Here is a 57671-nt window from a genome sequence, read left to right as displayed (position 1 = left end):
GCCGCACATTGGCGGCGTTGACGGCGGCGAAGATCAGCAGGAAACCCGCGCTGCCGAGCGTCGACAGACTGGAGAGATCGACGAGGTTGGCCGCCAGCAGGGTCACGGCGGAGGTGATCAGCAGGCCTTCCACCGGCCGGTTCCACAAGCGGCGCTCCAGCACGGCGGGCAGCTCGCCGTCCCGGGCGATGATGTAGCTGAGCCGGGCCGCACCGTAGAGCGTGGCGTTGATCGCGGATGTCGTGGACAGCACGGCCGCGACGGCTATCAGGGTGAAACCGGTCTGCCCGAGAAACGGCCGGGCCGCCGCCAGCGCGTAATCGCGCGCCGCGACGATGTCGCCCACGGGGAGGTTGCCCACGGCCACGATGGCCACCAGCACGTACAGCACGATGACGAATACCACCGCGGAATAGAAGGCACGCGGCAGCGTGGTGGCGGCATTGCGCACGTCGCGGGCGGTGTTGGCGATCAGCTCGAAACCCTCGTAGGCCAGGAAGATGATCATCCCCCCTGCCACCAGGTGCAGCGGCGTCGACCAGGCCGCGGGTGCCAGCCGCGCCGCGTCCACACCCGGAAAACCCGCACCGATGAACAGCGCCAGGATTGCGAGCTTGACGAACACCACCCAGTCCTCGGCCTTGCCGATGAGGCGGGCACTGAGCAGGTTCAACCCCGTGATGACGACGATGACGGCGCTGGTCAGGACATGGTTCGCCATCCCGTGCCAGTGCGCCGGGAACAGGGATGCGCCGTAACTGCCGAACGCGCGGGCGTAAAGCGAGAGCATTACCATGTAGCTGAGCCAGAGCAGGATGTTCATGCCGCCGGTCAGGAGACCGGCACCGAACGCCCGGTCCAGATACGCCACGGTGCCACCCTGGCTGGGAAATGCGACGGAGAGCCGGGCGTAGGAGTACGCAGTCACGAGCGCGACGGCGCCGGCGATCAGGAACGCGACGGGTGCCCCGCCGTGCGTCAGGTCGACCGCCAGGCCCAGCACGGCAAAGATGCCGCCGCCGACCATGCCGCCGATGCCGATGGCGGTCGCTTCCCAGTAACCGACCTGTCGAGGTTCCGTATTGTTCAAGTACTGGCGGCGCTCCGGCTGACCCGGCCTGCCTGCACGGTCAGGCAGGCTGCCTGATCCTGCCTATGGTAGCGCACCTGCGCGCAGGTTGCGGCCGGGCTGACCCACGCCCGTACCGGCGGCGACACCCGCCGGACCCAGCCTCAAGCCAGCCCGCCGCGATTCCGTTACACTCGCTACTCAGGATTTCCGCCGATTCGAACCGGAGCGTGCCATGAACCACCTGCGACTGTTTACTGCCTGTCTGACCGTTGCGCTGCTTGCCGGCGCGCCCGTTTGCGCCGCCCCTGGACCATCCGTCCCGACCCCGGCGGCCGGGTCCGGCGGTTTGCAGCCGGGCTGGTACGGTGCAGCGCCCGCCCCGTCGGGGGCGCTGCAACCCTGGCCGCAGGGTGCGCCGTGGCCGCTCCCCGCCTACCCGTTCCCGCCACCACACGCGCAGCAATGGCCGACCGCCGCGGCAAGCGCATCACGCAGCGAGCTGGACCAGGCACAGGCGCGACTGGCGACCCAAAGCACGGCGCTGGATGAGGCCCGGGAACAGATCGCCACGAAAGACACGGAACTGGACACGGCACGGACGACGCTCGCGCAGTTGCAGCAGCGCGTGCAGCATGCCGTCGAATCCGAACGCACGCTGTCCGACCAGCTGGTTACCCTGCGGACCGAGCAGGCCGGACTGGAGCAACAGCGTCTTGCACTGGCGGCGGAACGCGACGGGCTGCGCGACGATCTCACCGGCCGTGACCGGGAACTGGCCGTGCTGAATGCCAGGCTGCAGACCGCCTCCCGGGCGCTGCAGGAGGCGCAGTCCCAGACCGCCGCATCGGCCGGGCAGCTCGGCGCGGCCATGTCCCAGCTGGAGACGCTGCGGGATCAGCTGAGCGCATCCAGTACCCGTCTCGAGACCCACGCCACCACCCTGCAGGGGGCGCTCGCCGTCCGGCAGGCAGCGCCCGAAGACGGTGACGGGGCGCAGACGGCTGCCGGCACGGCCGCGGCCACGGTCGGCGCCCCCCCTCCCGGATCCGACGCCGAGGCGAATGCCGCCATGCTGCAGCAGTTGCGCGAGCGGCTGGCCAAGCTCAGTGCCGAACGCGACGACCTGTTCGAGAAGCTGAAGACCGAGGTCTCCAGACGCGTCAAGACGCAGAAGGAACTGGCCTTGTGCCACCGTGAGCTGCATCAGACCGATGCGGCAACGCCGGACAGCGCGACGGTTACCGGTTCGCCGCAGTCACCGTAGCGGTTCGGCGCTTGCCGCCGTCATCAGGCCCGGGGGCTGAAGCGGCACTCGATACTGGCGAGCGAATGGGTAACGGCCCGGTCCTGCTCCCGCTCGTCCGGATCGGACACCTTCTGTTCGCCGTAGAGGCGGAACGTGACCATATCCTGCACCGGGTCGACCTGGAGTAGGGAAAAATTGCTGTCCGTGTACAGCGCCAGGCGTTCGAACCGGTACCCGTCCGGCGACTGCCCCGCTTCCGCCACGGTGTGGCCGAGCAGCCACCCCAGCGCCCGTGGCTTGTTGTAGGTGATGGCACTCGACGTCAACTGATAGATGACCGCGCCGGTGCGCGCGTCGATCATGCGGAAGGCGGCGGAAGTATGCACGTCACCGCTCAGTATGCAGACCCTGATACCCCGCTCCGCAGCCGCGAACAGCGCCCGGACGAGCGCCTTGCGCTCGGAGTCGTGTTTCTCGTGTTCCCAGGCGTCGCGCAGATCGTCCTGCAGATCCGCGACGTCGGCCAGCACATTGTCGTCCGCGTTCACCAGCACCGGCAGCATGTGCAGTACCGGCACCGTTGACACGACGAACAGGAAGGGCGTACTGCGCGGCTGCAATGCCTCCAGCCAGCGCCGGAACCGGTTGAACTGCGCGACCCCGAGCACCCGGCGGGAACGGCGGTTGATATCGCGACAGCCGCGCCCGTCGAGCACATAGAAGGCCGCGCCCTGTGCGACAAAATGATAATCGAACGTCCCGTCGCCCCCGTCGGCGGGACTGTCCGGATTATGGGAATGCTGGTATTCCCGGTATACCCGGGACGCCGCCGCCTGCATGCGTTCGCGCAATTCCAGGCAGTCGCGGCGGCTGAGCTTTCTGGCCCTGCGCTCGGGAAAACGCTCGTCCAGTTCGTCCTTGCCACCGCCGAGCAGGAACGAACCCCAGCCGTCGGCAATCTCGTGATCGTCCCAGATCATGTAGGTCGGATAGCCGGCGAAGGCCTTGCGCACGCCGGGGAATCCCCAGTACCCGTGATAGATATCGCGGTACCAGCTCACCATCTCGTCATAGGACGGGCTCAGCTCGCCACCCGATTTGGCCATGCGGGCATTGAGCAGTTTCCAGATATCGAGCGTCTTCACACCATCCGCGTACACCTGGTCACCACCGGCGATGACGAAACGCAGGTCCTGCGCGTAATGCCGCTCCAGCACCTCGTTCAGACAGTCCCACATGTGTTCGTTGACCACGGAGGTCCTGCCGAACAGGGAAACCTTGTAGGGCATGTGACATGAATAGAATCCGAAGCTGAACACGCCGGCCTGCGCGGGCAACGTGCGGAAGCGGTACTCGTAGTCCCTGCCGATGACGATGCGCCCCCGGTCCTGGTGTGCGCCGAATACCGCGTAGCGATATTCTGTCGCCGGCTCCAGCCCCTCGACCTCGATCACGCAGGTCGTGTCCTGCAGCTCATCGTACACGGCGAACGGATAGCGCTGCACCCACGCCGGCAGCGCCGCCATGCCGGTATAGGGGACTTCCTTGAAACCGCTGAACAGTGCGTTGCCCGCATCCCTGTGTGACGGATAGACCAGCAATGTGAAATCCCCCAGATCCGCCACCCGCACCCAGATCCGGCAGGAATCCGCCGTCGTATGCCCGACGATACTGGCCCGCTCGAGGAGCGGGTTGGGCCAGGGACGGATATCCTTGAAAACGAGAGAATTGCTCATGTCAGTACTGCTCCCTGTAGCCTGCATTGCATGAAAGTGCCGGCTCGCGCCGCCCGGCGCTGGCCGCGGACCGGCGCTGTGAGCGGCCGTCAGCCGCCGTCGTCACGGGCGTCGTATTTCTCCGCGCTGCCACGCACCTGGTCTGCGGGATACTTGCGCGCATTAATCTCCAGCTTGGCGTCGACGGCATGTTCGAGGTCGATCTCGAGCCTGTCGGCCAGGCGAATGAGATAAATCTGGATATCGGCGAGCTCCTGCTCCACGGCCGTGCGCCTGGCGGGCGCCAGGGACTGACTCTCGGCCTGGGACAGCCACTGGAACTGCTCGACCAGCTCGGCTGCCTCGACGATGAGCGCCATGGCGAGATTCTTGGGCGAGTGGAACTGATCCCAGTCGCGCGCGGCGGCGAACTCGCGCAGACGGCGCCTGATGGACTCGAACGGATTCTCGCTCCGGCTCGACATCGGACTGTCTTCCTGCATGCCTGCAGCTGTGTGTGATTGAGGGACGGTGCCACCATTGTGCCCGGCGCAGCGCCGGGCCGGCAGACGCAGGTATGTTAGCACGCGGCTGTTACCCGGACAGCGTTCGACAGCGGACCGTCAGCCGGCGACCGAGCGCCGGTGTCCGGCCGCACCAGACAACGCCGAGTGCAGGCCGGCAGCGGTGCTTGCACGTCGCACAGCAGTGAATTTGCGCACGCGCTGACACGGTTTTTACCCCAGCCTCATGCCCTGCTGACCGCGCCGCTGTGACATGCCGCGTAAACTTGGACATTGTCGTCAGGCGACGATGCCCGATGCGTCTGACAAACAATGACTTGCCCTGAAACACGTGCACACTGTCGCTGACGGGAGACGGTTTGTCGCACACAAACCGTCCCACCCCCGGCGTTCGTGCCGGCATTTCGGGGCGAATCAGACGCTTATTCACTCTGGCCTGGTGCTTGCTTGATATTCAGCAATTTTCAGGACTGGGATCTGCATCGCGCATGCGAAGGAATCGCTCGGATAGAGTCTGGCTGCGTCAGGATGATGCCTGACATGTCTCACCGGTAAGCAGCGGCATCCGAGTCCGGAAACAGCGCCGACATCACGGCAGCATCGTATGCGGCGATTCCTGCGGCAACCGAGGTTAGAGACCATGAACCACAGCAACCGAATTCGGCATCACCGGGAGCGCGGATCCAGCGCGGCACTGCTCGCGCTCTTAAGCGGATCGCTCGCTTCGCTCCCGGTGCTTGCCGAACCCTGGCAACCGATCGATCCCGGCCGGATACTGATTGCGGCCATCGCCAGCAGCAACGAGGGCGGCATCGTCGGTACCGGCCTCTACAACGAAAAGGTACACGGTCGCACTCAGACCAGCGCGCTGGTCTCCCCCCCGATTCGGTCCCGGGCCACCATGGCCGGCGGGGCTGCCCCGGCACACCAACTCGCGGCGACGGAGCCGGGCGCTCGCGACGCCGGCCGCGCCGGCTAGGTACGGAATCCCTGCCGCGGCAACGGCACGGCGCCGGCTGTGAGTCTGACCCACGTTCACACTATTGCCGGCTCGACCCTCGCCATGCCGACCCGCAGCGACACGCCTCTGCACTCACCGGCTCGGCACGGCGCGAGAACACGGCGCGCCGGCGGCAACCGCACCTTTTGCCGCCCCGGCGGTCTAACGTTATGCGAGACCGCAGGAGGATAGAATCATGCTGCAAGCGAGATCACTTACCGGCACGATGGTGCTTGCGGCAACGCTGCTCAGTGCATGCACCTCGCCGATACCGCCGCTGATCCGGCAAGGGCCGGCGGACAGTCCGTGGCCAGCGGTCGTACGCGGCGAGATCGACACCTACCGCGATCAGCAGGTGCGGTGGGGCGGTTCGATCATCGCGACGGAGAACCGCAAGGATGCCACACGACTCACGGTACTGGGACGGTTGCTGTACCGGGACGGCGAACCCCGGCTGACGGATGACAACGCGGGTCGCTTCATCGTGCGCGTACCCGAATTCCTGGACCCCAAGGTCTACGCACCCGACCGGCGCATCACCGTGACGGGCACGGTCCGAGGCACCGAGTCCGGCAAAGTGGGCGAACACACCTACGTCTACCCGGTCGTCGAGGCACAGGCGTGGTACCTGTGGCCGCAGGAAACCGACCGTTATCACTACTACGATGATCCGTGGTACGACCCCTGGTGGTACGACCGCTGGTACAGCCCCTGGTACTATCGCGGCTATCCTTACGCCTATCCCTACCGTTACTGGCGCTGACACCCATGCCGCACCTGCAGCGTTGCCTCGCGCTCGCACTGTCGCTGCTGCTCGCCGCCTGTGCCAGCGGACCCACCTTCGAGACCGCGGGGGTCGAGCGTACACTGACGCCGGTCGGCGTCAGTGCCGCACCGCAAACCGCCAGCGGCCGCACGGTGCTGTGGGGCGGTGTCATCCTGAACACCACCAACCTGGATGACAGCACCCGTATCGAGGTGCTGGCCTACCCGCTCGACAGCAGCGAATGGCCGCAACAGGAACGCGATCCACTGGGACGCTTCATCCTCGTACAGTCGGGTTATCTGGAGCCGGCCAGCTATGCCGAGGGTCGACTCGTCACCGCAACCGGCACGATCACGGGCAACATGACCGGCCGTGTCGGCGCGTCGGACTATACCTACCCGGTGATCAGTGCGCGGCAGCTCTATCTCTGGCCACGCGAGCGCGCACGCGACCGTACCCGCGTCATCTTCGGCCTCGGCGTCGGCATCGGACTTTAGCCTCACCCGGCGCACGACAGGCGACAGGGCCGCAGTATCCCGTACCGGCCGCCGCCGTGCGCGGACATGACCTGCTGCTGCGCGACGAACCGGCTATCTGGCACGCGGCACGCTTTAACCCTAGTATTGCCATCATGCTTTCCGTCCCGAAATGCCTTGCCCGCGCCCGCCCATGAGCGTCCAGAGCTACGGCATCCTGTTGTACCGGTACGTGGATGGGCAGCTGCAGGTCTTGCTGGTGCATCCCGGCGGGCCGTTGTGGCAGGACAAGGACATGGGGGCGTGGTCGATCCCCAAGGGAATCGGGGCAGTGGACGAGGCACCGCTCGCCGCCGCGCGGCGCGAGTTCGAGGAAGAGACCGGTTACGCCGTCGACGGCGCTTTCATCGCGCTCGGTGCACTCAGGATGAAAAGCGGCAAGATCGTCCATGCCTGGGCACTGGAGGGCGACCTCGACGTCGCCGGGATACGCAGCAATACCTTCACGCTCGAGTGGCCGCGCCATTCCGGCCGCTTCGGGGAGTACCCGGAGATAGACGCCGGACGCTGGTTCACACTCGTTGCGGCCCGCCAGTGGATGTCGGTCAGCCAGACAGGCTTCCTCGACCGCTTGCAGGCAGCCCTGGAGGACGTCGAGGCATGACACCCACCCGCCGCATCAGCGATTCGTTCACTCCGGCACGTGCGAGCCGGCCAGCCACGGCAAACTCAGGCGCAACCGTGCCATGTACATAAAATGCCGCAGATCCGCGTGCGTCATGCTGGCGTTGAGCACACTGCTGCTCGCCGGCTGTACCACGCCGGTGCCGCTGCAGATCCGCCATGGACCGCAGGACAACCCGACACCGGCGCTGGCGGCCGCCCGCCTCGCCGACTACGTCGGCCAGACCGTGCGCTGGGGCGGCGTGCTGATCGCCACCGACAACCTCGCCACTGTCACCCGGCTGAGTGTGCTGGCTCGGCCGTTGGCCGCAGACGGCGAACCGCAGCCCGGTGATGACAGCCAGGGACGTTTCATCGCCGTCGTGCCCGCCTTCCTCGATCCGGCCCAGTATGTTCATGACCGCCGCGTCACTGTCAGCGGGATCCTGCGTGCCGGCGAGATCGGCATGGTCGGCACATATCCCTATGTTTATCCCGTGGTCGAGGCACAGGCCTGGTATCTGTGGCCGGATGCCGTGGCGCCCTATGGCTCGCCCTATCCCTGGTGGTACGACCCCTGGTACGGACCGTGGTGGTTCGGGTCCGGCTACGACCCCTGGTATTTCCCCGACGCTCACCCGCACTGGCATCCGCGCTACCACCCGCACCCGCAGGTCCCGGCCCGGCCGGACATGGCACCGGGCACCGGGGCGCGGCCGCCCATGCCCGCCCCGCGCACACCGCAGCCCGCAGCGCATGGCCGGCCGGCACCGCGCCCGGAGCCAGCCCACGCGCAAGACCCAGCCAACGCACACCCAGGGCGGCAGGCGCACGGCGCAATGCCGGCGCCAGTTCCCCTGCCACCGGCAGAGCCGGCTCAGCGTGAACATGCTCCAGCGCACAGTGGGCAACGGCACGCGCCGCCAACGGCCAGCGGACACGAACCGCCAGCCGCATCAGCCGGCGACGCCGCCGCGGGCGCAGGACAACCACGCGCGGAACAGCGGCACGAACCGGACCGGGCGCGCGAACCGGCGCAGCGGCAGCCGGCGCCGGACGCAGCGGAACAAAACCGGGGGCTGCGCGGCTTCTTCCGCCGCTGGCGCAACAGCGAGTGAACGGCGGTGCACGACCCCGCATCCATAGCAACTGAGGCTGCTGCAGGAATTCGCTGCCGCAGCAGTGACACGGCCCTCACCCCGGCACGGCCGACTCAGGCGTCGAGCGGATCGGCGCTCATGTCATCCGGCAGTATCAGGGTGCGGGTGTGTGCGGCGATCTCGGCATACACCGCGGCGGGTTCGTGCTCGTAGCGGCGCGAGAAATGGAACGGCACCAGCCGCGCGACGCCGGCAGCCTCGGCGATTTCGGCGCAGGCGCGCGTAGTGAGGTGCGCGGTGCGGGCCGCCTGGGTGACATCGTCCGCGCGAAAGGTCGCTTCGCAGAACAGGGTATGCGCGCCGTGCGCAAGCGCCACCACGCGTTCGCGGTTGTCCGCGGTATCCGCAAAATCGGTGGCATAGACCAGCTTCTTGCCCGGGACGACCAGGATCAGGTCATCCGCCAGTGCCCGCACGCTTTGCGCAGACCGGTCGGGCAGATTGATCCGTACCCGGTCTTCTCCACACTGCAACCGGCGCTTCAGCTCGCCCAGCCACGGGCCCGGGACGAGTCCGCGGGCCTGCAGCCGGTCCTTGCGTACCTTGAATTCGCACACAGGCTCGAACGCATAGGCCAACACCGGTGAGACATGCGTGAGCGTGGTGGCACGCACGCGGAACTCCGGCTCGTTCAGGATGACACCCGCCTGTGCCACCCGTTCCTCCAACAGTTCGCAACCGGGTCGCCCGGCCTGCACCACGCAGCGCCGCAGGTGGGTAGCATGCAACTCGTAAACCTCGAAGCGCGGCCCGTTGTCCCCGATGCGGTCCCACAGGATGCCGCGCATGAGTCCGTCGATGTTCACGGCGAGACCCGGCGGCCCGTACAACCGGCACCGGGACTGTTCACCGATGCGGGAGCGCAACAACCAGAGAAAGCCGGCAATGTGGTCGATGTGCGCATGCGTGATGAACACCTCGCTCACCTGATGTGCGACACGTGCCGGCAAGCGGGTGCCCTCGCCGAGGTCGAACAGGAAGCTGCGACGCCGGTGACGCAGTCGGGCGTGCAGCAACGGGTCGCCGAACACGCCATTGACGAGACAAACACTGAGCACGCCGACCCGTCCGGCCGGTTGCGGACCGGTCACCGGGGTGACCGGCGCCCAGGGCGCAACATCGGGCGGCGGCAGGTAACCGAAGCGGTCCGCGGCAAACCGCGCTGCACTGCCAAGACGGCCGTCCTCGCGGCGAACGGCATCGCGCACCAGCAGTGCGGATCCGGCACTGGCAGTCTCCGGCATGCGCACCTGCAGGCGCATGCCGTCCGCGGCGATCACCTCGCCCAGCGCCAGGGTGCGGGTACCCTCCAGCAGCGCGACCTGACGGCCGCTCCAGGCGCCGGGGGCATCGGTTGGCGGCGGGGTGCCCAGGACCTGCAGGCGGCCGAGGTCCAGCGTGCTGCTGCGGGCCGTTTCCAGGTAGGCATCCCACAACCGGGTACGCCAGGCCGCACGCTTGCGCTTGCCCGGCCTGCCGGCCTGCGCCGCGGCCTGCACGCTATAGACCGGAACCTGCAGCGCCCGCAGTTCCCCCACCAGACCCAGCGCCCGGCCGTCAGCTGCCAGCACCAGCACCGCGTCCGGCCGGGTGGCATCGACCACCGCGGGCAGCAACTCCGCTCCGGCCACGCCGCGGAAAACGCCGGGACCATCGATCAGCAGCACACCCGCCGTCACAGTCGACACCAGCCGGCGCAGCGCCGCCACCAGCGGCAACCGGAAGCGACCGGCGTCGAGCGTGCACAGCGCCTCGATGTCATCCAGGTGCCAGCCGGCAGCACGGTAACTTCCCAGACACAGCGCACCGGGCACCCCGAACAGCGGTGAGCCGGGATCGGCGCCGAGACAGCGGCAGCAGCGCCCTGCCCGCGCCAACTCCGCCGCCAAGGCGTCGACCAGCGTCGACTTGCCTACGCCGGGCGGGCCAACCAGCAATACCCGCCGGTCACCGGCTAACAGCGTTGCCACCAGCGCGGCCGGCGCTGCAGGCAGCGGCGGGAATGCAGGACGCGTGAGAACTTCCATAGCGGAACCATGATGGCACAGGCCGGCACTGTCATAATTTGACCGGTATCAGCCGCTGCAGGACTATTGCAGGCGTATACTGATGCCATCGACGGTTCCTACCCTATATCATGCAGCGCGCCCCGCAGATATCGTGACAACCCTGTCAGTGCCTCGAAGGCCCTTTCGTCTTACGCCGCCACCGGCATGGCTGTGCATCCTGGCGCTAGCCACGCTGCCGGGTGCGGGCACAGCCAGCATGACGCTGTATCGACTCAACGACCTGGCCGCGCGGCTCACCGCCGAACCGCTGCCGTTGCGTACCGACCTGGCACGAATCACGCTCGAGGAGCTGGCCGCGGCCTACAGCGAGGAAGCCCTGCGCGCACGCCGCGATGCCCGCGGGCACGCCGACGCCAGCGGCTTGTGGCGCTGGGCCGCCGCGGTGGAGAAACTGGCCGCGGACTACCGGCGGCTGGCGGCGGACGTGCTGCCCGACACACCCGTTGAGGTCAGTGCCGGCCCGGAAGGCAACCTCTATCTGATCGTAGCCGGCAAACCGGTGATCGCCAGCAGCCCGCGCGTACATGAACAGGCAGCATTCGAGCAGCAGATACTCGCGCGCTTCTGTGAGCTGAATCGCTGCGCGGACCTGCTCGACGCGACCAGCACCGATGCGATACCCGTATCCGGCCCGGAGGCAGACCGTGCTGCTGTGCAATGGAGTTTCAGCCAGCACGCCGGTCCGGTATGCGCCAGCGGCGACGGGCTCGAATTCCAGTTCCTCAACATGGACAACCTCGGCCCCAAGCGTGACGCCTGCGCCCGCGCCGTCGCCGAACTGAATCTGCTTGCCGATTCCCTCGCGCGCGAGGTCGCCGGCGGTATCCGCATCGACTGGGACCTGTTCGTGATCCAGCATCTGCCCGACGGCGAGGAACAGGTACTGCTGAACGGTTCGGGAGACTATCTGCGGCTCCGGCTGCCGCTGCTGGTGGCACGACAGGAACTGGTCGGCCTTGTCCGACCCTGGCTGGCGGCGCAGGTGAACGGCCGGCACTACGCCCTGGTCGTGCTCAACGCCGGCAGGGTCCTGGCGCCGGCCGGCCGGCCACTGGACTAGCGCGCGGACGGCGCCCGCCGCGATCGCCGGTTCCGTGCACGCGCCAGCCGGCGGGAAGGCCGACATCCCTACCGCCGATCCCAACCGATTGGCAGACAAGCAACTATCGAAAAATTATTGCGCCGACACCCTCGACATTCCCCCAAACCTGCCGTTGTTTTGTACTACGCTTGGATCGAGAGAAGCGTATACTGTGGCATCCATTGGGTCTGGGACCGTATTTTTGGAGATTATTCATGAGGTTAGAAATTTCATGGTACCGGCATGCGCTGCTCGCCCTGGCATTGACATGCGCCGGCAATGCGCTGGCATGTGACCATGCCTTCGATGGCTGCCTGGGCTGTAACGATGATCAGCTGCCGATCTGCCTGCAGGAATTCGTGGCGAGTATCTGCGAGACGTCGGGCAACCCGGCCAACTGTGACACCGAACGCGCTTATGATGATGTGGAACGCCACGTGATCATCAGCACCGGCACGCACATGTCCAAGGTGCGTGCGATGATGCGCAGCGCGCGCAAGTACCAGTTGCACTGAGTCGACAGCGCGCGCCATCCCGCCCCGGCGCCGTAACCGCAGCCCCCCCGGCAGCGAGCATCACCGAGTCCGCCTGATCCACGACCCACAGCACGCATCCGCATACCCGAGACGGCGCTGCACTGCCGCTCCCGGCGCGGCATTTGCGGGCGCAGCCCAGCGGTTATGGCGGCGATCCCGTCAGCGAACCCAACATCAGCATGCAGACGCTGACCGGCTGCCGCACGACAGCCCTATCCAGCGCCTGCATCCCTGCCCTGGCGGCATTATACTGCCGGCATCGCAACACACGGGACGCTGCCGGACATGACGGCTGGTCGTGCCACATTCTCACGCCGCGAATTCCTCGCCGTCAGCGCCGCCACCGTGCTGCTGGCGGTGACCGCGTGCGGCCGCAGCAAGCCGCGGATCGGCCTGGCACTCGGAGGGGGCGGTGCCAAGGGGCTCGCGCACATCCTGATCCTGGAAACGCTCGACGACATGGGCATCGTGCCGCATGCCATCACCGGCTGCAGCATCGGCGCCATTATCGGTGCGCTCTACGCCGCCGGGCTGAGCGGCCGTGATATCCGCGCCCAGATCGAGCAGTTCTTCGTCGACCAGGACGCGGCCGAGCACAAGCTGTTCGCGTTGCCGAAATCGATCCGCTGGCTGGATTTCATCGACCCCGCGCTGGCCGGCGGTGGCCTGCTCAGCAGTGACGATTTCATCGAGTTCCTGGGCGAGATCATGCCGGCGCGCGGCTTCCGCCAGCTCAAGATCCCGTTCAAGGTGGTCGCCGCCGAGCTGCTGACCGGCCAACAGGTGGTGCTGGATTCCGGCGCCCTGTTACCCGCCATCCAGGCGAGCATGGCGGTACCCGGGGTGTTCCCGCCGGTGCAGATCGGCGATCGCCTGCTGGTCGACGGCGGCGTCGCCAATCCGCTCCCCTTCGACCTGCTGGAAACGGACAACGACATCACCATCGCGGTCGATGTCAGCGGCAATCGCGAGGTCGATGACGGCGGGAAGCTGTCATCCCTCGGTGTGCTGCTGCAGAGCTTCCACACCATGAGCAACAACCTGCTGGCCGAAAAGCTCAGGCAACGACGGCCAGACATCTACGTGCGACCGGATATCCGCAATGTCAAGGTGCTGGAATTCTACAAGGCGCGCGAAGTGTTCGCGCAGGCGGAACCGGCGCGGCAGACCTTTGCAAAGGATCTCACACGCGCTTTGCGCAGCCATGCGATCCGCAGCGGCTGCACCGTGGCGACAACAGCCGATTGAGGAATCTCGCGCCCGCACCGTGCCGGCCCCGTTGCCGCAGTACCTGCCAGCCCGATGGCGCGCCGTCGCAACATCGATCGTGTCCACCGCCTGTCCCGACCGGTAGCGGACCCACGCACGGTAGCCATACGGCGGGTTACGGTCACGGCGCGCGGCAGTACGCAATGCAGCGCGCGCCAGGCGCCTGCCGCGCCACGCGCGTACGCCGTTGCGAATCGCCCGGCCATTTCGTGTTACCTTCCCGGGCAACGCGGCGGGCACAGACGCCTGCACATGACGCTATCGGCACCTGGAGGAGGCGGCACAGATGGTGAAATTCATAAGCAAGCATATCCTGACCGGCCTGGTGACGATCCTGCCCGTGGTGCTCACGCTCTACCTGTTGTACTGGCTGGTGATCTCGGCGGAGTCCGCTCTCGGCAGCCTGATCCGGCTCTGGCTGCCGGAAGGTCTCTACCGACCCGGCATGGGCGTCGTGACCGGTCTGCTGGCAACGTTCCTGCTCGGACTGCTGATGCACGCGTGGGTGGTGCGCCGCCTGTTCGCGCAGGGCGAACGACTGCTTTACCGTATTCCGGTGATCAAATCGATCTACCCGGCGCTGCGCGATTTCCTGAATTATTTCTCGCCTAACAGCAAGAAGGAGTTCGATCAGGTCGTGGCAGTCAGGCTCGGGGACACCGGCATGGAGGTGATCGGTTTCGTTACCCAGGCGGACAGCGACAGACTCCCGGCGGATTTCCGCACCCCGGATAGCATCCTCGTCTACCTGCCGCTCAGCTACATGATCGGGGGCTATACCGCACTGATACCGCGCAGCGCGATCCGGCCGGTGGCCATGAACATGGAGGAAGCGATGCGCTTCACACTGACCGCGGGCGTCACGGGCGCCTCCCGCCACGGCGCCAGGGACTGACCGGCCGCGCAGCGCGGCGACGCCCGTCGCACGCAAGCACCGGCATTGCGCCGCGCCAGCGGGTACCTCTGTGAAGCCGGTGTCCGCCGCGGCGATGTTCCCCGCTGCAGCAGTGCTGGCGCAGCGACGCAATGCGGATCTCCCTGGCCCTGTGCGCGCCAACGACTATGCTGTCAGACATGACCAGCCCGCCCCGCCGTCGTCGGTTGCTGTTGCCCCTGCTCGCCCTGCTGCTGATCGCGGCCGCAGCACCGGCGCAGCAGCAGAGTGTCCGACCCGGCATCAATCGCGCCTACGAACACCCCGACTGGCAGCAATGGGTCAGCACCTTCGAACGCCGCGGCCGCGAGGTATACGACCGGCGCGCGGAGATCGTCGCCGCCAGCGGCGCCCGGCCCGGGCTGGACGTGGCGGACATCGGTGCCGGCACCGGCCTGTTCACCCGGCTGTTTGCGCGCGCGGTTGCGCCCGGCGGTACGGTCTACGCCGTCGACATCTCCGCGACCTTCATCGGCAATATCCTGCGCACGTGCCGGGAGCAGGGCCTGGACAATGTCCGGGGCATCGTCAATTCGGGCCATGCAACCGGCCTGCCTGACGCCTCGATCGACCTGGCCTTCGTGACCGCCACCTATCATCACTTCGAATATCCAGCCGACATGCTCGCCTCCATCCAACGCACCCTGCGCACCGGCGGCCGGCTCATCATCATCGATTTCCGCCGCGACCCCCGTATCAGTTCACCCTGGGTGATGGCACATGTACGCGGCGACCGCGCCGCGGTCATCCGCGAGGTGCAGGCTGCCGGGTTCCGCCTGGTCGACGACAAGCCGCTGCTGCGCACCAATTACTTTCTGGAGTTCCTGAAATCGGGGCAGTGACGGAGTTCTATTTGACGATCCGGTAGCACGGCACGTATTCGGTGCCCGGCAGCTTCATGCGCTGCTGCGCGACGAATGATTTGAGCAGGGAATCGAGCGGTTCGAGGATGCTGCTGTCACCGCGGATCTCGAAGAGGCCATATTTCTCTATGGCGCGGATGCCCTCGTTCTTGACGTTGCCGGCGACAATACCGGAGAAGGCACGACGCAGATTGGCGGCGAGGGTGTGGCCCGGCAGGTCGCGATGCAGTTGCAGGTTACGCATGTTCTCGTGCGTCGGCGCGAACGGGCGCTGGAATTCCAACTCGATCCTGACCGACCAGTTGAAGTAGTAGGCATCGTCGCGGTGCTTGCGGTACTCGCGCACCTCGGCAATGCCGCGCTTCATGTCCTGCGCCACGCGCACCGGGTCATCGACGATGATTTTGTAGCGACGCTGCGCATCGGGTCCGAGCGTGGCACCGATGAAGGCGTCGATGTCGCGGAAATAGTCGGCGGCCCCGGCCGGACCGGTGAAGATGAGCGGGAACGGCAGCCTGGCGTTGTCCGGGTGCAGCAGGATGCCGAGCAGGTAGAGAATCTCCTCGGCGGTACCGACGCCACCGGGAAAGACCACGATACCGTGCCCCATGCGCACGAAGGCCTCCAGGCGCTTCTCGATATCCGGCAGTATCACGAGGTCGTTGACGATCGGGTTGGGCGACTCGGCCGCGATGATGCCCGGCTCGGTGATCCCGAGGTACTGGCCGTCACGGATGCGCTGCTTGGCGTGACCGATGGTCGCGCCCTTCATGGGCCCCTTCATCGCACCGGGACCGCAGCCGGTACAGGTATCCAGGCCGCGCAGCCCCATCTGGTAGCCGACTTCCTTGGTGTAGTCATATTCCTCGCGGCTGATCGAATGACCGCCCCAGCACACGACCAGACGCGGATTGGTCATGGGACGCAGGATGCCGGCGTTGCGCAGCATGTGGAACACGGCATTGGTGATGCCTTCCGAGGTCACCAGGTCGAACTTGGGATTCGTGGCGATCTTGTCACTGACATAGACGACGTCACGCAGCACCGCGAGCAAGTGCTCGCTGATGCCCTTGATCATGACCCCGTCGACGAAGGCGCTGGCCGGCGCGCCGGTGACCTTGAGCTTGATGCCGCGTTCCTCCGGGATGATCTGGATGTCGAAGGACTTGTAGCGTTCCAGCAGCTCCTTACCGTCATCCAGCATGCTGCCGACGTTGAGCACCGCCAGTGCGCAGTTGCGCAGCGTGTTGTACAAACCGCCCTTGCTGGTATCGAGGAGTTTGGTGACCTCGGCCCTGGACAGCACCTCGAGGCTGCCCTGTGGCGTGATCACGGCATCGACGGTTTCATACGGCATGATTCTCCACCCATAGGGACTACCGGACACCCGGTCAGGCGGTGAACGATATAACCACGGCGTGTGGTTTGCAAAGTCCGTGCATGGTCGATTCCGACGCGGAATCAGTGACCTGAGACTCAAAACGGGCTCGACACGCACGCCAGTCGGGCGGCGCACTGGCAGCGCTTGACCGGAATCCATTGGCAACGGCGGAATAATGGCACATTATCGGCAGGCGCAGCGGACTGCGCCGACGTGCGCGGTGCCACCGCACCGGATAAATCCCCAACAGTACCCAAGGAGATTTTACTCTTGAAACGAACACTCCAGATTTCCGGCATGCTTGCCGCCACGATGCTGGCCGGCTTGCTGTTGACGAGCGCGGCCGAGGCCGGCGGCATGGGCATGGGCAGTTCCTCCAATCGTGGCCCCGACCGTGACTACGGCTACGGTCCGCGCCAGGGCAGCGGTTCGGGCTTCGGCATGGGCAGTCGCAGCTACCGTGACTACGGGCGCGAGCGTGGCTACTACGATCCGCGCGAAGGTTACGGTCAAACCTGGCAGGAGCGTTACCAGAACCGTTACGGCTACGGACCGGATGCAGGTCCCGGGCCCGCGACCGGTCAGGGTCAGGACAACGAAAGGCGGCCTGACAAGGGCATGGGCGTCAGCCGCAGCAACCGCGACTACGGCGGTGACCGCGGCGTCGGACCGCGCGAGGACAGCGGCTCCGGGTTCGGCATGGGCAGCCGCAGCAACCGCGACTACGGCCGTGACCGCGGCGTCGGACCGCGCGAAGACAGCGGCTCCGGGTTCGGCATGGGCAGCCGCAGTAACCGCGACTACGGGCGCGAGCGTGGTTACGGACCGGACCATGACTCCGGCAGCGGTTTCGGCATGGGCAGCGGTGGCAACCGCGACCGTGGCTACTACGACCCGCGCAATGGTGCGGGTCAGACCTGGCAGGAACGCTACCAGTACCGCTACAGCCCGGAGACCGGCTACGGCCCGGGCTACGGCACACCGACCCGCTAGTCCGGCACCCGCCATCCACCCCGGGGATCGGGCACTACGCCCGGTCCCCGCATTTGGAGTTCAGTCTCCGCTCCGCCCACGCAATCAGTTCCCCGCCGCCTGCCAGCTCGGCACGGGCGTGACACAGCGCACGGCAGGCGCACCGTTCGGAGTCTAGCCGGAGGGTGCGGGAGTGATACGGCGGACGTCAGCGCCCGCCGCGCGGTGGCAGACCGGTATGCTGCGTACGTGCCTTGCCGCCACGGGTACGGCGCTGGTGCGCATGGGCGGAATTCTTCCGGCGCGGCGCTTGATACGCCTGCAGCCGGTCGGGCTGGTGCGCAGGAACGAGCTGGTCCGGACCGTCGCCGATCAGGTCTGCACGACCCATCCGCTGCAGCGCCGCGCGCAGTAACGGCCAGTTGTGCGGATCGTGGTAGCGCAGGAAGGCCTTGTGCAGACGCCGTTGCGCCGGGTCCTTCGCGGTCACCACCGCCTCGCTCTTGTAGGTCACGCGCGCGAGCGGATTGCGGCCGGAGTGGTACATGGCGGTAGCGGTCGCCATCGGCGCGGGATAGAAGGCCTGCACCTGGTCGGCGCGGAAGCCGTTGCGTTTCAGCCAGCGCGCGAGCGCAAGCATGTCGGCATCGGTGGTACCGGGATGCGCGGCGATGAAGTACGGTATCAGATACTGCTCCTTGCCGGCCTCGCGCGAGAATTTCTCGAACAGCGCCTTGAAACGGTCGTAAGCGCCGATACCCGGCTTCATCATCTTCGATAGCGGCCCGTCCTCGGTGTGCTCGGGCGCGATCTTGAGGTAGCCGCCAACGTGGTGGCTGACCAGTTCCCGCACATACTCCGGGTCCTCGATGGCAAGATCGTAACGCACCCCCGAAGCGACCAGCACCTTCTTGATCCCCGGCAAGCGGCGGGCGGCGCGGTAGAGTTGCGTCAGCGCAGCATGGTCGGTCTCCAGATTCGGGCAGATACCGGGGTAGACGCAGCTCGGTTTGCGGCAGGCGCGCTCGACTTCCCGGCTCCTGCAGGCGATGCGGTACATGTTCGCGGTCGGCCCGCCGAGGTCCGATATCACGCCGGTGAAACCAGGCACCCGGTCGCGGATGGTCTCGATCTCGCGCAGGATGGAGGCCTGCGAGCGGTTCTGGATGATGCGACCCTCGTGCTCGGTAATGGAACAGAAGGTGCAACCGCCGAAGCAGCCACGCATGATGTTGACGGAGAAACGGATCATCTCGTAGGCGGGAATGCGCGCAGCCTTGTAGGCCGGATGCGGCACGCGCGCATAGGGCCGGTCGAACACGTAATCCATTTCCTGCGTGGTGAGCGGCAACGGTGGCGGATTGAGCCAAAGGTCCACGCCACCGTGACCCTGTACCAGCGCCCGCGCGTTGCCGGGATTGGTCTCCAGATGCAGCACGCGACTGGCATGGGCGTAGAGCACGGCGTCGTTGCGCACCTTTTCGAACGAAGGCAGCCGGATTACGGTGCGCGCGCGATCGAGTTTCGGATGCAAGAGTTCAACCAGCGGGTTGCCGTTCGGGTCCAGGCCGAGCCAGGCATTGTTGCGGCGCTGCCGCTCGCAATCCGTGATTTCGTCGCTGCGCTGGTAGGGATTGACCCGTGCCTCGACCCGGCCCGGTCGGTCGATACGGCTGGAGTCGATCTCGGTGAAATCCGGCGGCGTGTCGTGACGCAGGAAGACCGTACCGCGGATATCGGTGATGCGTTCGATTCGCTCCCCTGCCGCCAGCCGGTGTGCCAGCTCGACCACGGCGCGCTCGGCGTTGCCGTACAGCAGCATATCGGCCTGCGCATCGACCAGCAGCGAGCGGCGCACGCCGTCCTGCCAGTAATCGTAGTGCGCGATACGGCGCAGCGAGGCCTCGATCCCGCCCAGCACCACGGGCACGTCCGGCCAGGCCTCGCGCACGCGCTGGGCATACACGAGTGTGCAGCGATCCGGTCGCGCCCCGCCCTGACCGTCCGGGGTATAGGCATCGTCCGAGCGCGCTTTGCGGTCGGCCGTATAGCGGTTGATCATCGAGTCCATGTTGCCGGCGGTGATGCCGAAGAACAGCGTCGGCCGGCCGAGCGCCGCGAAGTCCGCCGCTGAATGCCAGTCGGGCTGGGCAATGATCCCGACGCGGAAACCCTGGTCCTCGAGCAGCCGGCCGATGATCGCCATGCCGAACGAGGGATGGTCGACATAGGCATCGCCCGTCACCAGGATGATGTCGCAGGCATCCCAGCCGAGCTCGTCCATCTCCGCGCGCGACATGGGCAGAAACGGCGCGCTGCCAAAGCACTCCGCCCAGTACTTCGAATAGTCGTACAGGGCGGTGACGGTCTTGGCATCAATGCTGGCGGACATGGCGGTTACCGGGGTTTACTGTGGCTAGTGTATAGCAAGCACAGCAGTTTCGCCTGCCGGCGGGTCCCTGCTGGCGCGGAAAATGCCCAAAATTCCCGCTCACGCAATGACGCCAAGGTGCAAGGAAGAATGAGCGTCATAGGGCGCACAGAGTTAACAACCCGTGGCAGCTGCCCGGGATTCAGGGATGCTATTCGATTGCATGCTAATCGCTGTGACGCCCGGCAGCGGGAGGGTCGAGCAGTGTCGCGGAAATCTTTCCCGCTGAGCATCCCGCAGGATGCCGGTATCACAGACAGGCCCTGTCCCTGTGCGTTCTGTGTCCGCCGCCACGAGCGGTGTTGGTGTTTGCGGCTTGGCGCCTTGCGCGAAAGGATATCCGGCCCAGCCCGCTCAGGCCTGGCGCAGGAGATCGGCGGGGATATCGTAGCCGGCCGTCTGCATGGCGTTGAGAATCATGCCGACCATCTGCTCCACACTGAATCGGTCCGAGTTGATGACGAGATCGTAGACGCTGAGATCCGTCTCCTCCACCCCGAAGTATTTGCGTGCGAACTCCCCACGCTGCCGGTCGACGCTCAGGACACGCTCGCGGGCCGCAGTGAGTTCGATCTGCTCGCGCTCGGCAATGCGCGTGGCACACGCCTCGGTACTGCCGATGACCCGCACGCGGAAGGCCCGCTCGGGTCCGAGGATCAGGTGCGCACCGCGCCCGACGATGACGCCACCCTTGTTCGAGATATTCATGATCACCTTGATCAGGTGGTCCAGATAACGCTGGTCACCCAACGCCTGCCCGCTGAACACGGTTTTCCAGGGCGCCAGCGCGGAGTGGCGGACGGTTTCATCGAGCCTGGTGACAAGATCGATATCGACGGCGGCACGCCGCGCCACCGCCTCGAGGATGTCGCGATCACAGCAGCGTACACCGAGACGGTCGGCCAGTGCCTGGGCCACCAGCTTGCCCTGGGAACCGTACCCCCGCGACATGGTGACGACATAGGTCGCCTTGCGCGCAAGCACCGCACGCTCTTCGGCGGCCTTGCGTTCCTTGGCGAGATCGACGCCGATCAGGGCGTCTATCAGACGTTCTGCACTGCATTTCATTCCAGTTTACCTGTCGTGTCCGGATCGGTTCCGGCTGCGGCAGCAGCCGTAACCGCGGGGAGGCATCATGTACGCGGGACACCGCTGCTGCGGAAACAAGACCATTGTAGCGAATACCGGCCCGATTATCGCCTCTCGCGAACCGCAGCCGGGGTGCGGGGAAGCGGTATACTTCCGCCTGCAACCGCGAACCGTCCGGGAACCTGCCTCATACCGCCATGACCTGGCTTGAACTGACGCTGCTGTCCGCCTTCTTTCTCGCCAGCGCCGATGCCCTGTCGAAACGGTATCTCGCCCACTACCGGCCAGGTGAACTCGTGCTGGTACGTTTCGGCGCGGGTGGCGCATTGCTGCTGCCGGTACTGCTGCTGCAACCCTGGCCGGTACTGCCGGTAGAATTCTGGTTCTGGGTGGCCGGGCTCATGCCACTCGAGATTCTGGCCATGTGGCTCTACATGCAGGCGATCCGCGAATCACCCCTGTCGCTCACCCTGCCCTATCTCGCCTTCACCCCGGTGTTCAACGTGCTGACCGGTTATGCCGTGCTCGGCGAGCAGGTCAGCCGGCAGGGTTTCGCCGGCATCCTGCTGGTGGTCTGCGGGGCCTGGCTGCTCAACCTGCAGGCGGCGCGCCAGGGCACGACCTGGCGGGTGTTCGCGCCGTTTCGTGCCATCACCCGCGAGCGGGGTTCGCGTCTGATGCTGTTTACGGCCGCGATCTACAGCCTGACCTCGGTCCTCGGCAAGGCCGTGCTGCAGTACACCACACCGGCGTTCTTCGGGCCGCTCTATTTCGTGGCGGTGGGCGGTGCATCCGTGCTGGTGTTCGGTCACCGCAGCCTCGGCAACTGGCGCGCCATGCACCGGCACCCGCTGATACATCTCGCGATCGGCGGCTGCATGGCGATCATGGTCGTCACGCACTTTTTCGCCATCGGCCAGGTCGAGGTCGCCTACATGATCGCGGTCAAGCGCACCAGCCTGCTGTTCGGCATGCTCTACGGTGCCTGGCTGTTTCATGAGCGTGGCCTGCTGCGGAACCTGGCGGCGGGGCTGCTGATGGTGGCCGGCGTGTTCCTGATCGCCGGAGCGGGCACCGGGTGAGCGCCATGCGGCAACAACAGAACATGATCCCGCGCCGGGCCGCAAAGGGACCAGGTACGACAGCGCCGCCACAGCGCGCACTGCGGCGGAAATGTCTGGAATTGCGCGGCTAGCGGGTCAACAGCAAACCGCCTCCAGGCCGGTTCAGTGGTTCAGTCTGATCTGACCGGGCGAATCTCGGAATGGCGGCAATAGAGTCTCTGTATAGGCCTTACCCGCAGTGGCATTCATTGATCCTGGCCTTTGTGCGCCCCGGCACGCGTTGATCAGAAATTACTCCCGGGCGGCGAACTGCAGTTCGATGGTCAGCATGCCCTCGAACAGGGCATCGACCTGCAGCACACCGGACCCGTCCGTAACCGCGAATCCGGGCTGCGGATCCGGCGTGACCGACCGCAGCGTCAGGCGGTTTGCCGGCCATTCGACCCGGTAGTCGAGCCGTACCGGATAGTAGCCGTCGAGAAAGCGGCGATGGAACGGGCCGCTCCGCAGCCGGTAGCCGCCGGCAGCATCCGGTATCAGCACCTGCACTTCGGCCCGGACACACACCTCGGCGCCTGCCCTTATCCCGGTGAGCTCTACCCCGTCGCCGGCCACGAACGCCGCATCAACACCGCTAACCGAGACGATGCGCAGCCCGCGCATGTGCTGATAGCGGTACTCGATCGCCAGCGCTGCCACGGGATCCAGATCAGCGTGGCACTGCTCGAGTTCGACCCAGCCGCCGGCCAGACTTTCTGCACGGATATGCAGGCGGTTACGTGTCCGCAGGACGCGGGTCGGCGGGGTGTCCTGCAGCAGGTGCAGGGCCCCTTCGTTGACGGCTGACGCATCCCTGCCGGCACCGGTCCCGAACCCGTCCGCCGCCGCGCAGCCGGCGACCAGGAGCACGCCAGCGAGCATGGAAACGGTGGATTTCGCTGCGGTCATGGGCCCCAGCCTAGCCCCGCTGCGGGCAGCATGCACCCCTGCAGGATGAAAGGACGCTCAAGTGTGCCGCCGCTCGCGCCGAAAACCGTACTGGATTCACGACCTTCCCATCCCAAGAGACGGTTGAGACAGATGCAGAAAGACAAACGCAAGGGCGAACAGGCGATACCCGAGAACCTGCGTCAGGTGCTGACCCCGGCACAGGCGAAGACGCTGGACGAGATCCGGATGCTGGGATGGCAGCTGAAATTCGTGCGCCGCCCCCTGTTCCTGGATCCGGTCCCGGTGGTGAGCAATGCCAAGAACGACCAGATCGGTATCCTTGATCCGGACGGGAAGATCAATATCGACCCCGATTTCAGGCTACGCGACGACAATGACGCGGAGACCGGCGGTCATGGCCCGAACTGGCAGGAAAAACGCCGTGGCCAGCCACCCGTACCGGGCAACCTCAAGGACATCCTCAATGAGCAGCAGCTGATATCCCTGCGCCAGATCGAGAACTTCGGCTGGCAGCTGCACTTTGTGCGCCGCCCCTTGTTCCAGGACCCGGTGGTGGTGATCGTCAGCGCCGAGGGCGACCGCTTCGGCACCCTGGAGGCGGACGGCCGCATCGAGATCAAGCACCTGTTCGATGTCCGCGATTCCGGTCCCGGGATCCATTCCGGCCCCGCGGCCGGACCAGCCAGCAGGAAATAGCGCAAGTCCCGCGCACCGGCCCCGCCCCGGCGTGGCCACGGCGTGCCTGCCGTTCAGGGCGTGAGCAGACTCTCGATCAGCCCACGCACCCCGGGATGCGCGAAATCCCGGCCCCCGACCGCGCGGTAGACAATGCGGCCCTGGGGATCGACGAGGAACGTCGTCGGCAGACCGCGCACCCCCCAGGCATCCGCCACCCGGCTGTCGGGATCGAACAGGATGGGGAAGCTGGGAAAGACGTTCAGTTCGCCCATATAGGAAAACACGTGATCGGCGTCCTCCCACTGGTTGAGGGCCAGCACCTTGAGCCCCCGTTCGCCGTAGTCTTGGTACAGACGCTCCAGGGCAGGCATCTCCTTGCGACAGGGTGGACACCAGGTCGCCCAGAAGTTGACCAGGACCCAGCTGCCCCGGTAGCCGGAAAGGCTATGCCGCTCCCCATCCATGTCGGCCAGCGTGAATTCCGGCGCGTCGACCGGCGCCGCAAGCGGTGCGAGGGTATCACTCAGCTCCGGCACGGCCTCCTGCGCGACTGCGGCCATGGCGATCCCCGACAGGATAGCGAATAAAAATACTCTATTTATCAATTTGTTCTGACGCACACCGCATGTCTCTTATAACACGATTGACGGCCGCCCCGTCCTGCGTCCAGCCATAGTGCAGATCGAAACGGGTGCCCGGCGGCAGCTTCACGGTGGTGAAGCCCTGCCCCCAGTCCCCGACCTGGAAGGTCTGCGCCTCGGGCAGCAAGGTCCAGCGGAACGCGATACCCTGGTCACGCCATTCACCCACCCATTCCGATTTGGTCTTGCCGGCATGGGCCACGCCGTCCGCCGTCACATAGCGCCAATCCGCCACGTTATAACCGAGCGGTGCCGCCGAGCGGTTGCGCACGATCGTGCCGAAGACACAGTAACCGGCGACGTCTTCGACGATTTCCCGCGGCAGCCCCTTGGCCGCGAATACCGCCCGCACGAAGTCCGGCAGCAACTGGATCAGCTCGATGGCGAATGCCTGATCCTCCACCTGCCAGGTCGCCAGCCCGGATACCGGGTCGACCTCGTGTACGGCATCGGCGGCGCCCGCCGGCAAGGTCAGCGCGAACAGCACGCACAACAGCGCCGCGCGCTTCACAAGGCCGAACCCAATTTACAATCGTGCGCCGACACCGCCGCGCGCGGCGGCGCTGCACCGCTGCGCGCACGGATCGATGGCTGTGCCGGCGTGGGAACCGCCCGTCGCGGGTCAATAGGTTGCAATCCGGGCAGGCTCGCGCTTCCAGGAACCGTCCGGCTGCAGGCAGGCGGTGCCATAGGCCGGCACATTCCTGCCGCCGACCACGACCGTGGTCTGATACTCACGCTCCTGCAGGCAGCTCGCGGCTGCAGCCTGGTCGACGTAACCATCGGTTTCCGCCACGCCGGCAACGCCCTGCGGATAGTAGCGGGAGGAATAGTCGTAACCGGCGCCGTGCTGGGCATTGTTGATCGCATAACCCAGGATACCGCCGACCACCAGGCCGAGCAGCAGCTTTTCGCCATCATCGTCGTCATGGTAGTAACGGGTGATGTGGCGGTCTTCATGGCGATCATAGTGCCGGTCACGGTACTGATACCGGTGGTCATGGCGATCACCGCGGTCACGGTAACCCTCGCCACGGCGGTCAGCCGAAGCGGCCCCCGGGACGGCCAGGGAAAGGGCGATCGCAGCAGCCAGCAGGGAACGGGGACTGATGTTCATGGCAGTATCCTTTTCAAGTTTGTCCGGTATGGATTAACGCGCCGGCCGCGGCAAGGGTGACGCGGCCGCCGCCGTTACCGGCCGTAGTAGTAGTCGTTGTAGCGCGGGGCCGTGACTGCGTAGCCCAGTATGCCGCCGACCACCAGGCCGAGCAGCAGATCGTCGTCATCATGATCATGCCGGTAGTAGCGGGTGACATACCGGTCCGGATAGTAGCGGCGGTCGTGGTGCCGCTCACGGTAGCCGTGACGGTAACCGTGCCGGTCGCCGTGGTCATAGTAACGATCGCCGCCGCGGCGGTCGGCCGAGGCCGCGCCGGGCAGGGCCAGGGCGATGCTGAGTGCTGCAGCCAACAGGGAACGGGAGGATGGTATCTTCATGGCGGTGTCCTGTGTGGTGGTTACCTGGTACGTGTTAACGTGCCGGCAGCGGAAAGGGTGACACGGACAGTGAATTTGCAGCACCCGTCCGCGCAGGCAGACGGCAGCACCCAAATGCTAAAGCGCCCGATAAGAAACCGGGCGCAAGCATTTCATTTGTTTATCATTACCCCGCTCATGCCACCTGTACAGGGATCGCGTTGCGCCGTCCCTTGATGCGGTTGTCTGCATCGAGGTAAACCAGCGTCGGCCGGAACACCGCCGCTTCCTGCTGCGACAGGATGGCGTAGGTGCAGATGATGATGCGATCGCCCGGATTCGCCTTGTGGGCCGCCGCCCCGTTCACGGAGATGATGCCGGAATGATCCTCGGCGCGGATGGCGTAGGTGGTGAAGCGTTCGCCGTTGTTCAGGTTGTAGATCTGGATCTGTTCGTATTCCTGGATATTGGCCGCCTCGAGCAGGGCACCGTCAATGGCGCAGGAACCCTCGTATTCGAGTTCCGCATGGGTGACATTGGCGTGGTGGAGCTTGGATTTCAGCAAGGTGATCTGCATGGGCGTCGTTGCATCCTGTCTGGCTGCCGGCGAGGGCGTGATTATGCTGTCTGCAACATGAGACTGCAACAATCGGAGATAGTTTCAACCTGAGAAATGCCAGTCATTGTATTGTTATTCTTAGATTATCTATCAGCCGCGCCCGCCCGAGTGCGGCCGCGGCCAGCACGATGAGCACGCGATCGGCCTGACCGGGTTCAGCCAGGTCTGCGGCGCGGCGGATGCTGACATAGTCCGGGGAGAAACCGGCCTCCCGCAGCTGCCCGGCAGCGGCCCGCTCCAGCCCGGCGAAATCCCGCTCCCCCGCCGTGACGACGCTCTGCACATCGAGCAGGGTCTGGTAGAGCTGCGGCGCGAGACCGCGCTCGACCCGATCGAGGTAGCTGTTGCGCGAACTCATGGCCAGGCCATCCGGCTCGCGCACCGTCGGCAGGCTGTCGATCCGGATCGGCAGACACAGGTCTGCGACCATGCGCCGGATCAGCAGCAGCTGCTGGTAGTCCTTCTCCCCGAACACGGCACTGTCCGGCTGCACCAGATTGAACAGTTTTGTCACCACCGTACTGACCCCGTCGAAATGCGTCGGCCGGTGGGCACCCTCGAGGATCGCATTGAGTCCCGGCACCACGACGCGGCTGCTGCGTTCGATCCCGTCCGGGTAGATATCCGCAACAGCGGGCAGGAACAACAGGTCCGCACCGGCCTGCCGCAAGGCCGCCTCGTCAGCAGCCAGGGTCACCGGATAGCTGGCCAGGTCTTCCTGCGGACCGAACTGCATGGGATTGACGAACACGCTCACCACGACGCGGTCGGCGCCGGCACGGGCCCGCGCCACCAGCGCCAGGTGACCCGCATGCAGGTTGCCCATGGTCGGGACGAAGGCGATGCGCTCGCCGGCTGCGCGCCAGGAACCGGTCAGCGCACGTAGGGGTGCGATGGCAGTGACGGTTTCCATGCGCTGCTTCAGTAGCAGTGCTCGGGCGCCGGGTAGGTACCGGACTTGACGGCGGCGACAAAGGCACGCACCGCCCCCGCGATGCTGCCGCCGTCGGCCAGAAAATCATGTACGAAGCGTGGCAGCCGGCCGGCGCTGATGCCGAGCATGTCATACAGCACCAGCACCTGCCCGTCGCAGTCCGGCCCCGCGCCGATGCCGATAGTGGGGATGGCAACGGCGCGCGTGATCTCCGCCGCCAGCGTGGCCGGCATACATTCCATGACGAGCAGCCCGGCACCGGCTTCCTCCAATGCCCGCGCATCCGCGTGCAGGGCTTGCGCCGAGTCGGCGTCGCGACCCTGCACCCGGTAACCGCCGAATTGCGCCACCGATTGCGGCAGCAGGCCGATGTGCCCGCACACCGCGATCCCGGATGCCACCAGGTGCGCGACGGTCTCCGCCATCACCCGGCCGCCTTCCAGCTTGACCATGTGCGCCCCGCCCTCTTCCACCAGCCGCCGGGCGTTGACCAGCGCCCGGTCCGGGTCGGCATAACTGCCGCTGGGCAGATCGACCACGCGCCAGGCGCTGCGTCCGGCCCGGGCAACGTTCGCGGCATGCTGGACCATGTCCTGCATGGTGACCGGCACGGTCGAGTCATAGCCCATGAGCACCATGCCCAGCGAGTCGCCGACGATGAACAGTTCCACGCCGGCCGCCTCCAGCAAGCGGGCAAAGCCGGCGTCGTAGCAGGTCAGGCTGGCGATCTTCTCGCCGCGCGCCTTCATGTCCTGCAGGCTTCCCAGAGTGACAGGTGTCGGCATGGCGTTTGTCATCTCAACAGCACCTCACGGCAGCGCCCGCGCGCTAGATCGCCGCCGACAGCGGATTGAAGTACTGCGTGCCCTTCTGTGCATGCTGGATCTGTTCCAGCAGGGCCTGGTAATCCGCCTCGCTGTCGACCAGGTTGATATGCGCCGCGTTAACGATCAGCAGCGGCGCCGCATCGAAGTGCAGGAACATGCGGGCGTATGCCTCGGACAGCCGGTGCAGATAGGCTGAGTCGATCCGCCGTTCGTAGCGGATACCGCGGCGCGCGATGCGCTTGAGCAGGACGTCGACCGGCGCCTGCAGGTAGATCACCAGGTCCGGCACCGGCGCATCGACGGTGACGTGTTCGTAGACCTGCTCGTAGAGCCTGAGTTCGTCCGCGTCCAGCGTCAGCTCCGCGAACAGGCGATCCTTCTCGATCAGGAAATCGGAGACCCGCACCGGCTGGAACATGTCGGCCTGGCGCATGGCCTGCATCTGGCGTGCGCGCTGAAACAGGAAGAACAGCTGCGCCGGCAGCGCGCCCGCACGTGGATCCTGGTAGAAGCGTTCCAGGAACGGGTTTTCGTCGGCGCCTTCGAGCAAGAGGTCGCTCTCGAAACTCTCGGCCAGACGGCGCGCGAGACTGGTCTTGCCGACGCCGATCGGCCCCTCCACCACGATATAACCGGGACGCCAGGCGCTCATCAGCCGGCGGCCAGTCTGCGGAGCGAATGGTTCTCGACCTTGCTGATCAACATGTGCAGCCTTCCCTTGCCCGGGATGTTGAGGTTGCCGGCGATCTCCGCCAGGGGAATGATAACAAAGTCGCGTTCATGCAGTCCCGGGTGCGGCACCCGCAGCCCGGGGACGTCGATCACCGCGCTGCCGTACAACAGCAGGTCGAGATCCAGGCTGCGTGGCCCCCACCTGGCAGCGCCGCGTCTGCGCCCCTGTCGAGCCTCGATCACCTGCATGGCCGCCAGCAGTGCCGGTGCCGCCAGCCCGGTATCGAGCGCCGCCGCGGCATTGACGAAGTCGGGCTGATCCTGCGGCCCCATGGGCCGGCTGGCATAGAGTGCGGAATTCGCGACCAGCACGGTGTCCGGAAGCTCGGCGAGTGCGCTGAACGCCGCCTGCACCTGCGCGACCGGATCATCCTGATTGCTGCCGATGCCTATATAGGCACGCTCCGTCACGAAGCCGGTTCCCGGGCCGCCTTGCGACGTGACCGGCCGCCGCGCCGGCGCCGGCGCGCTGGCTTGCCGGTCTCGGCCGTGGCACGCTGCTCCGGTTCGAGCTCCTGGAATTCGGTCCACCACACGCACACCTCGCGCGCGACCTCGCCCGCATCGCCGCGCAGCAGCAGGAAGTCGTACGCGGCGCGGAAGCGCGGGTGCGCCAGTACCCGCTGGCTGCGGCGTCCGCCTTTTTGCTGCAGCCGCAGCTGCAGCATCCAGATCTCGCGCATGGGCAGGGTGAAACGGCGCGGCAGGGCCATCACCCGGGCTTGCTCCTCGATGATCTGCGAACCGGCATGCTGCAGGGCCTGCGCCGGATGCTGGCCCTGCGCCTCGAGCGCGGCCGCGCGGGCGCGCACCGGCTCCCACAGCAAGACGGCGAACAGGAACGCCGGCGTTACCGGCTTCCCGCCCTCGATCCGCGCATCGGTATTCTCCATGCCGCGGCCGATGAAGGTGATCGGGAAGCTGTTTTCCTCGTGCGCGAGCGCCTCCTCGGTCAACGGGAACAACCGGCCGAACAGGTAGTAGTGCCGCAGCATCTCGAAGTTGGCCAGTGCGCAGCCGTTGAGGAACAGCTTCAGCACCTCCTCGAACAGGCGCGCCGGCGGGATATCGTCCAGCAGGGACGCCAGGGTCTTGATCGGGGCCTCGGTCTCGGGATGCAGGCGAAAGCCCAGCTTGGTCGCGAACCGCACCGCTCGCAGCATGCGCACCGGGTCCTCGCGGTAACGCACCTCGGGATCGCCCAGCAGCCGCAGCACGCCGGCCTCGATGTCGGCCATGCCGCCGGCATAGTCGATGATCGAGAAGTCCGCGATGTTGTAGTACAGGGCATTGACGGTGAAATCGCGGCGCAGCGCATCCTGCTCGATCGTGCCGTAGACGTTGTCGCGCACGATCCGGCCCTCGTCGTCGACGTGGTGTGCATCGCCGTTATTGGCACTGTCCTGCATGGCGCGGAAGGTGGCGACCTCGATGATCTCACGCCCGTACACCACGTGTGCCAGGCGGAACCGGCGGCCGATCAGGCGACAGTTGCGGAACAGGCGCCGCACGTCCTCGGGATGGGCGTCGGTCGCGACATCGAAGTCCTTGGGTTCCCGGCCCAGCAGCAGGTCGCGCACGCCGCCGCCGACCAGGTGTGCCTGGTAGCCGGATTCCTTCAGGCGGTACAACACCTTCAGCGCATTCTGGCTGATGCTGGCCCGGGATACGGGATGCGCCGACCGGGGAATGATGTTGGGTTCGCCGTGGCTGGGGCTCGGACCTGCGTCGCTCACTGTTGTTGCATGGGTGGAGTAGGTGTCGCTTGTGGATGGAAGGTGTCGGCGTATAATACCACTGCTTTCCAGCCCGTGGACCATATGCTCCCTTCGTCTAGTGGTTAGGACACTGGCCTCTCACGCCGGTAACAGGGGTTCGAATCCCCTAGGGAGCGCCATTAAATTCAAAGGCTTAGCGAGCCTCGGTAGCAGCCGTAACCGAACCGACGCGACTGATACCTCCAGGCTCCGCATCAACAAACCTATTCAGCGCCCCGTCAGCACACCATCCCTATGACAACCCGTATAGGGTGGCACAACTGTTGTTGTGTAGTACTCATTTTATGAGCTGGTGTATCTAATGTGAACGCTATTGCGAACATCGGACGAATATAATACAAATTTCGTATATATGCTGAATGTTGGAAATCGGCACCAAGTATGTTCTTTTCCACGATGGCGCCACAACGAATACTAAATTTACAATTTGCCAATCCGCATCAAAAGAACATCTCAAAAATGCTTTTTTATACTCGAAGCTTTTAAGGCTTTCGTTCTAATATGTAAGTTTATGTACGCAATTAACGTGAAATTGAATACTAGCAATTGAGCTAATAACAACTCCCGTACTTGTTAGTGAATAAAATATTCTCTAACGAATAAGTCAGTAATTTCTTTCACCAACTCAGCTCTAACATGTCTCCTATCAGGCATCCATGCAGCTTCTGGTTTACTGAGAACAACCATCTCATAGCTTGGAAAATAATCGCAGAATTCATACTCATTGATTAAAGAATCCGCTACAGCACGCAAAGTGCTTTTGGATACCATATTACGCAAAGCTATATCATGCCCTGTGAATGTAGCTACAAGAGGAACTGGACTCACGGTAATGACAATCCGTACGTGATCATTTTCACGTCGAACCAACTCAATTAAGCGACGTGAGAAATCAAGATTGTCATTATAATCCAAGACATGACACTCATATCGATCTGGAGTAGCACGAGCCGCATCCAGCGGAGTTATGTTTAGATACTTCCCCGTTTCTTTGTCATACCATGCTTCTGTAAGACCCAATGTTAGTATGAAGAAACCCGCCTCACGAATAAGAAGATTCGCAGCTAGAATCTTATTCCTTGCCTCTAGAAGCGCATCCCTTGTTTTATAAAATCCATTACCCGTATAGTCGATCCATTTCTCAGGCTTTACCTCTAAGCAGAGCGACTCGTCATAGCTGTCATCAATAGCCATCGCGAGCTCTTGCCAGATTGCAAATGCGTTGTATTTGTTTAGATGCGATGGCTCAACATTAATGCGTTGCGGTGAATTAACAACTTCGATCCCAGCAGACATCAATGCTCTTTCTACATTGCGAGCAAAACAAGAGCCCACTGTAAAAACGCGACTGTCTCTCGGAAGGCGGAAACGCGGAATGATACGTGGTGAAAACACCTCTGAATAAACTCTTTGGCCGGCATTCCCAGGAAGAGGATTCCGATAGCCCGGAAGTATTTCTCCCTCTGCCCAGGCAGTATATGGCTTACCACCTGAGAATATTTTTAACGCTTCCTCTGTCCTAAATTTACGCATAATCAATGCCAAGTTTAACGATAAAATTTATTCGACAAACAACGATACTGTATAGGTAAATTGATCGTAACCCAAGCAACAAATATGCCATTATCGTGGATAATTTTATTCAAATAAAATGACGGCTTCGACGAGAGATTTTCGACATTCGGAGAAATACTGTACATCAAATTCTCGAGCCGTCTTTTCGATAAAATGCTTAGATAGGCAACCGCGCAATTTGCCTGAGATATAAACGTTTGTAACTATCCTTGCGTAAGCATCTGACAATTGCTGCAAACGACAAACTTATCAACAGACCCGCACAACACCGAATCGCGACAATCCCAGCCACCGCCCCCCGTGGTGGCACGCCCGTGTTGCCGCCGCAGCTTACTGGCAGGCGCTCGCGTGCGCCAGCAGCACAGTATTCACGGTCCGCTGCTCATCCAGCCTGATCGTGTAGGGTGCGAAGCCGTCCGCGTAGACCTGCAGCTTGAACTGACCGTTCGCATCGAGGGGGATGTTCAGCGCATAGTTGCCGCCGCCGTCGCAGGAGAACATGTGCTGCCCGTTGGCCAGCACCAGCGCACAGACCGGCTGCTGGGTCTGCGCGTCCAGGATCCGGCCGGTGATGTTGCGGTACTGACCAGGCCAGGCCGTATTCACAGCGGGCGTATAGCTCGGATTGTGGTCAGGACAGGTCCCGGCGGCCGTCAGCACGATATTGTGCACACCGGACGTTTCGACATAGACGACATAGGGCCGGAAGCCGTCGGCATAGACCTGCAGCTTGACCCGACCGTCCGCTTCCCGCGGCAGGCCGGGCAGCGCAAACGCCCCGCTCGCATTGCAGGAATAGACATGGCGCCCGCTGGCCAGCACGATGGCGCACAGTGGCGATCCCGCCGCATTCGTGATGGTACCGTTCAGCGTGACCGGCGTATCCTGCAGGCTCAACGGATAATAATCGTAAAAGGTCTGGGTCATGCCGGTGGCGGCATTGCTGCTGGCGACCGCCAGCCGCAACGTGTAACCGCCCGGCGCGAGCTGCGCTGCATCCCAGGTGCCCAGTACCATGTCACGACCACCGCCCGGCCGGTGCTGCAGGCCGGCCACCGGCACCCAGTTTGCAAGCTGGTCGCAGACGAAGAAGTCCCGGCCCGCGCAGTAATCGATGCTGTAGGTCGTCGTCACGTCGCTGCCGCGACCGTTGACGGTATCGCCGCGCAGGACCAGCGGCACCCGGCGGTCGAAGGTGTCGCGCTCGGCACCGGGTAGCGCATTCGGCAGATAGTGCAGGTGCACGGCAATGGGCGAATAGAGCGGATCGCCGTACAGGATTCCCGCATTCCGGGTTTCGGCAAACCAGACGGCATCGCCCAACGGCAGGCCGCGCAGGAAATAGATCAGGGTCTCGTAGGGATGCGTGTCAAAGGAGCGGCCGTTGGAGATGCCGTGATGCGTCAGGTTGCCCCAGAAGGCGACGCCGTTGAGCCGGCCGAGAAAATTGGCCGCGGAGTCCCCCCCGGAGAGCTGGCGGTGACCCTCGCTAAAGCTCGGATTCTGCAACGGGACATTGACGCCGTCGATGGCCACCGACACGGTATCGATGGCCAGCTGGCCCTCGAATTCGACCGTGCTGAGAATGCGGACCTTGAACGCATCGAACAGCCGCTGCGGATGCCGGTGCAGTGCCGGGTCGAGGGTGTAGGTTGCCACCGCCTCGCCCCAGCTCACGCCGTCGGCGGGGGTCTGCGGTGCAAACAGGGATGCGGCCGGGGTACGCAGATAGTCGATCTGATTGTCGGCGGTGATCGTGACGTTCGCATCGCTGTACTCCGATTCATGCACCAGCAGCCATGCCTGCAGCGGCAGATCCCGGTTCAGATTCAATGCGCGATAGCGGAAACGTACCGTGACCACCTGCGGCGCAGCCGGATTCAGCGCCTGTTCCGGCACCGGCACAATCTGGCTGATCAGTATCTTGTTGCCGGTCGCACAGGCACCCTGCGGCGGTTGCCCCAGGTCGTCGCCACCGGCATAGCATCTTGCACCGGGCAGTTGCCGTGCATCCTCGAACCAGATGCTGTTGTTGTCATCGAAACCCGTATCCTCCCGCACCCGCGGCTCGCGGAAGGATATGCTGCCGGAAGAGATATGGTTCCAGCGGTCGGCGCCCGTGGCGACATCGACCGACCAGCCGGTCGGTGAGCCGTACATCAGCCCGAGCGGGAAGGACTGCAGGTTATAGCCCATGAAGCCGTCCGCCACGCGCACGCAGCGCGTGTCGATCTCGCGGAAGGCGTCGGTCGAAAGTGCCCGGCATAGCTGATCGGCCGGATCGCAGAGCGTTGCGCAGCTGTCATTGACCCGCCAGTTCAGCATGGTATCGAAGCTGTATTGCGAGCTGAAGCCGTCCGCGTAGCCTTGGTAGACCAGGGCGCGGTCCGCTCTCGGGATCGCCCCCCACGGGGTACCCGGGCCGGGTGAATTTCCGGTCAGGGGGGCGTTCTCGGTCAGGCGTGTCACGCAGTCCTGTGGCGATATCCCGTCACCGTCATGCGTCAGGCATTGCGGGTTGAGGCGGTGGGTCACCGCCAGCGTGTCGGGTGTAAGCAGGTCGCCAAACAGGCCGTGCAGGTACTGCCAGGACGGATACACCGTGCGGTACTGCCCGCCCGGCAGCCATTGCTTCCAGTACGCACCGCTCGCATTGGTGGCGCTGGCCAGCTTGCCGAAGCGGCTGCTCACCAGCTTGCCGTAGATACCGTTGCGCTCGGCGGCAAGCGCGCGATCCACCAGTTGTTTGGCGTTGTCGGCCGTAATACCGTCGATGCGACCGACGATGAACTCCCGGTCCCGCGCCGGGACGATGGTGCGCATGCCGCGGCCGTCGGTAAAATCCTCCGCGCGCTGGTTGCTACTGAACTCCGTATCCTGCGGGTAATAGTTAAGCAGCCAGAAGCGGAGATAGTTGTCGATGCTGGTGCGCGGCAGGTATGGCAGTGAACTGCCGGTGAATTCGAACTTGATCGGCACCCCGCGGGTCAAGACCAGGTAGCGAATACGTGTCAGGCGCCGGATCTGGTCGACGCTCTCGGGACAGTAGTACTTCGTGTAGCCGAGCGCGGTATCGCACACGACCGGCGGCTCGCTGCCACTCAACGTGTGCTGCTGCAGGAAACGGATGAGCTGGTCGCGCAGCGCGACGAACTGGTCCAGAGCGACCGTATCGACCGCCGGAAGATAGACCTGCGCGATATTGCCGGGATCGATGCCACGCTGCGTGCAGTAATAATCGCCCACCGCCGTGCCCTGCTCGGCATTGGCATTGACGACGATCAGGACGTCGTCACGCAGGATCTGCGCAGGCACACAGGCCGCTTGCGCCACCCCGCTCCAGAGCAGGGCAAGGCCCAGCAGCCACAATACCGAAGATCCCGCGTCCCTGCAGAAAAAACAAAATTCGCTTATTTTCAAAATTTTAACTACTATATTGCACACACAGCGACCCGGCGCACCGGCGTCTGTCGGGCCGTATTCGAGACCCTGCAGCGGCCGTGACCGGCAGGCGTCTGTACCGGAGGCATGGATTGCCATCGACCCCGGCGTCGCAACGCCGTCACAGGCGCGGACGGTTAATGCTAGCAGCCTCCACAGTGGTTGAGAAGCAGGCCGCGCGGGCGGCCACGCAGGCGGCAGGTAATGGATGCAGGATGCGGCACCGCCCAGTAAAATGCCCCACTGGCAGTTGCCGTGCGACCTGCTCGAGGCAGGGTAATGGCAACTGCGTCAATTACATCCAGATGACGCAGGAAGCATCGAACGACCATGGCTAATCACGTGCAGACAGCGGCCGTAGCGGCCACGCCGGATCCCACGCACCGCGCTGCCACCGCACTTCCGGTCACTTACCGCACGTCATGAACACGCAACAAGCGCAAGCGTATGCACCGGCACCCACCGCGAACCTGCATCGCCCAGGCCGCGTCCTGCTGCTTGGCATGCTCATCATCGTGACCGGGGGATGCACCGCCATCCCCGCGCAGGTGGCGGCGCCTGTGGACACGGCGGTGCCGGCACGCAGCACGGCTGCGGCGCTGAACGACCAGGACGCCGCCCTGCTGGCCGCCAGCACCGCTCTCGCGGACGGCCAGCGCACGACCTTCGACGGGCAGATCCTCGAGGCCGGCAGGCGCTATGATGCCGCCAGCGGCCGGTCGTGCCGTTACCTCAGGCTGCTCTCGGACAGCGGCACGCCTGCAGGCATGCCGCGGCTGGTGTGCAACCTCGGCGGAGCGCGCTTCCTCGCTGCCGATGTCTTCATCGTCGCGCCGGGAACCGACTGGTAGCCATGTCGCTCGGGGCCGGTCTGCAATCCCAGCTGCAGGTGATACACGCCCTGGTACTCCGGGAGACGCGCACCCGCTACGGTGCCCATCAGCTCGGCTATATCTGGGCCTTGCTGGAACCGCTGTTCTGGGTGCTGACCTTCTACGGCCTGTTCTACTTCAGCAACCGTCACCTGCCTTATGGCATGGACATCGTCAGTTTCATCACCACCGGTATCATCCCCTATCACCTGTTCCGGGAAACCATGAGCCGCTCGCAGTCGGCCATCAGCGCGAACAAGGGGCTGCTGTTCTACCCGCAGGTGCGCCCGCTGGACCTGGTGATCGCGCGGGTCAGTCTCGAGGTCGTCACCCTGATAACGGTATTTGCGATCATCATGGGCACGCACAGCCTGTACCTCGGCGAGCTGCACATCGACAGCCTGCTGGCAGTCATGGGCGGCATGTTGCTGGCCAGCCTGCTGGGCGCGGCCATCGGCATCTTTCTGACCGCGCTGGGCACGTACACCCGGCTGGTCGAACGTATCGTGCCGCTCATCATGCGGCCGATGTTCTTCATCTCCGGCCTGTTCTTCACCGCCAACGAGCTGCCGACCGCGGCGCGCGAACTGCTGCTGTGGAACCCGGTGCTGCACTGCGTGGAACTGGTCCGCGGCGGCTGGTTCCCCAGCTATCATGCGGTGCATGTCGATCTCGGTTACCTGCTGTTCTGGATTCTCGGTTTCGCCTACAGCGGACTGGTACTGGAGCGCATGGCGCGCCGGCGCCTGGAGCTGACATGATCGAGATCCGCCACGTCTCCAAGGCCTACCCGCTGCGGCACGGCATGAACCAGGTGCTGGACGACATCACCCTGGTCCTGCCGCCGGGCGAGAATATCGGCATCCTGGGGCGCAACGGCAGCGGCAAGTCCACCCTGCTGCGTATCCTGGCCGACATCGAACAGCCGGACAGCGGCGAAGTCATCCGGCACCGGCGCGTATCCTGGCCGATCGGCTTTACCGGCGGTTTCAACGGCAGCCTGACCGGCGAGGAAAACACCCGCTTCGTGGCGCGCATCTACGGTGCCGACGTGCGCCGGGTGTCGCGCTACGCGCACGACTTCTCGGAACTGCGGGACTATTTCCACATGCCGGTGCGCACCTACTCCACCGGCATGAAATCGCGCCTCGCCTTCGCCCTCAGCATGGCGATCGATTTCAGTGTCTATCTCATCGACGAGGTCACCGCCGTCGGCGACAAGCCGTTCCAGGACAAGTGCCGGAATGCCTTCCGTGAACGCCGCGAGCGCTCTTCCGTCATCCTGGTCTCGCACAACCTCGCCACGATCCGGCAGTTCTGCGACACCTGCGCCGTACTGATCGACGGCAAGCTGCAACTGTGCGCTTCCATCCAGGAAGCGGAGCAGCTCTACGAGGCGGCCTGATGGCAGCAGACACCAGACAGGACGACTTCGAGACCCTGCGCAAGGCCCGCGTGCGGCGACTGCAGCGGCTGTTTCGCTGGTGGGTCGGCATCCCCTCCCTGCTCGCCGTGCTCTACTACGGCCTGATCGCCAGCGACTATTACCAGTCCGAGGCGAAATACAGCATCCAGTCGGTCGACCGCAGCACGACGAGCGGCCTGGACTCGCTGCTCGGCACCCTGCCGGGCACGGGCTCGGACAAGGATGCCATGACGGTGCGTGATTACATCCTGTCGCGCGACGTGCTCGCGCGCCTGGAACGGGAGCACGGATTCATCAGGCACTACCAGGAGGCCGGGGACTGGTTCTCGAAACTGTCCCGCGATGCCAGCTTCGAGGACGCCTTCGACTATTACCTGGAGCGGGTAAACGTCGATTTCGACATGCAGTCCGGCATTTCCACGCTGTATGTGCGCGCACTCAACGCCGCGCAGGCAGCCGAATTCGCCGGCGCCATCCTCAAGTACAGCGAGCAGCTGGTCAACGAGCTGTCGCAGCGCGCGGAAATGGACCGGCTCGATCTCGCCCGCGACGAAGTACGTCTCGGCGAGGAGCGCCTGGCGGCCGCGCGCGCCGCGATTCTCAGCCGCCAGCTGGTTGCCAACGAACTGAACCCGGCCGATTCCGCAGCCGCGGTCATGGAGATCCGCACCCAGCTGGAAGCGGATCTGGCCAAGGCACAGGCCGAACTCACCGAGATCATCGGTTACATGCGCGCCGACTCACCGCGCGCCAAGGCGCTGCAGAACCGCATCGACTCGCTCAATGAGCAGATCGCGCGCGAAAACCGCAGGCTCACCAATCCGGAGGACGACAGCCTGAGCAGCACGATTGCCGGCTTCGAACCTCTGCTCATGGAGAAGGAGTTCGCCACCAAGGCATACGAGTCCGCGCTGGCGTCGCTCGAGGTCGCACGAACCGAGGCGGCGCGCCAGCACCGCTACCTGGCCACCATCGTCTCGCCGTCGGTACCGGACCAGGCGACGCACCCGCAGCGCCTCGTGAAGATCATCACCGTCGTGCTGGGCGTCATGCTGGCGTTCGGCATCGGGTCGCTCCTGATCGCGGCGATCCGCGAGCATGCGCGGATTTGAGTTAGAATCATCAGCCACCCGCGCATGCGCAGGCTTGCAACCGGAGGAAGGTATCATCCCATGCAGCGTTCACTGATCGTCCGACTCATCCTGCTGCTGGCCTGCTGCGTCGCACTGCCCGTGCCGGCGGCGGACGCTGGCGGCGACCCCGCCGGCATGCCGGCAGCACCGCCGGCAGCCGGCGTGCAGCCCTTCGGCGCCGCCCTGTTCACCGGCAATTTTCTCAAGACCCGCGAAGACGGGCTGAACCCCGCCTATGTCATCGCGCCGGGCGACCGGGTCAACGTCCGCACCTGGGGCGCGATCGAGATCAACGATGTCTACACCGTCGACTCCCAGGGCAACATCTTCCTGCCGGATATCGGCCCGCTGCGGCTGGAAGGCGTGCGTAATGGCGAACTCACCCCGACCGTGAAGGCACACGTGCGCAAGGTCTATACCAGCAACGTCGAGGTGTACACCAACCTGGTCAGTGCACAGCCGGTGGCGGTATTCGTCACCGGCCTCGTGAACAAGCCGGGGCGCTACGACGGCGTCCCCTCGGACAGCATCCTGTTCTTTCTCGATCTGGCCGGCGGCATAGACCCGGCACTGGGCAGCTACCGCAACATCGACATCCTGCGCAAGGACAAGACCATTGCCACCATCGACCTGTACGAGTTCCTGCTGCAGGGCCGCATCGCCATACCCCAGCTGCAGGACAACGATACCGTCCTGGTACGTCACCGCGGTCCCGTGGTCGAACTGGCCGGCAATGTCGCCCGCCCCGCGCTGGTGGAACTGAAGGATGGTGCCGCGACCGGTGCCGGGGTGCTCGAAATCATCCCGCAGGCGGCGCAGGCGACAGAGGTGACCCTGGTCGGCATGCGCGACGGCCAGCCCTTCAACCAGACCCTGTCACTGGCGGACTTCCGCACTAGCCCGTTGCACGACGGCGACACCGTCACGCTGCGCGACGACGGCAGGGCCGACACCATCCTGGTCAATATCGAGGGCGAGCACGAGGGACCGTCGGTGCTCTCGATCAGGCGCGGCGCCCGGCTCGTGGACGTGCTCGATCACATCGCGGTGAACCGTGCCCTGGCCAACACCGACGCCATCTACCTGCGCCGGGTTTCTGTTGCGCGCTCGCAGAAGGATGCCATCAACGACAGCCTGTTCCGGCTCGAACGCAGCTCGCTGCTGGCACTCTCTGGGTCGAGCAACGAAGCCGCCATACGCACCCAGGAAGCCAAGCTGGTGGAAACGTTCGCGGAGCGCGCCCGGCTGATCGATCCGCTGGGCCGCGTGGTCACCACGCAGGACGGCGTGCAACAGAACATCCTGCTAGAGCCGGACGATACCATCGTCATCCCGACCCGCACCCAGATCGTCAAGGTCGCCGGCGAGGTCCTCATGATGCACGCCGCCACCTGGCGTGAGGGCTGGACGGCCGAGGACTACATCCGGCTCGCGGGCAACTACACGGAGCGGGCCGACACCGCGAAGGTGATCGTGCACCACCCGAATGCAGCGGTGGACATTGTCAGCCCCGGGGATGCGCGCATCGGCCCGGGTGACGAGATCCTGGTGCTGCCCAAGGTGGACAAGAAATACCGCCAGTTCGGCATCGACCTGCTGGATATCGTGTACAAGATCGCGATCTCTGCGAAGGTGGCGCTGAACCTCTAGGCCGTCCTGCGCAGCCCTGGTCCCGGCGGGGAGATCAGGTCAGGGCGAGCCTGTCCTGGGAACGCTTGGCCCAGTGCGCGTAGACCTGGGTTATCTCCGCATAATTCCCCACCAGCGATTGCGCCAGGTCCGCACCGGTAAGTTTCTGCCTGCTGCTGTCCAGGTAGTGCTGCAGCCGTGCGAGCGCTGCCGCCTGCGTCTGCGTTTCGCAGTCATCCAGCGTCCGCAGCCCCAGCTTGCGATAGAGCTCGTTAACCCGCTGCACACGGGTTGCCTGTGTTCCTGCGTAGAAGCTGTCGTAGTCCACGATGATGACCCGGTCCGCCTGTTTGCGCAGCTGGCGCCACAGGGCATACCGGACCGCGAGCATGGCTTCCAGCCATTCCTCGAAGTGTGCCGCGGTTATCTCGAATGACTGAACGTCGACCGTACGGGTCGGATTCTCGTCGGCATGCCAGCGATTGCGCGCCGTCGCGATGTAGTTGGAAATCGCCTGATCGAACAGCGATGCACGCCGGGTCAGGATTATGAAACAGTCGAAATCATGGGCAATCGAGGCCAGCAGCTCGACCGGCACATGCTGGCTGTGGATCTTGAAACCATTATGGCGTTCGAAGAGATCCGCCAGCACCCGCATCCGCATATCCTGGCCGACCCGGTCGATCCAGTGATAACACGGGTAGCCGTCCGCGTGCGCGATTGCGTTGTCCAATCCATACTGCTCCGGCCGCACGCCGTTGTTAGGGTGCAGCAATTCGTTGCCCACGGCCAGGTCCGGATGGGCATCCAGACAGTAGGACAGATTGTTGCTCCCGGTCCTGGGCTCTGAGACGATCAGGAAAGACGGCCTTTTCACCTGCTCAACTCCAAGCCACTACTGCATGTTCGCGCGGGTTCATGCGCGTTCCCGGCTGTGCAGCCAGCCGAAATACCCGCCCTGGGCCGCGGCGAACGGGTCCGGAAAGGCCTGTTGCAGATCCGGACGCAGACGATACTGCACACGCTGCGCCTTGGTGATCGCCTCGCCATTGTCGTAGTGCCCGTAGTACCACCACCCGTCCGGAATCTGCGGTGCGGCAAAACGCTCTACCATACGCCGGTACCAGGCCCACAGCTCGTAGACCTCGGTATTGCCCTGCGCGTAGCGCTGCGTCATGAGATCACCGAGCGGGCCCAACTTGGTGAAATGGAAAAACCGCAGCAGACTGCCATTGACGAGGATGTCTCCCGTTGCGGTGATGCGTACCGTCCGGTTGCTCAGGTTCCAGCTGGCGACGTTATAGCCGGGATCCCGCACGATGCGGACTCCGTCGAACAGCGCCGGTACCAGGTCGCACCACTTCTGGTCGACGAAGATACCCTGTTCGGGCTCGTCATAACAGTAATCGAGCAGGCGATCGTTCCACCAGCGCAGGAATGCGCGTCCGCGCACGTCGTTACGGACCGCGACGAAACCGAGATTGTAGACACCCAGTCGCAGCGCAGTGCGCTCGTTGTCCTTGATTGCCATCGATCTCGTCTCCGGCTCCAGCTGATGCGGCGTCAGCAGCAGCGCGGCCTCGTCCAGCATCTCCACCAGCGGCTGCAGGGAAGCGAAGACAGCGATGTCGGGATCGAGATAGAAGATCTTCTCAGCATCTTCCTGTGCGGCGAGCTGCCGCATCGCCGGCCCCTTCACGGCTGTACAGGCCTCCACGACATCGTGCCCGAACAACCACCCCGGTAAATTCTCCACCGGCAGTGCATCAGTCCACAGTACGCGGTCGAAAGGCTCCAGCTCCAGATTGAAATCGAACCCTTCGGGAGCGTGATCTGTGATACAGACGGTGAATACCCAGTCCGGATGAAAACGCTTCAGGCTCCAGGCCAGCACCCGTGCCTTGGCGAGATAGGAGAAAGAAATGCTGGTAAAGCAATGGATCGCCATCCTACCCTCGACATCAAACTCCGTGAGACAAATTATTTATGTCGCATTAGCGACCGGCATTCTGAGCTTGGGTTTAGTCACAGCCGCAATTTACATCAATTAAGGCAGCTTGAAACCCGGATTTTCATTTATCACCTACAGTAGGTGTAACTGATATTTCCTTGCAATAGCCGTTCATCCCTGCAAAGTACGTGGCACAGCGCCACCGGGAGTAGCCATACCAAGGCACACCAACCGACGCTGTCGGCTGGTGTGCAGGTATAGATTATCGGAGAAGTTATCTCAGCGTCGGATAGAATCTCGGCGTTAATACAGTCGCACCTGTCTGCGGATTAACCGCAACCACAAGCAAATCCTCGCTGACAGCGGTAGATTGTTTCGACAGCCCCAGCATCAGTGTGTCGCTGATTAGATTATCATCCGTGTCTACACCATCCATACCGGCCAGCTCAACACCAGCAAAGTACTTGGTCCAAACGGATGTTGCGCCGGACAGATCCGCAGAATAGATCGCTACGGCGGTGACGAATACATCATCTGAGCCATCCCAGCAATCCAACCACATGTTGATACCGGAGTGAATGCGATTGCTTGCACCGACCAGGCTGCCCGTACTGTCAAGCGCGGCGCCACGCCGCCTGGCCGTATAGTCATAGTCAAAATCGAAACTTATGGGACTAGCGGGTGAGCAGCCAACCGGTATTGCGGGCGTAGGGAATATCCTTGGCGGTGTCGCCGCTACCAGACTGGATGTGCCGGCGGTGTAAACCCTGTACTGGAAGGTGATACTCTCCGGGTAGCCGTCGCTGTTCGCGTCATTCGCCTTGATATAAGGCGTTGCCATTTCCAGACCGCTGCCGTGGAAGTCTCCCATGAACGGCTTCACATCGACAAAGCCATCGGCCGCTGCGCCGCCGGCATAGCAGGCTGCTGCAAGCAGTGTAAATTTGAGTAGGGTTCTCGATTTCATGCTTCTCCTCCTAAGTTAGCAACTGCCACAAGCTTTCGATGTACTGCGGCAGCGTGCAGGTGATCTCGTCGGTTGAGAATGATTTCCAATTCACATTTGTGCATATCCGAGTCGCGGGCAATCAGCTCACCTGATTCAGCGCAGTGATACGCACTTACGGGCCACTCACCAAGTCAGCTGGTGAAGCAGTGAGCGGGACATTCTAAAATAAGCCTGATTCCGCCTGCCCGTGTGCACCGATGATAAAACGATTTACCGGCCTTTCCAAATGACGTGGCTGCGCGCCTTTCATGAACCGAGCTCATTGTAAGACAAAGGAATTATCACAGTAGTCACCCAGCCTCCTGCTTGCCATTTACTGGCGCCGCCTCGCAGGCTGCCACAATGACACGCAACATCAAGCTGACAACATGTCACCCCTAGGAAAGGCTGCGTCAACGGCTTCGGTTCACATGCTTGGGCATGCAGGGACTCGGCGCACTTCAATGCATATCACGAACACTTCTCTCCCTGTATCTGATGTCCGGTGCTGGCAGGTGTTCGGGTGAACACCAACGGTCCAATGCGCAGGGCGCTCAGGCAGTATTTATTTTTTGACTAACCCCAGTGAATCCTGGCTCATGGCACTGTACTCCAGCAACCGTGGCCGCACCTGCCCGCGGGCTCGCAACGCCGTCAGCAGCTGCCTGATCAACCCCGACTTGAATGCCCCGAGCATCTCTTCCTCGTCGCGGAATACCAGGCCACAGTCAAGCTCACGCACCATTTCCACCACGTGCCCGGACTGCGCATTGGTCACCACGGTCACACCCGCGGCGACAGCCTCGTGCGCGGTGATACAGTAGGTCTCCGGCCAGATTGACCAGACGAACGCAATATCGATGTCGAGTCGCGACATGGCCATCTGCATCGCCGCCGGGTCCCATTCCGACACCCGCACCGGGGTGTAATGCACGCCGGCTGGAAGCCCGTGCTCCTCCTCGCCCAACACGTGGAATTCTAGCGCCGGGTTGTGACGGCAGGCTTGTACCAGCCGCATGAAGACAGGCCACCCCTTGTGCAGGCGCGGAAACCCCAGAAATGCTATCCGCAGCATACCGTCTTCGGGTTTCGTGGCAGGTGACGGCGGGTCTGCGTGATCGATGAACCGGGTATGCGGCTGTACGTGGAGTTCGCGGTACTGCAGCGAGGTGTTCCCGCGCCACAATTCCGCCGCAGATTGCGAAGGCGCAAGCACAGTGAAATCGAGTGCTGAAAAAAGCTTCTGCATACGCGGTAGCTGGGCCTGGCGTTCCTCGCCATAGATACAGATCGCGCATGCCATGGAATCCGCCGCCGGTATACCGCAGTATCTGACTGTATTCCGCAGCAGGTTGTACCCGGGACAGAGTGTCTGGTAGTCATGCAGCCAATACAGGCAGCTGCCGTTGACGACGGATTGTGCAAGTTGCGTAACGAATTCCGCAGAAAACCCGAGCAGCGCATGCACGACCAGGTCGACTCGGCACCGGGGCTGTGGTAGCCCTTGCAGGACAGTCAGGCAGTCTTGCGCCGATACCATGCCAAGATGCTCGCCGTTACAGATGATGTACAGCAGCAGTTTTTCTGGATTCAGTTCGGAAGAAAGCACAGGCAGCGGCAATGCGGGATTAAGATTCAGGTAGATCGCATTACAATCCTGCACTGCGTGCTGTTCGAGGCGAATGCAGTTCTGCACCCCGCCTGCGATACTGCGGTAGTCGTCGTGCCCGAGTGACACGACTAAACGAGCCGCGCCATCTGCCAGGCACCCCGCAAGCCGTTGTGACAGCGAGTCGGCGGCGCCCGACTGCAGCCCGGGTAACTCGCGGGAATACCATTCTTCGAGTTCCCCCTCCAGCGAGCGCAGGTTATACAGGGCTTGTGCGATATATCCACCAGGCAAAACCGGCGCACGTCCTTCCTGCCTGCCCGTGTGAAGGTAGTGGAAAAATGGATTGATACCGACCGCACGCACGTCTGGATTTGCCTGCAGGTAGTAGGAAGTGGAGAAGTCGGGCGATGGATCACGCCCTTCCCGCCAGCCGGAGTTCATGTAGTGATCTAGCGGCGCGATCCCAGCAGCGCGTACATCGGGATTTTGTTGCAGATAGTAGGCAGCGTCAAATTCGCTTTCGACCAGGGATTTCTGCACCGTATCCGGTTGGGCCGGCACCGCGCCAGCTGCATCCGGAATCAGGGCGCGCCCTTCCATGCGACCCAGGACGAGATAGTGGTAGAAGGGATTGATACCCCCCTGCCGGACATCGGGGTTTGCAGCGAGATAATCCGCCACGGAAAACCAGGGCGCCGGATCATAGTCGCGCGCGTATCCCAGCAGCAGGAAGTGCTCCAGTGGATCCAGTATCTCGATTTTATGCTCTGGGTAGTGTTGGGTATAAAATTCGCCGTTAAATTCAGGCACCAGCGTCCGACGCACCAGTTCGAGCTGTTGCTCGTTCCTGAACGCGGTTGGCAGAGGTACGGGTCGACGCCCCTCCACGATACCCGTGGTCAGATAATGGTAGAACGGGTTTTCCCCAGACCCCGTTACGTCGCTGTTGTTCTCCAAATAGTAGCGCATGGAGAAGGCCGGCGAAGGGTCCCTGCCCTCACGCCATCCCTGGTTCACGAAATGCAGCAGCGGATCCTCACCCGATTTTGCGACGTCGGGATTCCGCTCCAGGTAATATTCCCTGGAGAAAGCGGGCTCGATGACCGCGAGGATTCGGTCGTCGTCCAGTCCTGAGTTCATGGACACCTCGGAGCGGGCACGCAGTCTCGGCAGGTCTCACAGCACGCAGCGACCGGATATGGCAGTGCGGGAGCGGCGTGACCGCCCGGCCGCGATTGCCGCACCATGGTCTGCGCGCACCCTGGAGCCGGTTCTGACTGTTTACCCCAACACAGCATCTACTTGTACATCGACCAGATTCTGTCATCCAGCCGGCATAGCTCGCCGAGCCGCGCTATTGCCGCGGAAGACGACTCCATCGCTTGCAGCCGCAACCTCCTGTCTTCCGGCATCTGCTGCTCGTTCCGGTTGAGCTGGAATCCGGGCCCGTCCGCCACGGCATGACCTCCCAGGTCCGCGATGGTCCGGAAGACCTCCGGCATGCGCTCCATCGAGAATACCTTGTCGAGCGCCGTGAGATTGTCCAGCGCCGTGGTGAGTATGTCCTGCTCCGTCACAGCGCCACGCCCCTGCAGTCCGACCAGCAACCTGCGCCCCATGTAGTGCCTGGCTGCGAAGTAATACGTGTAGAAATTGTCATAGTGATCGTCGATGAACGTTCTGAGATGCGGCTGACCACCGGTAAAATAGTCGTCCGGCGACAACTCCAGCGCTGCTTTCAGACCCTGGTGTTCGGGCCTTGCCAGAGCATCCGGATCCATGTCAGCCGCCTTGTTACGGAGGTAGAAATAAAACGACAGGATCCGCTCAGCCGGATCGCGCAGGATGGTGAACACGTATTTCGGACCCGGCAGGCAATCCAGCAGGGTCCAGTCAAAATGTCCGGAAAATACCTGGTACCTGGCCAGCTGCGCCCGACTCATGACACACAGCTGGTCATTGATCCGCGCCGGGCATACCGCCTCCTGACCGAACGCCCTGAGCAATGCCGCATGCACGGACTGACCAGCAGTCTTGGGCAAATGCAGAAAGATCACGCGCATGGATATACCCTAAGCCTGGCCGGCAAGGTCCGCGAGTCGCACCTTGCCCGGTGCATAGGTTGCAACAGCCCGTGCGCGCATACCCGCCACATGGTCGATGAATCGCGGTATGTCGTCGACACTCGCGCCTTTGAGATCCCACGGTGCGTAATCCCACCAGCCGACCGTCAGGAGTGATTCGATTTCGCGCTCCGGAAAACGGTATCGCAGCACCCTGGCGGGCGACCCCGCCACTACGGCATAGGGCGGTACGTCCTTGGTGACGACGGACTCTGCCGCAACCACTGCACCGTGGCCGATGCTCACACCGGGCAGGATGAATGCGCCGTGCCCGATCCAGACATCATTCCCGATCTGCGTCGTCCGCGCCTGCACCGGTGGGGTGTTGCGCTGGTAATCCGCACCTGGACTGATCTCCACCCCGGGCGGTGCATCCTGATCGAGCACGTCCTTGTATGGTGTGTAGAAGAACGGCGAAGTGCTGAAATAATGCAGCGGATGCGAGTGACGACCGATTTGCACATTTTCCCCGAACGAACAGTAGCGGCCTATACGGCAGGCAAAATAGAAGCCGCTGACTGCGTAGCTGAACGCCCCCATCTCCAGTGAATACTGGACGGACATCCATTTCAGACTGCATGGTGGCTCGAAGACCGAAGCTCTGGGCAGCGTAACGCCCGCATGATGAAAGGTCGTTATTCCCCTGCGGCGCAGCTCCAAGATCATCTCTCTGCTTAATTCAATCTGCATTCCTCGACCGCCCCCCAGGGGTTCTCAGGTATTCCATTGCGGATCCACATCCTTCCTGCCTTGCACCTGCTGGCTTCATTGTAGCTGCGGATTGCCGCGTCAGATCCTGACAAAAATTCAAGCCACGACCGGTGGCCTAGTGCGCATTCAGTGCAACTGATAGTAATCCTCGACCAGGCTGTCATAGCGCATGAAATCCACGACGGCTCCCGTAAGTCCGGCAAAGGTCTGCGCCGTATCCAGGATGAAGTCGTTCACCGCACGCGCCGACGTACTGGCCTCGAACGGCATGAGCAGGCCGTCGTATCCCAGCGTCCGCATCCGCTCAGCGATAGCACCGATATCGAAAGCCAACGGTCGTAACCCCGCCCGGATGGCGATCGACAAGGTATAGGAATAGGTTTCCGGCCACGTCGCCGGGAAGAATGCGGCATGGACACGGTAGACATGGATGAGGTCGTATACATCCTGGTCATCGTATTCACCGGTGACCAGGACATTCGGCATGCCCTCCAGGTCACTGAGATTGGTATAACCGATCACGACAAACTCGATCGGGAGGCGTCTGGCCAGCGCATCCTGCGCGCAGGCTAGCAGGAGATTGGAGCCCTTGTGCGGCCCGATCGCGCCGATGACGCCGAGCTTGAGCATTTCGCCTGCCTTGCGCCGTGCGCACATCGGCAGACTCATGGCGGGCCGAGGCTCCGGGTGCATCCTCAGCGTATATGTCAGGTCCGGATAATGACCGTGCATCCGGCTCCGCACATCCTCGCTGGGCACGAACACCTTCCGCGCCCGCTGCAGCAGATCATGGTTAGCCCGCTTCCACGCACGGATGTCTACCTGCCCGAATGGCGAATCGTGTTGCTCGATACAGCGCCTGCACGTCTCTTCATCGGGCTCACCACAATACCTGCCCTGCTCGTCGCACAGATGTATCCTGGGACAGATGGCAGTATAGTCATGCAGCGTCATATCGAAATCCAGGCCCGCGCGCTGCATCGCTTCCGGCAGCGCCGTCAAGATCCGCTCATCGAATCCTGCCAGGCTGTGCACATGCACATGGGTAATACCGTAATCGCGCAGGACGGCGGCATTGTGCTCAACCCCGCTCAGGACATCGAACAATGGCAGGTTCGGCATGTGCTCTGCCCCGGGACAATGGATGTTTCCGACCAGACTGTTGTGAAGGTCGGGCCGCATGGTATACACCTCGACACCCTCCTGCTGCAGCTGCGCCGCCATATCCTGCATGTGCTTCTCGGTGCCGCCACCCCAGTTGTGGCCGATCATGAGGAATATCCTGTTACCCGCCCGCCGCCGCAACCGCGCGATATCGATGTTCTTCCTGAAAGGCCGCACCGGATCCTCATACAGGAAATCCTGTATCATTCTGTCGTAGCCGGGATATTTTTTGTTGATGATGCGGATCGCATTGAGTACCCGTTCCTGCTTCTCCGCACCGAACGACGCGCCACCGAGATGACGGACGAAGGTATCGGCTGCCATCAGATTCAGCCATCCATTCTCTGCCGCTCTCAGGCAGAAATCGTTTTCTTCACCGTAGCCTTTGCCGAATTCGGCCGCATCGAACGCGCCTATCTCCCGCAGACACTCCCTGCGGATATACATGCAAAACCCGATGCCGGTCGGCAACCTCAGGTATTGCGCATCATTCATCTCCGCCGCGAGCCGGTCGAGCTCCCGGTAGCTCAATTCCAGCTGCATGTCGTTGTCGCGCACCGTGTATGGATAGCTGCATATTTCCGCGCTATTGGAGAACGGCGTGACCGTCGCCACACGGTCGACGCTATATGCCGCGCGCCGCAATCTGTCGATCCAGTCGCGATAGACTTCGGTATCCGCATTCAGCAGGATCACGTCCCGGTCTTCATGCAGTGCCATTCCCAGATTGACGGTCTTGACGAAGCCCAGATTCTCATCGTTTTCGCGGTAACTGATCAGACCGCTGCCAGCGAGTTCCCGCAGCTTGGCCACCAGCTTGTCGTCCGGGCTGCGATCATTGATCACGACAAGCTCGTACGCCGCACTGTTCTCCGCATTCAATACCTGGTAGATACAGTTCAGCGTTTCCGCGTAACCCTTGTAGACCGGAATCACGACATCCACGACCGGTACTGCGGCAGAACTGCCGACCTGCCTGATCCGGTCCGCGAGCGCATGCCATTCCTCCGCTGCGGGTGCAGCCGGCAGCTCCGCGGTGCGGTAGCCGGTTGCAGGATGACCGGCTTCCTGCGGCAACCGGCCTGCGCCTGGCCGCGATGAAGGCCGCCGCCCCTCCCTGCGCCCCTGGGTCAGGTAATGGTAAAAGGCATTGACGCCGAACGCCGCGACATCCGGGTTCGCCTGCAGATAATACGAGGTGGAAAAGTTCGGCGTCGGATCATAACCCTGCAGGCAGCCGACCAGGAGAAAATGCTCCAGCGGGTCGCGTATCTGCTGCCGGTGACCGGGATAGTGCCGCGCGTAGAAGTCCGCATCGAACGCAGGCGCAACGATCGCGCGTACGAATTCATATTGCTGCTCATCGCCGTAGATGGCAGGCAGCGGTACCGGACGCCGCCCTTCATCGATACCTGTAATCAGGTAATGATAGAAGGGATTGATGCCGGATTCGGCGACATCCGCGTTGTCCTGCAGATAAAAACTGGTTGAAAACGCCGGCGCCGGATCCCGCCCCTCGCACCAGCCGGTATTGAGGTAATGCTCGAGCGGGTCTATCCCCGAAGCGAGTACGTCCGGATACCGGTCGAGATAGTATTCGGGTGAAAACGCTTTCTCTGTGACGGCATGGACTTGCTCGTCATCCTGTTTGCTTCGCATACTGGTATTCGGGGATACTGGCTCCCGACCGCAACTCTAGCTATTCCGAAACATGACGGGAACTCAACTTCCCCTACGCCCGAGCGGGACAGTTGCCGATTCGCGTAACCGCCGCCAAGTCGGCTACTGCACGTCAGTGAGCCGGCAACCTTGCGGGAACACCCGTCACGCGGCCATACGACTGTTCGTATCTGATTGTTTTTCAGATACATGCATGATTACATGCCGGCCGGGGCGGGCGCAAGATCAACACACCTATTCAGCAGTTATATTTACTTTATAATCCCGCAGGTTGTGTTGTAATTATCAAACATCAATCGGTAGTTGCCCGGCAAGCCCGGGCGAAAGGCGCGTCGTACGGGGGAGCGGGCACCAAGCGACCAGTGTGGTCACGCACGACCCGGCGAGCCCGGCTCGGCATCATCGCAGCCACCGCGCCTGCGGGCAGCAACAGCAAGACCTGACCAAAACCTTAGCGCACGGAGTGTCTGGATGACTGAATTTACCGGGGTTACTGCACTGACCATAGTTTCCAAGAACTATATTGCCGTGGCTCGGGTACTGTGCGACAGCTTTCTGGAACACCATCCGGGCGCGCAATTCTACGTGTTGCTGGTGGATATCATGGACGGGGAGTTCGATGTCGCAAAGGAGCGGTTCAGCACCCTCTACCTCGGCGATATCGGTTTGCCAGGCGCCGATATATTTCCGTATCAGTACAATATCCTGGAACTCAATACCGCGGTAAAACCCTTTGCCCTCAAGCACCTCCTGCGCAACCCCGAGATCCGGAAAATCGCTTACATCGATCCCGACATTCTGGTTGCCAAGCCACTGGACAAGGTCTGGGATGCGCTGGATACGCATTCCGTCGTGCTGACGCCGCACATGCGCGAGCCGTTCTACGACAACGCCTCGCCTTCCGAGGTCGGCATACTGCAGAGTGGCACGTACAATCTCGGCTTCATCGGCCTGCGCAACAACGCAACGAGCGGCAAGTTGCTGAACTGGTGGATAGGCAAGCTCTATCTTGACTGCGTTGTCGATATACCTAATGGACTGTTCGTCGACCAGAAGTGGATGGACCTGGTACCGGCCTATTACGCGGACACCTTCATACTGCACGATCCGTCCTACAATGCCGCCTACTGGAACCTCCATGAACGCTGCGTGAGGGAAACGAACGGCGAATTCTTCGTCGACGACCTGCCATTGTCGTTCTTTCACTTCAGCGGGTTTAACCCGAACAAGCCCGATATACTGTCGAAGCACCAGAACCGGCACGAACTCGGCGACAACCCCGATCTGGCCAGGCTGTTCGATCTCTACGCGAAGAAACTTTTTGCCGCAGACTTTACCGAATCACAGGAGTACCGCTTCGCGTACGGTACACTGACCAACGACATCCCCGTTTCGCGGGTATTCCACAAGGTGATCCGGCACTGCCTGCGCCATCATGTCAGCTTCCCTTCCCCGGAAGCGGACCCGGACGCCTTCTGCGAATTCCTGATGACACCGACGGCCCTGCTGTTCGGCTTCCCCGTGCCGCCCGTAATCCACGGCATACTGCTGACCCGCGAGGATGTATTGAAACATTTTCCGAACGCCTGGTATGGCCCCGACGAGAATTTCAGAGGCTGGCTTAGCAACACCGGCAAGGACGAAGAGAACCTTACCCTGCTGCTGGAGCGGTACCAGCATTGCATGGACAGAGCCAACCCAGTCCAGCGCACCATGGATGTCTACCACAGGCGCGCCGACCTGAAGAAGACCTTTCCCGGACTCGCCGACAACCCTGCAGCATTCAACGGATTCTGTGACTGGATCAGGCTGCATGGCATCCACGAAGAACAGCTGAGCGATGCCGATGCGGACAGACTCGAACTGGCGCGCAATGGCTTCCACAAGGTGCTCCTGCTCTATTTCATGAGACCGGATCTGCAGGCGGCCTACCCGAAAATACATAGCGATGCCACCGGCTTTTTCAATTGGCTGCTGGAAAATATCCGGCACATGCCATTCTTGACTGAAAACGAGGCATACCTGTTCTACAACCTTGCGAGATATTCGAAACACACCATGGAACAGGCGCAGATATGCCTCAACCGGGTGCTGAGGAAGAAGGCCAACACGGTACTGACCAATTTCAACCTGGATGCGTTCTTCCGGCCGGCGAAAAGGCACTTCGATCTGACCGATCGGGCCAAACTGGCTAAAATCTCGCTCAACGAGGCCGGCTTCCGTTATCTGGAACCCCTGAATCAGCTCGAGGCCTGGTACTACAACACCCCGAATGTCAGGAAGAAGCACCCGCACGCTTTCGACAGCGCCAGGGATCTGGCCGAACTGTACGCACGCATCAACGGTTTTGCTGGCCTCAGGTCCCTGTTGCGCAACAGGAAATGGGTCAAGCTCCTGGGTGAGCAGGTCAGGCAGTACCGGCCCGATGCAACCGGAATCAACCTGTCCGGCTATTTCGACGCGCCAACCGGTATGGGGCAATCGTCAAGGTCGATGCTCCAGACAATCCAGGCCGCAGGTTTGCAGTACGTCAGCAAGCCGTTACCCAACATCATCGTCGACCCCGATTTCGACTTCATCGGGCGCAACCTGGCAGCGTATTTCGGCGCCGGCAAGGTCGAGAACCGCATCAACATGATTGTCTCCAACGCGGATTCCATCCAGGAGAGTATCGACTTCTACCCCGCATCCGAAATGGAAGGACGCAGAAACATCGGCTATTGGGTCTGGGAGACCGAGGCATTGCCCGGACACTTCCGGAAATCCGCGAAAGGTCTCCACGAGATCTGGACGCCAAGCCAATACAGTGCCAATGCGATAATGAAATGCGTTGACATTCCGGTCAGTGTTTTGCCCCACGTACTCGATTTCTCAGAAATCGATGCGGTCAAGGACCAGGCGGCGAACCGGGCTGCGTTCAACCTGCCCGAAGACTGCATGCTGTTCGGGTACTTCTTCGATCAGAAAAGCGTGATGGAGAGAAAGAACCCGCGGGGCGTCATCGACGCCTTTCGCCTGGCCCGGTCGAAGGCGCCGAATGCACGTATCCAGCTCGTATTGAAGGTCTGCGACCCACGCCCGGGCGACCTCGACTTCGAACTGCTCAAATCGGAGAGCGATGACCTCGATATCATCTGGATAGAACAGACCCTGAGCAGGGTACAGACGCTGGAACTGATGCACTGCCTCGACGCCTATGTCTCCCTGCATCGGTCCGAAGGCTTCGGATTGACCATGGCGGAAGCCATGGCCTTCGGGAAGCCGGTGATCGCTTCGGACTATTCCGGTAATATCGATTTCATGGACAGGGACTCTGCGATACTGATTACAACGCCGACACTGCGGACAAACCGCGCTTACGGGCCCTACCCTGCAGGCACCGTGTGGGGCGATCCCGACATCAGTGCCGCCGCCGAAGCCATTGCGGCCCTGGCCATGGGCAACCGCTATGCCGGCATCGGCAGCCGCGCCAGCGCCAAGGTGAGAGAGATGCTCGCCCCCGGCGCAGTGGCATCCAGACTGCTGGAACTGCTCAACTGCCAGCAGCCGGCCCGCAAGGAAGCCCTGATGTAATCAGGCACACCCTTCACGAACAGCAACGCGAGAACGCATCGGCATGCCTCACCGAAGGCTGGCTGGACTTTACTATCAGTACATAGATGCCGGCGCACTGGTACAGTCAGCACAGGTACCCGGCCCGGACAGTGGCACTGCAAGCCACGTGAGCTTCACCCTGGACCCCGGGAAAGTACGGAAATTGCGCGGCTGGAACATTCTCGAACTGACTGTCGCCCCCGGTCAGCGGCCCGGCCTCGCCAGCCTGGTATTCAGATTCGATGCCGACGGGACGACCAGCGAGACCGTCGAACTGCATTTCCGTCCCGGACGCACCGCGAAGCGTTTCTTCCTGCTTGACAATCGACCATCCGTGGCGGAATTGCATATCAGCGGGATAACCGACGCAGCAAGGATTTCGCACCTCCGTATCGCAGGCGTGCCCGCATTGTTCGCCACGCGCCGGATACTGCAAAAGCTTTCCCGCATCCACCCCCTCTTTTCCGGGGAGTCTGCGAGCGCCATCCGCAGCAGACTGATGTCATTCCCGGACAACAGGCACAAACCATACGCTCGCGCGCTGTACGATACCTATCGCTCGCTACTGGAACATAAAGCCAACCCGATCGACTACCTGCAGTGGATAGACAGGTTCGAACAAGTCTCCCAGCCGGATGCTGCGGAGATAGCCAGGATCGTTTCCCGATTCCAGCGGCCACCGGTCATATCCATCCTGTTGCCGGTATACAATACCGACCCCACCCTGCTTTCCCGTTGCATAGCGTCCGTGCGCGCCCAGTCATATCCGCACTGGGAACTGTGTATTGCCGATGACGCCTCGACAGATCCCGCGGTGCGCAGCACCCTGGAGGCGCTTGCCGCCACGGATGACCGCATCATAGTTACCTACCGCAGCGATAACGGCCACATTTCTGCAGCCACGAACACGGCGATGGAACTCGCCAACGGTGATTACCTGGCACTGCTCGATCACGACGACGAACTGGCCGAACATGCGCTCCTCCACATCGCGCAAGCCGTGCTCGAACACCCCGGGGCAAAGATCGTCTACAGCGATGACGACAAGATCGATGAACTGGACCAGCGCTACAATCCGCACATGAAGCCGGACTGGAACCCGGATCTGCTGCTGTCACAAAACTACATCACCCACCTGCTGGTGGTAAGTTCGGACCTGATGAAAAGTCTCGGCGGCATGCGCCCGGGTTTCGAAGGCAGCCAGGATCACGATCTGCTGCTACGCTGTGCGCAACGGCTGAAACCGGGAGAAATCGTGCATGTACCCCGCGTACTCTATCACTGGCGCGCGCAGGCTGGTTCGACCGCGCAGTCGCCCGCGAGCAAGGATTACACGACCGATGCCGGTCTGCGCGCCATACGCGACCATCTCGAAAGGCAGGGCCTGTCCGCCGTGGTAACGCCCGGACGAACGCCCAATACGTACCGGGTGAAATACCCGCTGCCCGCGCCGCCGCCACGGGTATCCATCATCATTCCGACGCGCGACCAGCCCCGCCTCCTGCGGGCCTGCATCGACAGCATACTGACGTCCACGACCTATCCGGATTTCGAAATCCTGATTCTAGACAACCAGACCTCGGATCCCGCCGCCCTGGAATATCTAGACCGGATTGCCGCAACCAAGGGCGTCAGCGTACTGCGCTACGACCACCCTTTCAATTATTCCGCGCTCTGCAACTTCGGCGCGCGCCAGGCCAGCGGCGATATCCTGTGCTTTCTCAATAATGATACCGAAGTCATCACACCCGAATGGCTGGAGGAAATGGTTGCACATGCCGTCAGGGAGGATATCGGTTGCGTTGGCGCCAAACTGCTGTATTCGGACGGTTCGATTCAGCATGCCGGCGTTATCCTCGGCATCGGCGGCGTTGCCGGGCATGCCCACAAACACGCCGACCGCAACACCCATGGCTATTTCTCGCGCCTGCATCTGGTTCAGAACCTGTCCGCCGTAACCGGCGCATGCCTCGTGGTCAGGCGGGAAATCTTCGAACAGGTCGCCGGCTTCAACGAGACCGACCTGCCCGTCGCGTTCAATGACGTGGATTTCTGCCTGCGTGTACGGCAGGCTGGTTACAGAAACCTGTGGACGCCCTACGCCGAACTGTACCATCATGAATCCAAGAGTCGCGGCATAGACGACGCAGGCGCCAAAGCCAAGCGCGCTGCCGCAGAAGCTGCCTACATGAAAAAGATCTGGGGTGATCTGTTATATACCGACCCGGCATACAATCGGAATCTTTCGCTGCTGCGAGAGGATTTCTCGCTGCGTATCTAGCATTACATTGATTTAGAAACCGTTATAGCTCCGAGTTACCCACAGAAAGTAGACACATTCCCTTAGTGAGATAAGATGCTAGTGGAGGTGTCACCATGTCGAAGAAGAAAACCAAGTCCTACCCGGAGTCGTTTCGCCGGGAAGCGGTGAGGCTGGCTGATCAACCGGACCGCACGGCGGCTGATGTTGCCAGGGAGCTAGGTCTGCATGTGGGCCAGATCTACAACTGGCGTACCCAGCTCAACAAGCTGTCGAAGAAGCAGTTTACCGTAGCCGATGGCACGAACTACTCGCAGGAAGAGAAGGCTGAGATTCGCAAGCTCAAGAAGCGTGTTGCAGAGCTGGAGCAGGAGCGTGATTTCCTAAAAAAAGCGACGGCGTACTTCGCGAAGGCCGACAAGCCCGGTACGCCCTGATCGAGTCCTGTCGGCAGGAGTTCCGGATCGACATGATGTGCCGGCTGTTGTCGGTGTCGCGATCCGGCTATTACGCCTGGCGCAAGCGCCCGGTTTGTCCGCAGCGCCAGCGCCGTACGCTGGTTGGT

The 57671-nt window shown here is 63.0% G+C and carries 50 protein-coding genes and 1 tRNA gene (2 of these 51 only partly in view); 24 read left to right on the top strand and 27 right to left on the bottom strand.

The genetic code is table 11. The features are described 5' to 3' along the window. On the bottom strand, nucleotides 1-1090 hold the 5' portion of the coding sequence (locus R3F42_06930) for an APC family permease (GenBank protein ID MEZ5541760.1). 203 nt of this gene lie to the left of the window's left edge; 1090 of the gene's 1293 nt are visible here — the first part of the coding sequence; the start codon lies at nucleotides 1088-1090; its stop codon lies off the left edge, out of view. Between the two features lie 214 nt (nucleotides 1091-1304). Between R3F42_06930 and R3F42_06925 the strand changes: the two genes are divergently transcribed. Continuing rightward, complete coding sequence (locus tag R3F42_06925) at nucleotides 1305-2336, top strand: hypothetical protein (protein MEZ5541759.1); 1032 nt, start codon at nucleotides 1305-1307, stop codon at nucleotides 2334-2336. Nucleotides 2337-2359: 23 nt separating this feature from the next. On the opposite strand, the gene R3F42_06920 is transcribed toward R3F42_06925, so the two are convergent. Beyond that, nucleotides 2360-4054: an alkaline phosphatase D family protein gene (locus R3F42_06920; GenBank protein ID MEZ5541758.1), complete on the bottom strand. Its 1695-nt coding sequence runs from the start codon at nucleotides 4052-4054 to the stop codon at nucleotides 2360-2362. Between the two features lie 89 nt (nucleotides 4055-4143). Beyond that, a complete protein-coding gene (locus R3F42_06915) occupies nucleotides 4144-4518 on the bottom strand; it encodes a nucleotide pyrophosphohydrolase (protein ID MEZ5541757.1) in 375 nt (124 codons plus the stop codon). Nucleotides 4519-5197: 679 nt separating this feature from the next. Between R3F42_06915 and R3F42_06910 the strand changes: the two genes are divergently transcribed. The 5 genes from R3F42_06910 to R3F42_06890 all read left to right on the top strand — a co-directional run bounded on the left by R3F42_06910 (nucleotide 5198) and on the right by R3F42_06890 (nucleotide 8580). Next, nucleotides 5198-5536, top strand: a complete 339-nt coding sequence (locus R3F42_06910) for a hypothetical protein (GenBank protein MEZ5541756.1) — start codon at nucleotides 5198-5200, stop codon at nucleotides 5534-5536. A gap of 217 nt (nucleotides 5537-5753) precedes the next feature. Next, a complete protein-coding gene (locus tag R3F42_06905) occupies nucleotides 5754-6320 on the top strand; it encodes a Slp family lipoprotein (GenBank protein ID MEZ5541755.1) in 567 nt (188 codons plus the stop codon). 5 nt (nucleotides 6321-6325) lie between these two features. Continuing rightward, nucleotides 6326-6820 (top strand): Slp family lipoprotein, encoded by a 495-nt coding sequence (locus tag R3F42_06900; protein ID MEZ5541754.1) that lies wholly within the window; start codon nucleotides 6326-6328, stop codon nucleotides 6818-6820. A gap of 172 nt (nucleotides 6821-6992) precedes the next feature. Next, nucleotides 6993-7463 carry an NUDIX domain-containing protein gene (locus R3F42_06895; GenBank protein ID MEZ5541753.1) on the top strand — a complete coding sequence of 157 codons (471 nt, stop codon included), beginning with the start codon at nucleotides 6993-6995 and terminating at the stop codon, nucleotides 7461-7463. Between the two features lie 115 nt (nucleotides 7464-7578). Next, nucleotides 7579-8580 (top strand): Slp family lipoprotein, encoded by a 1002-nt coding sequence (locus tag R3F42_06890; protein ID MEZ5541752.1) that lies wholly within the window; start codon nucleotides 7579-7581, stop codon nucleotides 8578-8580. A gap of 95 nt (nucleotides 8581-8675) precedes the next feature. Here the strand turns inward: R3F42_06890 and R3F42_06885 are convergent, their stop codons facing one another. After that, entirely contained in the window at nucleotides 8676-10649 is a 1974-nt protein-coding gene (locus R3F42_06885; GenBank protein ID MEZ5541751.1) for an MBL fold metallo-hydrolase, read from the bottom strand. Between the two features lie 133 nt (nucleotides 10650-10782). On the opposite strand from R3F42_06885, the gene R3F42_06880 reads away from it, so the two are divergent. The 5 genes from R3F42_06880 (at nucleotide 10783) to R3F42_06860 (ending at nucleotide 15353) form a co-directional block, all read left to right on the top strand. Next, nucleotides 10783-11751 (top strand): hypothetical protein, encoded by a 969-nt coding sequence (locus R3F42_06880; protein ID MEZ5541750.1) that lies wholly within the window; start codon nucleotides 10783-10785, stop codon nucleotides 11749-11751. Nucleotides 11752-11987: 236 nt separating this feature from the next. Then, entirely contained in the window at nucleotides 11988-12287 is a 300-nt protein-coding gene (locus R3F42_06875) for a hypothetical protein (protein MEZ5541749.1), read from the top strand. Between the two features lie 306 nt (nucleotides 12288-12593). Beyond that, a complete protein-coding gene (locus tag R3F42_06870; GenBank protein ID MEZ5541748.1) occupies nucleotides 12594-13556 on the top strand; it encodes a patatin-like phospholipase family protein in 963 nt (320 codons plus the stop codon). A 307-nt stretch (nucleotides 13557-13863) separates the two neighbouring features. After that, nucleotides 13864-14472: a DUF502 domain-containing protein gene (locus tag R3F42_06865; protein MEZ5541747.1), complete on the top strand. Its 609-nt coding sequence runs from the start codon at nucleotides 13864-13866 to the stop codon at nucleotides 14470-14472. Between the two features lie 179 nt (nucleotides 14473-14651). Then, on the top strand, nucleotides 14652-15353 hold the full coding sequence (locus R3F42_06860; protein ID MEZ5541746.1) for a methyltransferase domain-containing protein: 702 nt from the start codon (nucleotides 14652-14654) through the stop codon (nucleotides 15351-15353). A gap of 7 nt (nucleotides 15354-15360) precedes the next feature. Here R3F42_06860 and ppnN read toward each other — a convergent pair whose 3' ends face one another. Continuing rightward, nucleotides 15361-16731 carry a nucleotide 5'-monophosphate nucleosidase PpnN gene (gene ppnN / locus R3F42_06855; GenBank protein ID MEZ5541745.1) on the bottom strand — a complete coding sequence of 457 codons (1371 nt, stop codon included), beginning with the start codon at nucleotides 16729-16731 and terminating at the stop codon, nucleotides 15361-15363. 294 nt (nucleotides 16732-17025) lie between these two features. On the opposite strand from ppnN, the gene R3F42_06850 reads away from it, so the two are divergent. Next, on the top strand, nucleotides 17026-17748 hold the full coding sequence (locus R3F42_06850; GenBank protein ID MEZ5541744.1) for a hypothetical protein: 723 nt from the start codon (nucleotides 17026-17028) through the stop codon (nucleotides 17746-17748). A gap of 187 nt (nucleotides 17749-17935) precedes the next feature. Here R3F42_06850 and R3F42_06845 read toward each other — a convergent pair whose 3' ends face one another. Both R3F42_06845 and R3F42_06840 read right to left on the bottom strand, forming a co-directional pair. Next, nucleotides 17936-20119, bottom strand: coding sequence for a YgiQ family radical SAM protein (locus tag R3F42_06845; GenBank protein ID MEZ5541743.1), 2184 nt, complete (start codon nucleotides 20117-20119; stop codon nucleotides 17936-17938). Nucleotides 20120-20512: 393 nt separating this feature from the next. Continuing rightward, entirely contained in the window at nucleotides 20513-21226 is a 714-nt protein-coding gene (locus tag R3F42_06840; GenBank protein ID MEZ5541742.1) for a cytidylate kinase-like family protein, read from the bottom strand. Nucleotides 21227-21444: 218 nt separating this feature from the next. Here R3F42_06840 and R3F42_06835 point away from each other — a divergent pair, with 218 nt between their 5' ends. Further along, a complete protein-coding gene (locus R3F42_06835) occupies nucleotides 21445-22329 on the top strand; it encodes a DMT family transporter (protein ID MEZ5541741.1) in 885 nt (294 codons plus the stop codon). Nucleotides 22330-22602: 273 nt separating this feature from the next. Here R3F42_06835 and R3F42_06830 read toward each other — a convergent pair whose 3' ends face one another. Continuing rightward, a complete protein-coding gene (locus R3F42_06830; GenBank protein MEZ5541740.1) occupies nucleotides 22603-23259 on the bottom strand; it encodes a hypothetical protein in 657 nt (218 codons plus the stop codon). A gap of 132 nt (nucleotides 23260-23391) precedes the next feature. Here R3F42_06830 and R3F42_06825 point away from each other — a divergent pair, with 132 nt between their 5' ends. Further along, nucleotides 23392-23958, top strand: a complete 567-nt coding sequence (locus tag R3F42_06825) for a hypothetical protein (GenBank protein ID MEZ5541739.1) — start codon at nucleotides 23392-23394, stop codon at nucleotides 23956-23958. Nucleotides 23959-24011: 53 nt separating this feature from the next. Here R3F42_06825 and R3F42_06820 read toward each other — a convergent pair whose 3' ends face one another. The 10 genes from R3F42_06820 to pcnB form a co-directional block, all read right to left on the bottom strand. After that, nucleotides 24012-24500, bottom strand: coding sequence for a TlpA disulfide reductase family protein (locus R3F42_06820; protein MEZ5541738.1), 489 nt, complete (start codon nucleotides 24498-24500; stop codon nucleotides 24012-24014). A gap of 34 nt (nucleotides 24501-24534) precedes the next feature. Further along, a complete protein-coding gene (locus tag R3F42_06815; GenBank protein ID MEZ5541737.1) occupies nucleotides 24535-25092 on the bottom strand; it encodes a hypothetical protein in 558 nt (185 codons plus the stop codon). A gap of 111 nt (nucleotides 25093-25203) precedes the next feature. Beyond that, entirely contained in the window at nucleotides 25204-25698 is a 495-nt protein-coding gene (locus R3F42_06810) for a hypothetical protein (GenBank protein ID MEZ5541736.1), read from the bottom strand. 74 nt (nucleotides 25699-25772) lie between these two features. After that, nucleotides 25773-26078 (bottom strand): hypothetical protein, encoded by a 306-nt coding sequence (locus R3F42_06805; GenBank protein ID MEZ5541735.1) that lies wholly within the window; start codon nucleotides 26076-26078, stop codon nucleotides 25773-25775. Between the two features lie 175 nt (nucleotides 26079-26253). Continuing rightward, on the bottom strand, nucleotides 26254-26634 hold the full coding sequence (locus R3F42_06800) for an aspartate 1-decarboxylase (protein ID MEZ5541734.1): 381 nt from the start codon (nucleotides 26632-26634) through the stop codon (nucleotides 26254-26256). A 103-nt stretch (nucleotides 26635-26737) separates the two neighbouring features. Next, nucleotides 26738-27589, bottom strand: coding sequence for a pantoate--beta-alanine ligase (gene panC, locus R3F42_06795; protein ID MEZ5541733.1), 852 nt, complete (start codon nucleotides 27587-27589; stop codon nucleotides 26738-26740). Between the two features lie 8 nt (nucleotides 27590-27597). Beyond that, nucleotides 27598-28407, bottom strand: a complete 810-nt coding sequence (gene panB, locus R3F42_06790; GenBank protein ID MEZ5541732.1) for a 3-methyl-2-oxobutanoate hydroxymethyltransferase — start codon at nucleotides 28405-28407, stop codon at nucleotides 27598-27600. A 31-nt stretch (nucleotides 28408-28438) separates the two neighbouring features. Further along, a complete protein-coding gene (locus R3F42_06785) occupies nucleotides 28439-29089 on the bottom strand; it encodes a deoxynucleoside kinase (protein ID MEZ5541731.1) in 651 nt (216 codons plus the stop codon). Continuing rightward, nucleotides 29089-29580 (bottom strand): 2-amino-4-hydroxy-6-hydroxymethyldihydropteridine diphosphokinase, encoded by a 492-nt coding sequence (gene folK, locus R3F42_06780; GenBank protein MEZ5541730.1) that lies wholly within the window; start codon nucleotides 29578-29580, stop codon nucleotides 29089-29091. Before folK ends, R3F42_06785 begins: the two co-directional genes overlap by 1 nt. After that, the gene (gene pcnB, locus R3F42_06775; GenBank protein MEZ5541729.1) at nucleotides 29577-30905 is read right to left on the bottom strand and encodes a polynucleotide adenylyltransferase PcnB; all 1329 of its coding nucleotides are present in this window, start codon (nucleotides 30903-30905) and stop codon (nucleotides 29577-29579) included. Before pcnB ends, folK begins: the two co-directional genes overlap by 4 nt. An 86-nt stretch (nucleotides 30906-30991) precedes the next feature. Here pcnB and R3F42_06770 point away from each other — a divergent pair. Then, nucleotides 30992-31066 (top strand) — tRNA-Glu (locus tag R3F42_06770). 454 nt (nucleotides 31067-31520) lie between these two features. On the opposite strand, the gene R3F42_06765 is transcribed toward R3F42_06770, so the two are convergent. Together R3F42_06765 and R3F42_06760 are read right to left on the bottom strand one after the other, a co-directional pair. Next, entirely contained in the window at nucleotides 31521-32480 is a 960-nt protein-coding gene (locus R3F42_06765) for a GSCFA domain-containing protein (protein MEZ5541728.1), read from the bottom strand. A 372-nt stretch (nucleotides 32481-32852) separates the two neighbouring features. Continuing rightward, nucleotides 32853-35891 (bottom strand): hypothetical protein, encoded by a 3039-nt coding sequence (locus tag R3F42_06760; protein MEZ5541727.1) that lies wholly within the window; start codon nucleotides 35889-35891, stop codon nucleotides 32853-32855. A 494-nt stretch (nucleotides 35892-36385) separates the two neighbouring features. Between R3F42_06760 and R3F42_06755 the strand changes: the two genes are divergently transcribed. From R3F42_06755 to R3F42_06735, 5 genes are read left to right on the top strand one after another with little or no spacing between them, the layout of a single operon-like run. Continuing rightward, the gene (locus R3F42_06755) at nucleotides 36386-36814 is read left to right on the top strand and encodes a hypothetical protein (GenBank protein ID MEZ5541726.1); all 429 of its coding nucleotides are present in this window, start codon (nucleotides 36386-36388) and stop codon (nucleotides 36812-36814) included. Between the two features lie 2 nt (nucleotides 36815-36816). Then, on the top strand, nucleotides 36817-37596 hold the full coding sequence (locus R3F42_06750) for an ABC transporter permease (GenBank protein ID MEZ5541725.1): 780 nt from the start codon (nucleotides 36817-36819) through the stop codon (nucleotides 37594-37596). Then, nucleotides 37593-38240, top strand: coding sequence for an ABC transporter ATP-binding protein (locus R3F42_06745; GenBank protein MEZ5541724.1), 648 nt, complete (start codon nucleotides 37593-37595; stop codon nucleotides 38238-38240). Before R3F42_06750 ends, R3F42_06745 begins: the two co-directional genes overlap by 4 nt. Beyond that, complete coding sequence (locus R3F42_06740) at nucleotides 38240-39373, top strand: hypothetical protein (protein MEZ5541723.1); 1134 nt, start codon at nucleotides 38240-38242, stop codon at nucleotides 39371-39373. Before R3F42_06745 ends, R3F42_06740 begins: the two co-directional genes overlap by 1 nt. 60 nt (nucleotides 39374-39433) lie before the next feature. Further along, the gene (locus R3F42_06735) at nucleotides 39434-41044 is read left to right on the top strand and encodes a polysaccharide biosynthesis/export family protein (protein ID MEZ5541722.1); all 1611 of its coding nucleotides are present in this window, start codon (nucleotides 39434-39436) and stop codon (nucleotides 41042-41044) included. 34 nt (nucleotides 41045-41078) lie between these two features. Here R3F42_06735 and R3F42_06730 read toward each other — a convergent pair whose 3' ends face one another. The 7 genes from R3F42_06730 to R3F42_06700 form a co-directional block, all read right to left on the bottom strand. Then, on the bottom strand, nucleotides 41079-41900 hold the full coding sequence (locus R3F42_06730; protein MEZ5541721.1) for a sulfotransferase: 822 nt from the start codon (nucleotides 41898-41900) through the stop codon (nucleotides 41079-41081). Nucleotides 41901-41939: 39 nt separating this feature from the next. Further along, nucleotides 41940-42971, bottom strand: coding sequence for a hypothetical protein (locus tag R3F42_06725; protein ID MEZ5541720.1), 1032 nt, complete (start codon nucleotides 42969-42971; stop codon nucleotides 41940-41942). A 277-nt stretch (nucleotides 42972-43248) separates the two neighbouring features. After that, on the bottom strand, nucleotides 43249-43941 hold the full coding sequence (locus R3F42_06720; GenBank protein MEZ5541719.1) for a hypothetical protein: 693 nt from the start codon (nucleotides 43939-43941) through the stop codon (nucleotides 43249-43251). Between the two features lie 586 nt (nucleotides 43942-44527). Continuing rightward, on the bottom strand, nucleotides 44528-46531 hold the full coding sequence (locus tag R3F42_06715) for a hypothetical protein (GenBank protein MEZ5541718.1): 2004 nt from the start codon (nucleotides 46529-46531) through the stop codon (nucleotides 44528-44530). 341 nt (nucleotides 46532-46872) lie between these two features. After that, complete coding sequence (locus R3F42_06710; protein MEZ5541717.1) at nucleotides 46873-47637, bottom strand: sulfotransferase family 2 domain-containing protein; 765 nt, start codon at nucleotides 47635-47637, stop codon at nucleotides 46873-46875. Between the two features lie 9 nt (nucleotides 47638-47646). Then, the gene (locus R3F42_06705) at nucleotides 47647-48387 is read right to left on the bottom strand and encodes a CatB-related O-acetyltransferase (GenBank protein MEZ5541716.1); all 741 of its coding nucleotides are present in this window, start codon (nucleotides 48385-48387) and stop codon (nucleotides 47647-47649) included. A gap of 147 nt (nucleotides 48388-48534) precedes the next feature. Continuing rightward, on the bottom strand, nucleotides 48535-51231 hold the full coding sequence (locus R3F42_06700; protein MEZ5541715.1) for a glycosyltransferase: 2697 nt from the start codon (nucleotides 51229-51231) through the stop codon (nucleotides 48535-48537). A 492-nt stretch (nucleotides 51232-51723) separates the two neighbouring features. Here R3F42_06700 and R3F42_06695 point away from each other — a divergent pair, with 492 nt between their 5' ends. From R3F42_06695 to R3F42_06680, 4 genes are all read left to right on the top strand, one after another. Beyond that, a complete protein-coding gene (locus R3F42_06695; GenBank protein ID MEZ5541714.1) occupies nucleotides 51724-54825 on the top strand; it encodes a glycosyltransferase in 3102 nt (1033 codons plus the stop codon). A gap of 148 nt (nucleotides 54826-54973) precedes the next feature. Beyond that, nucleotides 54974-57127 carry a glycosyltransferase family 2 protein gene (locus tag R3F42_06690; GenBank protein MEZ5541713.1) on the top strand — a complete coding sequence of 718 codons (2154 nt, stop codon included), beginning with the start codon at nucleotides 54974-54976 and terminating at the stop codon, nucleotides 57125-57127. Nucleotides 57128-57222: 95 nt separating this feature from the next. After that, nucleotides 57223-57543, top strand: coding sequence for a transposase (locus tag R3F42_06685; protein ID MEZ5541712.1), 321 nt, complete (start codon nucleotides 57223-57225; stop codon nucleotides 57541-57543). Then, nucleotides 57540-57671: the 5' end (the start) of an IS3 family transposase gene (locus R3F42_06680; GenBank protein MEZ5541711.1), read on the top strand. The gene runs 741 nt beyond the window's last position; the window shows 132 of its 873 coding nt (coding positions 1-132); the start codon lies at nucleotides 57540-57542; its stop codon lies beyond the right edge, outside the window. The genes R3F42_06685 and R3F42_06680 overlap by 4 nt, the downstream gene beginning before the upstream one ends.

Source organism: Pseudomonadota bacterium (assembly GCA_041395565.1).
Taxonomy (GTDB): Bacteria; Pseudomonadota; Gammaproteobacteria; order UBA9214; family UBA9214; genus UBA9214.
Note: the sequence above shows the minus strand (reverse complement) of the source record. Positions and strands in the feature narration are given on the sequence as shown.

Excerpts from the sequence above, each read along its gene's own strand:
- R3F42_06925 (MEZ5541759.1), top strand. The coding sequence starts at position 1,305 with ATGAACCACCTGCGACTGTTTACTGCCTGTCTGACCGTTGCGCTGCTT.
- R3F42_06920 (MEZ5541758.1), bottom strand. The coding sequence starts at position 4,054 with ATGAGCAATTCTCTCGTTTTCAAGGATATCCGTCCCTGGCCCAACCCG.
- R3F42_06915 (MEZ5541757.1), bottom strand. The coding sequence starts at position 4,518 with ATGTCGAGCCGGAGCGAGAATCCGTTCGAGTCCATCAGGCGCCGTCTG.
- R3F42_06910 (MEZ5541756.1), top strand. The coding sequence starts at position 5,198 with ATGAACCACAGCAACCGAATTCGGCATCACCGGGAGCGCGGATCCAGC.
- R3F42_06905 (MEZ5541755.1), top strand. The coding sequence starts at position 5,754 with ATGCTGCAAGCGAGATCACTTACCGGCACGATGGTGCTTGCGGCAACG.
- R3F42_06900 (MEZ5541754.1), top strand. The coding sequence starts at position 6,326 with ATGCCGCACCTGCAGCGTTGCCTCGCGCTCGCACTGTCGCTGCTGCTC.
- R3F42_06895 (MEZ5541753.1), top strand. The coding sequence starts at position 6,993 with ATGAGCGTCCAGAGCTACGGCATCCTGTTGTACCGGTACGTGGATGGG.
- R3F42_06890 (MEZ5541752.1), top strand. The coding sequence starts at position 7,579 with ATGCTGGCGTTGAGCACACTGCTGCTCGCCGGCTGTACCACGCCGGTG.
- R3F42_06885 (MEZ5541751.1), bottom strand. The coding sequence starts at position 10,649 with ATGGAAGTTCTCACGCGTCCTGCATTCCCGCCGCTGCCTGCAGCGCCG.
- R3F42_06875 (MEZ5541749.1), top strand. The coding sequence starts at position 11,988 with ATGAGGTTAGAAATTTCATGGTACCGGCATGCGCTGCTCGCCCTGGCA.
- R3F42_06870 (MEZ5541748.1), top strand. The coding sequence starts at position 12,594 with ATGACGGCTGGTCGTGCCACATTCTCACGCCGCGAATTCCTCGCCGTC.
- R3F42_06865 (MEZ5541747.1), top strand. The coding sequence starts at position 13,864 with ATGGTGAAATTCATAAGCAAGCATATCCTGACCGGCCTGGTGACGATC.
- R3F42_06860 (MEZ5541746.1), top strand. The coding sequence starts at position 14,652 with ATGACCAGCCCGCCCCGCCGTCGTCGGTTGCTGTTGCCCCTGCTCGCC.
- ppnN (MEZ5541745.1), bottom strand. The coding sequence starts at position 16,731 with ATGCCGTATGAAACCGTCGATGCCGTGATCACGCCACAGGGCAGCCTC.
- R3F42_06845 (MEZ5541743.1), bottom strand. The coding sequence starts at position 20,119 with ATGTCCGCCAGCATTGATGCCAAGACCGTCACCGCCCTGTACGACTAT.
- R3F42_06840 (MEZ5541742.1), bottom strand. The coding sequence starts at position 21,226 with ATGAAATGCAGTGCAGAACGTCTGATAGACGCCCTGATCGGCGTCGAT.
- R3F42_06835 (MEZ5541741.1), top strand. The coding sequence starts at position 21,445 with ATGACCTGGCTTGAACTGACGCTGCTGTCCGCCTTCTTTCTCGCCAGC.
- R3F42_06830 (MEZ5541740.1), bottom strand. The coding sequence starts at position 23,259 with ATGACCGCAGCGAAATCCACCGTTTCCATGCTCGCTGGCGTGCTCCTG.
- R3F42_06825 (MEZ5541739.1), top strand. The coding sequence starts at position 23,392 with ATGCAGAAAGACAAACGCAAGGGCGAACAGGCGATACCCGAGAACCTG.
- R3F42_06820 (MEZ5541738.1), bottom strand. The coding sequence starts at position 24,500 with ATGGCCGCAGTCGCGCAGGAGGCCGTGCCGGAGCTGAGTGATACCCTC.
- R3F42_06810 (MEZ5541736.1), bottom strand. The coding sequence starts at position 25,698 with ATGAACATCAGTCCCCGTTCCCTGCTGGCTGCTGCGATCGCCCTTTCC.
- R3F42_06805 (MEZ5541735.1), bottom strand. The coding sequence starts at position 26,078 with ATGAAGATACCATCCTCCCGTTCCCTGTTGGCTGCAGCACTCAGCATC.
- R3F42_06800 (MEZ5541734.1), bottom strand. The coding sequence starts at position 26,634 with ATGCAGATCACCTTGCTGAAATCCAAGCTCCACCACGCCAATGTCACC.
- panC (MEZ5541733.1), bottom strand. The coding sequence starts at position 27,589 with ATGGAAACCGTCACTGCCATCGCACCCCTACGTGCGCTGACCGGTTCC.
- panB (MEZ5541732.1), bottom strand. The coding sequence starts at position 28,407 with ATGACAAACGCCATGCCGACACCTGTCACTCTGGGAAGCCTGCAGGAC.
- R3F42_06785 (MEZ5541731.1), bottom strand. The coding sequence starts at position 29,089 with ATGAGCGCCTGGCGTCCCGGTTATATCGTGGTGGAGGGGCCGATCGGC.
- R3F42_06765 (MEZ5541728.1), bottom strand. The coding sequence starts at position 32,480 with ATGCGTAAATTTAGGACAGAGGAAGCGTTAAAAATATTCTCAGGTGGT.
- R3F42_06755 (MEZ5541726.1), top strand. The coding sequence starts at position 36,386 with ATGAACACGCAACAAGCGCAAGCGTATGCACCGGCACCCACCGCGAAC.
- R3F42_06750 (MEZ5541725.1), top strand. The coding sequence starts at position 36,817 with ATGTCGCTCGGGGCCGGTCTGCAATCCCAGCTGCAGGTGATACACGCC.
- R3F42_06745 (MEZ5541724.1), top strand. The coding sequence starts at position 37,593 with ATGATCGAGATCCGCCACGTCTCCAAGGCCTACCCGCTGCGGCACGGC.
- R3F42_06740 (MEZ5541723.1), top strand. The coding sequence starts at position 38,240 with ATGGCAGCAGACACCAGACAGGACGACTTCGAGACCCTGCGCAAGGCC.
- R3F42_06735 (MEZ5541722.1), top strand. The coding sequence starts at position 39,434 with ATGCAGCGTTCACTGATCGTCCGACTCATCCTGCTGCTGGCCTGCTGC.
- R3F42_06725 (MEZ5541720.1), bottom strand. The coding sequence starts at position 42,971 with ATGGCGATCCATTGCTTTACCAGCATTTCTTTCTCCTATCTCGCCAAG.
- R3F42_06720 (MEZ5541719.1), bottom strand. The coding sequence starts at position 43,941 with ATGAAATCGAGAACCCTACTCAAATTTACACTGCTTGCAGCAGCCTGC.
- R3F42_06710 (MEZ5541717.1), bottom strand. The coding sequence starts at position 47,637 with ATGCGCGTGATCTTTCTGCATTTGCCCAAGACTGCTGGTCAGTCCGTG.
- R3F42_06705 (MEZ5541716.1), bottom strand. The coding sequence starts at position 48,387 with ATGCAGATTGAATTAAGCAGAGAGATGATCTTGGAGCTGCGCCGCAGG.
- R3F42_06700 (MEZ5541715.1), bottom strand. The coding sequence starts at position 51,231 with ATGCGAAGCAAACAGGATGACGAGCAAGTCCATGCCGTCACAGAGAAA.
- R3F42_06695 (MEZ5541714.1), top strand. The coding sequence starts at position 51,724 with ATGACTGAATTTACCGGGGTTACTGCACTGACCATAGTTTCCAAGAAC.
- R3F42_06685 (MEZ5541712.1), top strand. The coding sequence starts at position 57,223 with ATGTCGAAGAAGAAAACCAAGTCCTACCCGGAGTCGTTTCGCCGGGAA.